The 57,671-nt window shown below is 65.4% G+C and carries 48 protein-coding genes (2 of these 48 running past the window's edge); 18 read left to right on the top strand and 30 right to left on the bottom strand.

Features of this window, described 5'->3' with window-relative positions:
- Positions 1-218 carry the 3' portion of a DUF4810 domain-containing protein gene (locus tag B2246_RS14530; RefSeq protein WP_008651832.1) on the top strand. The gene continues 256 nt to the left of window position 1, outside the view, so the window shows 218 of its 474 coding nt (coding positions 257-474); its start codon lies beyond the left edge, outside the window; it ends in the stop codon at positions 216-218.
- Complete coding sequence (locus B2246_RS14525) at positions 215-874, top strand: DUF799 domain-containing protein (RefSeq protein WP_035881028.1); 660 nt, start codon at positions 215-217, stop codon at positions 872-874. Before B2246_RS14530 ends, B2246_RS14525 begins: the two co-directional genes overlap by 4 nt.
- 128 nt (positions 875-1,002) lie before the next feature.
- Here B2246_RS14525 and B2246_RS14520 read toward each other — a convergent pair whose 3' ends face one another.
- Positions 1,003-1,488 carry an adenosine-specific kinase gene (locus B2246_RS14520; RefSeq protein ID WP_286882371.1) on the bottom strand — a complete coding sequence of 162 codons (486 nt, stop codon included), beginning with the start codon at positions 1,486-1,488 and terminating at the stop codon, positions 1,003-1,005.
- Positions 1,489-1,678: 190 nt separating this feature from the next.
- On the opposite strand from B2246_RS14520, the gene B2246_RS14515 reads away from it, so the two are divergent.
- Positions 1,679-2,728, top strand: a complete 1,050-nt coding sequence (locus B2246_RS14515) for an MBL fold metallo-hydrolase (protein ID WP_286882370.1) — start codon at positions 1,679-1,681, stop codon at positions 2,726-2,728.
- Between the two features lie 39 nt (positions 2,729-2,767).
- Here the strand turns inward: B2246_RS14515 and B2246_RS14510 are convergent, their stop codons facing one another.
- The 4 genes from B2246_RS14510 to B2246_RS14495 all read right to left on the bottom strand — a co-directional run bounded on the left by B2246_RS14510 (position 2,768) and on the right by B2246_RS14495 (position 6,179).
- Entirely contained in the window at positions 2,768-3,490 is a 723-nt protein-coding gene (locus B2246_RS14510) for an MgtC/SapB family protein (RefSeq protein WP_200876263.1), read from the bottom strand.
- A gap of 112 nt (positions 3,491-3,602) precedes the next feature.
- The gene (locus tag B2246_RS14505; protein WP_215242812.1) at positions 3,603-3,803 is read right to left on the bottom strand and encodes a hypothetical protein; all 201 of its coding nucleotides are present in this window, start codon (positions 3,801-3,803) and stop codon (positions 3,603-3,605) included.
- A 281-nt stretch (positions 3,804-4,084) separates the two neighbouring features.
- Positions 4,085-5,500: a sensor histidine kinase gene (locus B2246_RS14500; protein ID WP_286882368.1), complete on the bottom strand. Its 1,416-nt coding sequence runs from the start codon at positions 5,498-5,500 to the stop codon at positions 4,085-4,087.
- A 1-nt stretch (position 5,501) separates the two neighbouring features.
- Positions 5,502-6,179 carry a response regulator transcription factor gene (locus B2246_RS14495; protein WP_186426820.1) on the bottom strand — a complete coding sequence of 226 codons (678 nt, stop codon included), beginning with the start codon at positions 6,177-6,179 and terminating at the stop codon, positions 5,502-5,504.
- Between the two features lie 177 nt (positions 6,180-6,356).
- On the opposite strand from B2246_RS14495, the gene zneB reads away from it, so the two are divergent.
- Genes zneB through B2246_RS14480 form a run of 3 tightly spaced genes read left to right on the top strand, consistent with a single transcriptional unit; the run spans position 6,357 to position 12,161 of the window.
- Positions 6,357-7,514: a zinc efflux RND transporter periplasmic adaptor subunit ZneB gene (zneB, locus tag B2246_RS14490; protein WP_286882367.1), complete on the top strand. Its 1,158-nt coding sequence runs from the start codon at positions 6,357-6,359 to the stop codon at positions 7,512-7,514.
- Complete coding sequence (locus B2246_RS14485) at positions 7,507-10,626, top strand: efflux RND transporter permease subunit (protein WP_008651845.1); 3,120 nt, start codon at positions 7,507-7,509, stop codon at positions 10,624-10,626. Before zneB ends, B2246_RS14485 begins: the two co-directional genes overlap by 8 nt.
- Entirely contained in the window at positions 10,626-12,161 is a 1,536-nt protein-coding gene (locus B2246_RS14480; RefSeq protein WP_286882365.1) for an efflux transporter outer membrane subunit, read from the top strand. The genes B2246_RS14485 and B2246_RS14480 overlap by 1 nt, the downstream gene beginning before the upstream one ends.
- Here B2246_RS14480 and B2246_RS14475 read toward each other — a convergent pair.
- The 3 genes from B2246_RS14475 to B2246_RS14465 are packed head-to-tail and all read right to left on the bottom strand — an operon-like array spanning position 12,146 to position 15,042.
- Positions 12,146-13,588, bottom strand: a complete 1,443-nt coding sequence (locus B2246_RS14475; protein ID WP_286882364.1) for an ATP-binding protein — start codon at positions 13,586-13,588, stop codon at positions 12,146-12,148. The two genes, B2246_RS14480 and B2246_RS14475, sit on opposite strands and share 16 nt — an antisense overlap.
- On the bottom strand, positions 13,564-14,229 hold the full coding sequence (locus B2246_RS14470) for a response regulator transcription factor (RefSeq protein ID WP_008651850.1): 666 nt from the start codon (positions 14,227-14,229) through the stop codon (positions 13,564-13,566). The genes B2246_RS14475 and B2246_RS14470 overlap by 25 nt, the downstream gene beginning before the upstream one ends.
- Before the next feature lie 48 nt (positions 14,230-14,277).
- Positions 14,278-15,042 carry an MFS transporter gene (locus B2246_RS14465; RefSeq protein ID WP_008651851.1) on the bottom strand — a complete coding sequence of 255 codons (765 nt, stop codon included), beginning with the start codon at positions 15,040-15,042 and terminating at the stop codon, positions 14,278-14,280.
- Between the two features lie 304 nt (positions 15,043-15,346).
- Here B2246_RS14465 and B2246_RS14460 point away from each other — a divergent pair, with 304 nt between their 5' ends.
- On the top strand, positions 15,347-15,658 hold the full coding sequence (locus B2246_RS14460; RefSeq protein ID WP_008651852.1) for a hypothetical protein: 312 nt from the start codon (positions 15,347-15,349) through the stop codon (positions 15,656-15,658).
- 7 nt (positions 15,659-15,665) lie between these two features.
- Here B2246_RS14460 and B2246_RS14455 read toward each other — a convergent pair whose 3' ends face one another.
- Positions 15,666-16,286: a response regulator transcription factor gene (locus B2246_RS14455; protein ID WP_008651855.1), complete on the bottom strand. Its 621-nt coding sequence runs from the start codon at positions 16,284-16,286 to the stop codon at positions 15,666-15,668.
- Between the two features lie 73 nt (positions 16,287-16,359).
- Between B2246_RS14455 and B2246_RS14450 the strand changes: the two genes are divergently transcribed.
- On the top strand, positions 16,360-17,985 hold the full coding sequence (locus tag B2246_RS14450; RefSeq protein WP_286962656.1) for an ATP-binding protein: 1,626 nt from the start codon (positions 16,360-16,362) through the stop codon (positions 17,983-17,985).
- Here B2246_RS14450 and B2246_RS14445 read toward each other — a convergent pair.
- Complete coding sequence (locus tag B2246_RS14445; RefSeq protein WP_008651858.1) at positions 17,975-19,531, bottom strand: efflux transporter outer membrane subunit; 1,557 nt, start codon at positions 19,529-19,531, stop codon at positions 17,975-17,977. The two genes, B2246_RS14450 and B2246_RS14445, sit on opposite strands and share 11 nt — an antisense overlap.
- Before the next feature lie 169 nt (positions 19,532-19,700).
- On the opposite strand from B2246_RS14445, the gene B2246_RS14440 reads away from it, so the two are divergent.
- The 3 genes from B2246_RS14440 (at position 19,701) to B2246_RS14430 (ending at position 24,923) form a co-directional block, all read left to right on the top strand.
- Entirely contained in the window at positions 19,701-20,915 is a 1,215-nt protein-coding gene (locus B2246_RS14440; RefSeq protein ID WP_035881042.1) for an efflux RND transporter periplasmic adaptor subunit, read from the top strand.
- Between the two features lie 51 nt (positions 20,916-20,966).
- A complete protein-coding gene (locus B2246_RS14435; protein WP_035881044.1) occupies positions 20,967-24,104 on the top strand; it encodes an efflux RND transporter permease subunit in 3,138 nt (1,045 codons plus the stop codon).
- A gap of 162 nt (positions 24,105-24,266) precedes the next feature.
- Positions 24,267-24,923: a response regulator transcription factor gene (locus tag B2246_RS14430; RefSeq protein ID WP_286882360.1), complete on the top strand. Its 657-nt coding sequence runs from the start codon at positions 24,267-24,269 to the stop codon at positions 24,921-24,923.
- Between the two features lie 8 nt (positions 24,924-24,931).
- Here B2246_RS14430 and B2246_RS14425 read toward each other — a convergent pair whose 3' ends face one another.
- The 7 genes from B2246_RS14425 to B2246_RS14395 form a co-directional block, all read right to left on the bottom strand.
- Entirely contained in the window at positions 24,932-25,321 is a 390-nt protein-coding gene (locus tag B2246_RS14425; RefSeq protein WP_286882359.1) for a response regulator transcription factor, read from the bottom strand.
- A 33-nt stretch (positions 25,322-25,354) separates the two neighbouring features.
- On the bottom strand, positions 25,355-25,630 hold the full coding sequence (locus B2246_RS14420; protein WP_008651867.1) for a XapX domain-containing protein: 276 nt from the start codon (positions 25,628-25,630) through the stop codon (positions 25,355-25,357).
- Positions 25,631-25,708: 78 nt separating this feature from the next.
- A complete protein-coding gene (locus B2246_RS14415; RefSeq protein WP_286882358.1) occupies positions 25,709-27,328 on the bottom strand; it encodes an MFS transporter in 1,620 nt (539 codons plus the stop codon).
- An 18-nt stretch (positions 27,329-27,346) separates the two neighbouring features.
- Entirely contained in the window at positions 27,347-27,769 is a 423-nt protein-coding gene (locus B2246_RS14410; RefSeq protein WP_008651870.1) for a DoxX family protein, read from the bottom strand.
- 30 nt (positions 27,770-27,799) lie between these two features.
- Positions 27,800-29,665, bottom strand: coding sequence for an amidohydrolase (locus B2246_RS14405; RefSeq protein WP_008651871.1), 1,866 nt, complete (start codon positions 29,663-29,665; stop codon positions 27,800-27,802).
- An 86-nt stretch (positions 29,666-29,751) separates the two neighbouring features.
- A complete protein-coding gene (locus B2246_RS14400; protein WP_286882357.1) occupies positions 29,752-30,573 on the bottom strand; it encodes an alpha/beta fold hydrolase in 822 nt (273 codons plus the stop codon).
- A 65-nt stretch (positions 30,574-30,638) separates the two neighbouring features.
- Positions 30,639-31,325 carry a hydrolase gene (locus tag B2246_RS14395; protein WP_008651875.1) on the bottom strand — a complete coding sequence of 229 codons (687 nt, stop codon included), beginning with the start codon at positions 31,323-31,325 and terminating at the stop codon, positions 30,639-30,641.
- A gap of 316 nt (positions 31,326-31,641) precedes the next feature.
- Between B2246_RS14395 and B2246_RS14390 the strand changes: the two genes are divergently transcribed.
- From B2246_RS14390 to B2246_RS14380, 3 genes are all read left to right on the top strand, one after another.
- Positions 31,642-32,328 (top strand): response regulator transcription factor, encoded by a 687-nt coding sequence (locus tag B2246_RS14390; RefSeq protein WP_286882356.1) that lies wholly within the window; start codon positions 31,642-31,644, stop codon positions 32,326-32,328.
- Between the two features lie 84 nt (positions 32,329-32,412).
- Positions 32,413-37,602, top strand: coding sequence for a trifunctional serine/threonine-protein kinase/ATP-binding protein/sensor histidine kinase (locus B2246_RS14385; protein WP_286882354.1), 5,190 nt, complete (start codon positions 32,413-32,415; stop codon positions 37,600-37,602).
- 160 nt (positions 37,603-37,762) lie between these two features.
- Positions 37,763-38,062 carry a zf-TFIIB domain-containing protein gene (locus tag B2246_RS14380; protein WP_008651884.1) on the top strand — a complete coding sequence of 100 codons (300 nt, stop codon included), beginning with the start codon at positions 37,763-37,765 and terminating at the stop codon, positions 38,060-38,062.
- Positions 38,063-38,299: 237 nt separating this feature from the next.
- Here B2246_RS14380 and B2246_RS14375 read toward each other — a convergent pair whose 3' ends face one another.
- Positions 38,300-39,505 carry an NnrS family protein gene (locus B2246_RS14375; RefSeq protein WP_286882353.1) on the bottom strand — a complete coding sequence of 402 codons (1,206 nt, stop codon included), beginning with the start codon at positions 39,503-39,505 and terminating at the stop codon, positions 38,300-38,302.
- Between the two features lie 315 nt (positions 39,506-39,820).
- Here B2246_RS14375 and B2246_RS14370 point away from each other — a divergent pair, with 315 nt between their 5' ends.
- On the top strand, positions 39,821-41,449 hold the full coding sequence (locus B2246_RS14370; protein WP_224444498.1) for a methyl-accepting chemotaxis protein: 1,629 nt from the start codon (positions 39,821-39,823) through the stop codon (positions 41,447-41,449).
- Here B2246_RS14370 and B2246_RS14365 read toward each other — a convergent pair.
- The 3 genes from B2246_RS14365 to B2246_RS14355 form a co-directional block, all read right to left on the bottom strand.
- Entirely contained in the window at positions 41,419-42,720 is a 1,302-nt protein-coding gene (locus B2246_RS14365) for a cytochrome-c peroxidase (protein ID WP_286882352.1), read from the bottom strand. The two genes, B2246_RS14370 and B2246_RS14365, sit on opposite strands and share 31 nt — an antisense overlap.
- A gap of 21 nt (positions 42,721-42,741) precedes the next feature.
- Entirely contained in the window at positions 42,742-44,286 is a 1,545-nt protein-coding gene (locus B2246_RS14360; protein ID WP_286882351.1) for a metallophosphoesterase family protein, read from the bottom strand.
- A 66-nt stretch (positions 44,287-44,352) separates the two neighbouring features.
- The gene (locus B2246_RS14355) at positions 44,353-46,011 is read right to left on the bottom strand and encodes a hypothetical protein (RefSeq protein WP_035881058.1); all 1,659 of its coding nucleotides are present in this window, start codon (positions 46,009-46,011) and stop codon (positions 44,353-44,355) included.
- A gap of 135 nt (positions 46,012-46,146) precedes the next feature.
- Between B2246_RS14355 and blaOXA the strand changes: the two genes are divergently transcribed.
- A complete protein-coding gene (gene blaOXA, locus B2246_RS14350; RefSeq protein ID WP_008651895.1) occupies positions 46,147-46,971 on the top strand; it encodes an OXA-1206 family carbapenem-hydrolyzing class D beta-lactamase in 825 nt (274 codons plus the stop codon).
- Positions 46,972-46,998: 27 nt separating this feature from the next.
- Here the strand turns inward: blaOXA and fliR are convergent, their stop codons facing one another.
- The 7 genes from fliR to fliL all read right to left on the bottom strand — a co-directional run bounded on the left by fliR (position 46,999) and on the right by fliL (position 51,569).
- Positions 46,999-47,784: a flagellar biosynthetic protein FliR gene (fliR, locus tag B2246_RS14345; RefSeq protein WP_008651897.1), complete on the bottom strand. Its 786-nt coding sequence runs from the start codon at positions 47,782-47,784 to the stop codon at positions 46,999-47,001.
- 45 nt (positions 47,785-47,829) lie between these two features.
- On the bottom strand, positions 47,830-48,099 hold the full coding sequence (gene fliQ / locus B2246_RS14340) for a flagellar biosynthesis protein FliQ (RefSeq protein ID WP_008651899.1): 270 nt from the start codon (positions 48,097-48,099) through the stop codon (positions 47,830-47,832).
- A gap of 13 nt (positions 48,100-48,112) precedes the next feature.
- Positions 48,113-48,907 (bottom strand): flagellar type III secretion system pore protein FliP, encoded by a 795-nt coding sequence (gene fliP, locus B2246_RS14335; RefSeq protein WP_011519706.1) that lies wholly within the window; start codon positions 48,905-48,907, stop codon positions 48,113-48,115.
- The gene (gene fliO / locus B2246_RS14330) at positions 48,904-49,464 is read right to left on the bottom strand and encodes a flagellar biosynthetic protein FliO (RefSeq protein WP_008648906.1); all 561 of its coding nucleotides are present in this window, start codon (positions 49,462-49,464) and stop codon (positions 48,904-48,906) included. The genes fliP and fliO overlap by 4 nt, the downstream gene beginning before the upstream one ends.
- Positions 49,461-49,931, bottom strand: coding sequence for a flagellar motor switch protein FliN (gene fliN, locus B2246_RS14325; RefSeq protein WP_035881059.1), 471 nt, complete (start codon positions 49,929-49,931; stop codon positions 49,461-49,463). The genes fliO and fliN overlap by 4 nt, the downstream gene beginning before the upstream one ends.
- Positions 49,924-50,934 (bottom strand): flagellar motor switch protein FliM, encoded by a 1,011-nt coding sequence (gene fliM / locus B2246_RS14320; RefSeq protein WP_008644139.1) that lies wholly within the window; start codon positions 50,932-50,934, stop codon positions 49,924-49,926. The genes fliN and fliM overlap by 8 nt, the downstream gene beginning before the upstream one ends.
- 146 nt (positions 50,935-51,080) lie before the next feature.
- Positions 51,081-51,569 (bottom strand): flagellar basal body-associated protein FliL, encoded by a 489-nt coding sequence (gene fliL, locus B2246_RS14315; protein ID WP_008644140.1) that lies wholly within the window; start codon positions 51,567-51,569, stop codon positions 51,081-51,083.
- Positions 51,570-52,017: 448 nt separating this feature from the next.
- On the opposite strand from fliL, the gene B2246_RS14310 reads away from it, so the two are divergent.
- Positions 52,018-54,609, top strand: a complete 2,592-nt coding sequence (locus B2246_RS14310; RefSeq protein WP_286882347.1) for a bifunctional aconitate hydratase 2/2-methylisocitrate dehydratase — start codon at positions 52,018-52,020, stop codon at positions 54,607-54,609.
- Between the two features lie 257 nt (positions 54,610-54,866).
- Here B2246_RS14310 and B2246_RS14305 read toward each other — a convergent pair whose 3' ends face one another.
- Entirely contained in the window at positions 54,867-55,910 is a 1,044-nt protein-coding gene (locus B2246_RS14305; protein WP_286882346.1) for an AraC family transcriptional regulator, read from the bottom strand.
- Between the two features lie 286 nt (positions 55,911-56,196).
- Here B2246_RS14305 and B2246_RS14300 point away from each other — a divergent pair, with 286 nt between their 5' ends.
- Complete coding sequence (locus B2246_RS14300) at positions 56,197-57,189, top strand: Bug family tripartite tricarboxylate transporter substrate binding protein (RefSeq protein WP_035884111.1); 993 nt, start codon at positions 56,197-56,199, stop codon at positions 57,187-57,189.
- A gap of 54 nt (positions 57,190-57,243) precedes the next feature.
- On the opposite strand, the gene B2246_RS14295 is transcribed toward B2246_RS14300, so the two are convergent.
- On the bottom strand, positions 57,244-57,671 hold the 3' portion of the coding sequence (locus B2246_RS14295) for an RBBP9/YdeN family alpha/beta hydrolase (RefSeq protein ID WP_008644150.1). Its footprint extends 142 nt past the window's final position; only the last 428 of its 570 coding nucleotides appear in the window; its start codon lies beyond the right edge, outside the window — the gene reads right to left on this strand; the stop codon is at positions 57,244-57,246.

Below are 57,671 nucleotides of genomic sequence, written 5' to 3'. Positions count from 1 at the left end.
GCAAGGGCGACCAGATGGTGAAGGAGTTCCAGACCGAGAAGACGCTGTTCCCGGAGGCCACGCCCTATATGGATTTCCTGATGCGTAATGTGAAGACCGATGCGCGCAAGGATGTGAGCGCAGGGGCCGCAGCCGATGCCGCAACCAACGCCTCGGCCAAGGCCAAGGCTGACACGGCGGAAGCGAAGTCCGACGCCACCACCGGGAGCGCCAAATGATGCGTCGAATCCTGACCTATATCGCGGGCCTGGGCGCCGTGGTGCTGTTCGCGGGCTGTGCCGTGCCGACCAAGCAGATTGACTATTCGGCGTACAAGGCCAGCCGGCCGCGTTCGATCGTGGTGCTGCCGCCGTTGAACGAGTCGCCGGATATCAATGCGACCTACGCGATGCTGGCGCAGTCCACCGCGCCGCTGGCCGAGTCGGGCTACTACGTGCTGCCCGTGGCGCTGGTTGACGAGACGTTCCGCCAGAACGGGTTGACCGTGCCGGGTGACATCCACGCCGTTCCCGTGGCCAAGCTGCGCGAGATCTTCGGCGCCGACGCCGCGCTATATGTGACCGTGAGCGAGTACGGTTCGAAGTATCAGGTGCTCAGCAGCGTAACGCGCGTGGCCGCGAGCGCGAAGCTGGTGGATCTGAAGACCGGCGACGCGCTGTGGAGCGGTTCGGCCGCAGCGGCCACCGACGACTCCGGTAACGCCGGTGGCGGACTGGTGGGCGCGCTGATTGCCGCGGCCGTTGCCCAGGTGATCAACCACACGGTGGATCGCAGCTACGGCGTGGCTGGAGCCGCGAGCGACCGGTTGCTGTCGGCGGGTCAGCCCACCGGTATTCTGTACGGGCCGCGTTCGCCGAAGTATCAGTCGGACTAACGATAGTCGGCGTACATCGTCAGGCCACGACCTCGGTGATCCGGGGTTGTGGCGGTGCCTCATGGACGATACGGGCAATACAAGCGAAACGCGCGACACGCGCGATACTGGCCATCGCTCCCTCCCACTCAGAGCTTGTAGCCAATCTGCCGCAGCAGTTGCTTCCGGTCGGCGATATCGGCGGCGGTCTCGATGCCTAGCGGCGGTTCCCCATCGACGACGCCGAGCACGGCCCGGCCAAGATCCGTCTGCGCGACGATGACCTCCGTCGGGTTCGCGGTCGCACAGTAAATGCGGCATACCTCCGGCACGGCGCGCACGGTGCCGAGCACGTTGACGGGGAAAAACCCATCCCCAAGAAAGATCAGGAAGGTATGCCCAGCCGCGATCGCGGTGGCGTTCTGGCAGGCCAGGTCGATCATCGCCTCGTCGGTGCCAGACCAGCGCACGAGCCGTTTGCCCGATGCCTCGCAGAAGGCGACGCCGAAGCGGATGCCGGGTACCGTGCCGACGAGTGCCTCGTGCAGATCCTCGACGGTCTTGATGAAATGTGACTGTCCGAAGATGAAGTTGGTGTCTGCCGGCTTGGATACCGGCACCGCGCTGAGTTCCATGACTTGCTCTCCTGCATGGGTGCCTATCCAGTCAATGGTAGGCCGCGTGTCTTCGAATGCAAGCCGATGCATCCCGGGTGGATTAAGATAGCCGTTACGCCTGCCGGCGTCGTCGCAGATGCAGCACACCGGCATGTGTTCAGCGACATCGTCAGTTTCCATCGACATCCACATTCAGAAGGAATCTCTCATGAAGCTGCATTCAACTCCGCTTCGTGCCGGAATGGGGTCCGGCAAGCGCGTGTTCCAGACGCTGGTTTCCGCCACGCTGCTCGCGGCCGCGACACTGGTCCTGCCCGCGATGCCGACCGATGCGCGTGCGCAAGCGCCCGCGCACGCGCAAAAGAAGACGCAGGTGCCCGGCTACTACCGCATGATGGTCGGCCAGTTCGAAGTCACCGCGCTGTACGACGGCTATATCGATCTCGATCCGAAGCTGTTCAAGTACACCAGCGCGCGCGAGGTACAACGGCTGCTCGCGCGCATGTTCGTCGAATCGACGCCCGGCATGCAGACAGCGGTCAATGCCTATCTGGTCAATACCGGCAGCCATCTGATTCTGGTCGATACCGGCGCATCGGCATGTTTCGGCCCAACGCTGGGACGGATCCGAGAGAACCTGCACGCGGCCGGCTACGAGCTGGAACAGGTGGACACCATTCTTCTGACCCACCTGCACGCCGATCACGCCTGTGGTCTGCTTGCCAATGGCACGGCGGTGTTTCCCGCCGCCACTGTCTATGCCGACAAGGCCGACGCGGACTACTGGCTCGACGAGTCGAAGGCCGCGGCAGCACCCAAGGATGCGCAAGGTCTGTTTGCCATGGCACGCGACGCGGTGGCGCCGTACCGGGCAGCCGGCCGATTCCGCACGTTCAGTGCCAGTGCCGGCGCAGGTGACGAACTCGTGCCTGGCGTGCGCGCGGTGCCCGAGTTTGGCCACACGCCGGGGCATGTCGGCTATCTGTTCACGTCCGGCAAGGAAAAACTGCTGCTGTGGGGCGATGTCATCCATAGCCACGCGGTGCAGTTCCGCAGCCCGCAGGTGGCGCTCGAGTTCGATACCGACAGCCATCAGGCCGTGATTACGCGTAATCGCGTGCTGGCCGACGCCGCCCGCGACAAGCTCTGGGTAGGCGGCGCGCACCTGCCGTTCCCGGGCATCGGCCATGTGCGGCGCGAGCAGGTCGGCTATACATGGGTGCCCGTCGAGTACGGGCCGATCCGCAACGATCGCTGAACGGGGCGGGGTTCACTCTGGCGGCGCCTTCGGGCGCCGCTATTCCGTGGTGCTCGGACTCCAGAACGCCTGGGTTACCGCTTCACATGCCGAAAGCCTCGCCACCACGGCATCCAGCTCGTCGCCGTCGACCGAAGTGGCCATGAGCACGGCTTCGATCTCGATATCGTTCGCGCCGAATGCATGAACTACCAGATCGCGCGTGGGATGGTTGCTCGCTTCCAGCAGGTCCGACAGCAGGCGCAATGCCTCTTTCTGGCGATGGCGTGGCGCGATCACGTAGACCGTGTTGGTCACCTCGACCGCAGGCGTGTCGATCGGCTGCTGGTTGATGCGATTGACCACGGGACGCAGCAGCGTGTTGGCGGCCAGTACGAACATGCAGCCCATGCCGGCCTCGATGATCAGGTCAGCCCCCGCGCTGGCGCCGACCGCAGCGGAGCCCCACAGCGTGGCAGCGGTGTTCAGGCCGCGCACATTGCCTTCCTCGCGCATGATCACGCCCGCACCAAGAAAGCCGATGCCGGATACCACGTAGGCCACCACGCGCACCGCGCCGTCGTGGCCGGCGAGCCGGTTGGCCATGTCGACGAAAATGGCCGCGCCCACGGCAACCAGCACGTTGGTGCGCAGGCCGGCGGTGCGCTGGCGGTACTGGCGTTCATAGCCGATGACCCCGCCAAGTACGAAGGCGGTAACCAGGCTGATGCCGGTGTCGAGGAGCGACTCTAGGTTGATGTTCTGGATGGCTTCGATGGACATGCTCGACGGACGTGGAAATCATGACGCCACATGGCAGCCGTGGCTGGCATGTGGCAGGACACGGCACGTGCGTGCCGTGGCGTACAACTGGCGTATGGATCGCGGACGCGTCTTACCAGAGCGTGCGGCAGAACCGGATGGCCGCGTCGGCGTATTCCCGATCGGTTCTCGGGGCGTCCGTGCGGCCGGCCTGGCCGGGTGATTTCGAGTTTGTGGTCGAGGTGTTCGACTGCGTCTGGGCGCGCAGGAACGGGGAGACCAGACGCTCTGTGAGCGCGGAGGTCCGGGTGGTGGATGCGAGGAACTTGCGCATTTCCGACTCCTTCGCTGTCCTGCCGACCATGGCGGAACAGCATGGTGCCTGCCGGGGCAGGCGCGTGCGAGTGGCGCGCGGCGGGCTGGGGTGCCCGTGATTGCCGCTGCGTGACTTGCGATGGATCGATGCAAGCCAGCGACAAAATGGATGTGGGTGGCCTGCTTAACCTTGTGTTGGATATCGACTAGAACAACAGTCCATTTGAGGGTCCTCCCCAGGCGAGCTTTGATGGGACGGAGTGTATCGACGGGGTGCTGCTCCGTACACTGAATTCTTCTTCAGGAACCGGCTTCGCGCAGTGCCAGCGGAATCCTGACCGTGAACACCGCGCCACCGTCGGGCCCGTTGGCGGCCTCGATATGCCCGCCCTGAGCATGGATGATCGATTGCGACAGGGCCAGCCCAAGACCCACTCCCTCGTTCTCGGACGCGCGCGCGCCCGCGCCACGGAAGAAGCGGTCGAACAGGAAGGGCAACTCGTCCGGGGGGATGCCGGGGCCTTCGTCGGTGACGCGCAATGTGGCGTGGTGTGCGTCGGCGGCGCAGTCCACCACGATCTTGCTGCCCCGTGGCGAGAACTTGAGCGCGTTGTCCACCAGATTGGCCAGCACCAGCCCTACCGATCCGTGCGACACCTTGGCGCCGCCCGCCGCTTCGCTGCGTGCCACCAGTTCGACCTGCCGTTCGCGGGCGGCAGGGGTGGCGCGCAACAGCGTTTCCGCAATCAGCGCATCCAGTGCCTGTGGCTCGCCAGCCTGGCGATCCTGCCCCGCGTCGAAGCGGGCCAGCATCAGCAGTTCCTCGATCAGCCGGGTCAGGCGGCCCACTTCATCCAGGCAGGAGCGCAACGTGTCCACGTACTCCTGGCTCTCGCGCGGCCGCCGCAACGTCACTTCGATCTCGGTGCGCAAGCGGGAAAGCGGCGAACGCAGTTCGTGCGAGGCGTCGGCCGTGAAGCGCCGTTGCTGGTCGAAAGCCTGCTCGAGCCGGTCCAGCATCGCGTTCAGCGTATCGACGAGCTGGCCGATTTCGTCCGTTGTGCCGGGGTGCGGCAGGCGTTCGCCAAGGTTGGCGTCGCCGATGAGCCGGGCCTGCTTCACCACGTCGTTGATGCCACGGAAGGCGCGCCGCGTCAGCACGCTGCCGGCGGCGCCCACGGCGGCCAGCAGTGCGGCGGCCATGATGCCGAACAGGATCGTGGCCGACTCCAGCACGTTGTGCACGTCGTCCAGCGAGCCCGCCACCTGAATTACCACGGGCTTGCCGTTCGCCACGGCGGGCAGGGACACCATGCGCAGCGGCTCTTCGCCAAAGCTCGGCAGCGTCTGAAAGACCGCCTCCCCGCCGGACGCGAGTTCGTCGAGCAGCGTGGGCGGGGCGGGCAGCATGGCGTCACCCAGGTTTGAGCTGCGGGCCAGGATTTCGCCCTTGGCATTGACGATCTGCACCAGCCGGTCCAGGCGCACCAGCGATGGCGGGGCCGACCCGGGCGGGCGCTCGTGCACGCGGACCGGTTGCCCGTGGCTCTCCACCTGCATGCCGGCCTCGGTATCGGCCAGCGTCAGCAGCGCCGCATCGAGCTGCCCATGCACCAGGCGCGATAGCTGCCACCACCCGGCCAACGCCGAGCAGGCCACGATCACCACGATGACGGTCCAGTGGGTCAGGACCAGCCGCTGCCGGAAGTTCAGCACGTCAGAGGGCCCCCGATGGCGAGATGCGGAAGCCCTGGCCCCGCACGGTCTGGATCAGCGCCGTCATGCCCGGTGGGTCGAGTTTGCGGCGCAGGTTCTTCATATGCACGTCGATCAGGTTGTCGATGGCGATCAGGTCCGCGTGCCAGATGTGTTCCGCAAGCTGTGCCCGGCTGACGATCTCCCCAGCGTGCGTCACCAGCAGGATGAGAATCGCGTACTCCTTCGGCGTGAGATCGAGCCGCGCGCCGGCCCGCGTGACGCTACGGGTCTGCGGGTCGATGACGAGGTCATCCAGCGTGAGCGGGGCGGGTTGAGCCAGCTCCACACGCCGCAGCAGGGCCCGCACGTGCGCGAGCAGTTCCTCGAAGACGAAGGGTTTGGTCAGGTAGTCGTCGGCGCCGGTGTCCAGCCCGGTGATGCGGTCGTTGATCGCATCGCGCGCCGTCAGCATCAGGATCGGCGTGCGCACGCCCTGCTCACGCAATTCCCGGCAGAACTCGACGCCACTTTTGCCTGGAAGCATCCAGTCGAGGATCAGCAGACTGAACGCGTAACAATTGTGAGCCGCTGCCACGTCAACCGAATGGGCGGTCTCCACGTCATAACCTTCTTCTTGCAGACCACGGGCCAGCAGTCGCGCTGCCTTCTGGTCGTCATCTACCAATAGGATCCTCATGGGTTCGCCTTTCCGGGTCGGGTCTGATTCTATCAGCCGACTTTTCCGCATGTTATGCATACGGCCCTGCCTGAAGAAGAATTCAGAGTGCGCGAGGGCTTGCGTGCGTACCATTGGCGGCAAATTCCCGCATGTGGCGATTCCATATCTTTTGAAACATCAGCATCGGAGTGAATGATGAAAAACAAGCCAGCCTTTCCCGGGCGCGTTGTCTACTGGCTTGCCGCGGCGGTCATACTGGGTCTCGGCGGTGCTGGTGTCTGGACGATGCGCGCCAAGGCCGACCAGAAGCGCGCGGACCCGCCCGTCGCCCTGCGTCATGAAGGCGAGCGCCTGGTAGTCCCGGCCGAGTCGCCATTGCGCCGTACCTTGGCCGTCGCGCCTGCCACGCGCGAAACCGTGGCCGCGCCGTTCAATCTGCCGGCCATGGTGGAAGCCGATCCGGCCAAGCTCGTGAAAGTGCTGCCGCCGCTGGCTGGCCGCATCGTCAGCCTGAACAAGCAGCTTGGCGACGAGGTCAAGGCTGGCGACGTGCTGTTCACGATCGATTCGGCCGATCTCGCGCAGGCCACCAGCGACGCCGCCAAGGCCCGCGCGGCCATGACGATGGCACGCCGCAACCTGGATCGTCAGCGGGAACTGGACAAGTCAGAGATCGCCGCAAAGCGCGACTTCGAGCAGGCCCAGAGCGACTATGACCAGGCTGCCAGCGAATCCCAGCGCGCCGATGCGCGTCTGGCGCAGCTTGGCGCCAAGGGTGGCGGCACGTTGCAGGCGGGCGGCGGCCACATTCTGACCGTGCGATCACCGATCAACGGGCGCGTGGTCGATCTCAATGCCGCGACCGGCGCGTACTGGAACGACACCACGGCCTCCCTGATGACCGTTGCCGATCTCTCGCACGTGTTTGTCACGGCCAACGCGCAGGAAAAGGATCTGGGCCACGTGTACGTCGGCCAGTCGGCCACCGTCAAGTTCGACGCCTATGACGATCCGCAACCGGGCAAGGTGCGCTATGTCGGCCAGATCCTTGATGCGGACACCCGCACGACCAAGGTGCGCATGGTGTTCGACAACCCTGACGGACGGCTCCGTCCCGGCATGTTCGCGCAGGCTACCTTCCTGTCTCAGCCGCATGAAGGCATCGTCGTGCCGATGTCGGCCATCGTGCAGAGCGGCTTCTACACCCGCGCGTTCGTCGAAGTGGCGCCGTGGCAGTTCGAACCCCGTGTGATCAAGCTCGGCGCGCAGATTGGCGACCGTATGGAAGTGAAGTCAGGCCTGTCCGCGGGAGACCGCGTGGTGGTGAAGGAAGGGGTGCTGCTGAATGATTGAGCGCCTTGTAACCCTGTGCTTCAACCGGCGCGGCATCGTCGCGCTGGTGTTCGCGATGGTCGCGCTGTACGGCTGGTACGCGTGGAAGCAACTGCCCCTGGAAGCGTATCCGGACATTGCCGACACCACCTCGCAGGTGGTCACGCAGGTCAACGGACTGGCCGCCGAGGAAGTCGAGCAGCAGATCACGATCCCGCTCGAGCGCGAGATCATGGGCGTGCCCGGCATGCACGTGATGCGCTCCAAGAGCACGTTCGGCCTGTCCCTGATCACCGTGGTGTTCAAGGACGGCGCGGAGGACTACTGGTCGCGCCAGCGCCTGCAGGAGCGCATCAACGGCGTTTCGCTGCCGTACGGTGCGCAGCCGTCGCTTGACCCGCTGACGTCGCCGATCGGTGAAATCTACCGCTACACGCTGGTGTCGAAGACACGCGATCTGCGCGAGTTGTCGGAACTCCAGTTCTGGAAGGTGATTCCGCGCCTGAAGCAGGTGGCGGGCGTGGTGGACGTGGCCAACTTCGGCGGCCTGACCACGCAGTTCATGCTCGAGTTCGATCCGGTGATGCTGTCGAAGTACAACATCTCGCTGAACCAGATCACGCAGGCGATCTCCGAGAACAATGCCAATGCCGGCGGCAGCATCCTGAATCGTGGCGAGCAGGGGCTCGTGGTGCGCGGCGTGGGCCTGATCCGTAATCTGGACGATCTGGGCAACATCGTCGTCACCCAGAAGAATGGCGTGCCGGTGCTGGTGAAGGATCTTGGCCGCGTGGTGCTCGGCAACCCGCAGCGCCACGGCATCCTGGGCATGGACCACAACCCGGACACGATCCAGGGCATCACGCTGCTGCTCAAGAACGAGAATCCGTCGGTCGTGATGGAGGGCGTTCATGCCGCCGTGCGTGACCTGAACGACAACATCCTGCCCAAGGACGTCAAGGTGGTGCCGTATATCGACCGGAGCAATCTCGTCGATGCCACGGTGCATACCGTGGGCAAGACGCTGATGGAAGGCATGTTCCTGGTGTCGCTGGTGTTGCTGCTGTTCCTGGGCAGCCCGCGCGCGGCGATCATCGTGGCCGTCACGATCCCGCTGTCGCTGCTAATGGCGTTCATCCTGATGCATCATTTCAAGATCCCGGCGAACCTGCTTTCGCTCGGCGCGATCGACTTCGGCATCATCGTGGACGGCGCCATCGTGGTGATGGAGAACATCCTGCGCCGGCGCGAGGAGGACGCGGAGAAAGAACTGCATGGCCGGGACATCATGCAGTCGGTGCTGCAGGTGGCGCGCCCGATCTTCTTCGGCATGATCGTGATCATCACGGCCTACCTGCCGTTGTTCGCGTTCCAGCGCATCGAGTACAAGCTGTTCTCGCCAATGGCCTTCGCCGTGGGCTTCGCGCTGTTCGGGGCCTTGCTGGTGGCGCTGCTTCTGATTCCGGGGCTGGCGTACTGGGCCTATCGCAAGCCGCGCAAGGTGTTTCACAACCCGGCGCTGGTCTGGCTCGCGCCGCGCTATGAATCGGTGCTGAACCGGCTGGTGGGCAGCACGCGCACGGCCATCGGCATCGCGGTGGCTACGCTGGTCGGCGTGATGATCCTGGGCGCGACGATCGGGCGGGACTTCCTGCCGTATCTGGACGAAGGCTCGATATGGCTGCAGGTGACGCTCCCGCCGGGCATCTCGCTCGAAAAGGCTGGCCAGATGGCCGACAACCTGCGTGCCGCGACGATGGAGTTCCCGGAGGTGGAGCACGTGGTGACGCAGGTGGGCCGCAACGACGAAGGTACCGATCCGTTCTCGCCGTCACATATCGAGACCGCGGTGACGCTGCACCCCTATAGCACCTGGACCACCGGCCGCGACAAGCAGCAACTGATCGAGGCCATGGCCACGCGCTTCCGCGATCTGCCGGGTACTCAGGTGGGCTTCTCCCAGCCGATGATCGACGGTGTGCTCGACAAGCTGGCGGGCGCGCACAGCGACCTGGTGGTCAAGGTGTACGGCAACGACTTCGCCGAGACACGGCAGGTGGCCACGGCGATCACGCGGCTGCTGAAGACGGTGCCGGGCGCGCAGGACGTGATCATCGACCAGGAGCCGCCGTTGCCGCAGGTGCGTATCGACGTCGATCGTGCCGCTGCCGCGCGGCTGGGCATCAATGTGGCCGACGTGATGGCGCTGATCCAGACTGGCATCGGTGGCAGCCCCGTCACGCAGGTGTTCGTCGAGGACCGCAGCTACAACGTGGTGGCGCGCTTCATTGGCAGCTCGCGCAACGACCCCGAGGCAATCGGCAACCTGACGCTCACGGCCGCCAATGGCGCGCATGTGGCCCTGGCCCAGGTGGCGCATATTCGTCTGGCAGAAGGCGAGACCACGATCACGCGCGAGATGAACAAGCGGCACCTGACGGTGCGCCTGAATCTGCGCGGCCGCGATCTGTCGTCGTTCCTTGAAGAGGCGCGGACGCGCATCGACAAGGAAGTGCCGTACGACCGTACCCATATCCAGGTGGCATGGGGCGGTCAGTTCGAGAACCAGCAGCGCGCCCAGGCACGTCTGGCGGTGATCCTGCCGATGGTGCTGGCGCTGATGTTCGTGCTGCTGTTCGGCGAGTTCAAAAACCTGCGGCAGCCCGCGCTGATCCTGATGGCGGTGCCGCTGGCAACGCTGGGCGGATTGGTGGCGCTGCATCTGCGCGGGATGACGCTGAACGTGTCGTCGGCGGTTGGCTTCATCGCGCTGTTCGGCGTGGCGGTATTGAACGCGATCATCATGATCGCCAACCTGAACCGGTGGCGCGATACCGCTGGCGTGAGCCTGAAGGAAGCGGTGGTGCGTGGCGCGGGCGAGCGGATGCGGCCGGTGCTGATGACCGCGACCGTGGCAGCGCTGGGCCTGATTCCGGCGGCGCTTGCGCACGGGCTGGGCAGCGACGTGCAGCGTCCGCTGGCCACGGTGGTGGTGGGCGGGCTGATCACGGCAACCGCGCTGACGCTGGTGCTGTTGCCCGCGTTGTATTACCTGATCGAGACACGCGCGGCGAAGCAGGTGCGCGAGGAGCCTCCGGTCCAGTTCGGCCCCACCAGTGAAGGGGACTTGTAATGGCTAAAATCACTTCGATCAGCGTGGCGGCGCTGCTGGCGCTGGCCACCGCGGGTTGCGCGGTGGGCCCGGACTTCCAGCGCCCGGCCGCGCCCGAGACCGATCGCTACACGGCGACGACATTGCCCGCGGAGACCGCATCGGCATCCACGCCGGATGGGCAGGCGCAACGCTTCGCGCCGGGGCAGGATGTGCCGGCGCAGTGGTGGACGATGTTTGGCTCCAGCGAACTCAACGCGCTGGTGGATGCCGCATTGCGCGCCAACCCGGACCTGCAGGCGATGGAGGCCGCGCTGCGCGTGGCCCAGGAGAACGTGGCGGCGCAGCGTGGCGCGTTCTTCCCGAGCGTCGACGCGTCGTACACGCCGTCGCGCCAGAAGATCGCCCAGATCATCGCGAGCCCGCTGTCCGACAACAGCGATCTGTTCACGCTGCACACGGCGCAGTTGAGTGTCTCGTACGTGCCCGACGTCTTCGGCGGCACGCGCCGGCAGGTGGAGTCAGGCGTGGCGCAGGCCGACGTTGCCCGGTTCCAGTGGCAGGCCGCGTACCTGACGCTGACGTCGAACGTCGTCAATGCGGCGATCCAGGAAGCCTCGCTGCGCGCCCAGATCCGCGCGACGCAAGACGTCATCGCGCTATCCACGCGCCAGCTCGAGGCCGTGCGCAAGCAGCAGCGCCTGGGACAGGTCGGCGCCGCCGAAGTCGCAGCACAGGAAGCCACGCTGGCGCAGGCGGAAGCGGCATTGCCGCCGCTGGACCGGCAACTCGCCCAGCAGCGCAACCTGCTGGCGGCATTGACGGGCCGGTTGCCGAGCGATGCCGTGCCGCAGCAGTTCGAGTTCGAATCGCTGACGCTGCCCGGAACATTGCCACTGAGCCTGCCGTCGAGGCTGGTTGGCCAGCGTCCCGACATTCGCGCGGCGGAAGCGCAGATGCACGCGGCTAGCGCCCAGATAGGCGTGGCCACGGCGGCCCGCCTGCCCAATATCACGCTGACTGCCGCGCTCGGTAGCTCGTCGCAGGCGATTGGCGATCTCTTCACGGCCGGCACCGGCTTCTGGGGAATCTCCGCGGGCCTGATGCAGCCGATCTTCAAGGGCGGGATGCTGCTGCACCAGCAGCGCGCGGCCGAGGCGGCCTACAAGCAGGCATCCGCGCAGTACCGCAGCACGGTGCTGACCGCCTATCAGGGGGTGGCAGACGCGCTGCATGCAATCGAGGCCGATGCGCGGGGACTGCGCACGGCGTCGGATGCCGAGCGTGCCGCGTACCGGAGCTTCAACATCGCACAGGCGCAGTGGAAGGCCGGACAGATCGGCTACCCGGCCGTGATGCTGGCCGAGCAGACGTACCGGCAGTCGGCGATCACGCTGGTACAGGCGCGCGCGAGCCGGTACTCCGATACCGTGGGCCTGATGCAGGCGCTGGGCGGCAGCTGGGAGGATGAACCGGGCAAGACGCCGGAGAACCAGTCGGACAGCAAGCCGGCCGCAGCGCCGGAGGCCGCCGCCAAGGCTCAGGGTAACGGCTGATCCGTGGCGGCAGTCGCGTGCTGCCGACGGACGCCGCTCTCGTTGCCGCCATCGTTGCCGACATAGTTGTCACCACAGGGCACGCGCACCGTCACGCGCGTGCCGTGGTGCGCGGCCGCGTCGGCGTAGTCGATCTCGACCGTGGCGCCCACCCGCTCGGCAATGACCCGGACGATGGAGAGGCCAAGGCCGGAGCCGGGCGCGTCGTTGCCCGGAATCCGGTAAAACGGATCGAAGATCCTGCTTCGTTCCTCCGTGCTGATGCCGGGTCCGGAATCGGTCACGATCATTGCCACCGCATTGGGGGACGTCTCCACCGACAGGTCGACACGACCGTGTTCGGGCGTATAGCGGATGGCGTTGTCCACGAGGTTCTTGAGCAGCGTGATCAGCTCCACCTCCTGAATTGGCACCTGCGCATCGGTGTCGCCAACCGCGCCGATGTCGATGTGACGCGAATCGGCCAGGGGCATCAGGTCTTCCAGCACGCGCCGGAAGGCGTGCCGCACGGAGATGCTCTCCGCTGGCGCTGGCGCGGCGGTTGCCGATTGGGCACGTGCGAGACTCAGCAACTGTTCCAGCAGGGCGCGGCTGCGTTCGATGCCGCGCCGCAGGGTGGCCAGCCGGGTGCGCGCGGCCTCGGGCATCTCGGTGCGTTCGAGCCGTTCGGCCTGCAGCGATAGCGCGGTCATCGGCGAGCGCAGTTCGTGCGCTGCGTCGGCGACGAAGCGGCGCTGCATCTCCATGGCCTGCGCGATACGGGCCAGCAGCCGGTTGATTGCCACTACGAAAGGACGGACTTCGGCGGGAAGCTCGTCTTCCGGCAATGGATACAGTTCGTGCTCGCCGCGCCGGTCGATGTCCGTGGAAAGGGTGGAGATGGGGCGGAACATCTGGTGGACCAGATAGGCCACGATCAGCAGCAGCACCGGCACGAGCACCAGAAACGGCAACACCGTGACCTGCGCGCTGTTGCGCGCGATTTCGTCGCGCATGCCGGTTTCCTGGGCGACGGCAATGCGCTGGCCGGTCGGCAGCGTCCGGATCAGCACGCGGTAGGACTCGTGGTCGACCTCGAAGGTGCCGAGACCATCGGGTGCGCTGGCGGGCAACGCCAGCATCTGCCTGCTGCCGTCACCGCCCGGTGACAGGGTCTGCACGATCACTCGGGCTTCCTCGTCGCTGTGCGGCAGTCTGCCAGCGTCCGCCAGATGGGGCGCGGGCAGATGCTGCGCGTCGAACAGCATCGACACCTGCCGCAGCAGGTCATCCTGCATGATGTTGGCTTCGCGGAACGCCGAGGCGAACGAGAAGATGCCGCCGATGAGTGCCACCGCGAGGATCGCCAGCGATACCCAGAGGGATAGCCGTTGCTGGACCGAATGCTTTGGCCCGGCGTATTTCAGCCTTCCTTCGGCACCTGCCATCCCACCCCCCTGACGTTTCTGATGATGGTGCTGCCGAGCTTCCTGCGCAGGCCATGGATCAGGAACTCGACCGCATTGCTTTCCACTTCATCGCCCCAGCCATAGATGCGCTCTTCAAGCTCGGCACGCGACAGGATCGCGCCCGGGCGTGCCAGCAACGCCTGCAGCAGCGCGAACTCGCGATTCGTGAGTTGTTGGGGCGCGCCGCCCGCCAGGGTGGCCTGCCGGGTCGACAGGTCCAGCGAGACGCGGCCGTTGCCAAGTACCGATGACGCCAGGCCACTTCTCCGGCGCCACACAGCCCGCATTCGCGCGAGCAGCTCATCCATCTCGAATGGCTTGACCAGATAGTCGTCGGCGCCTGCATCGAGCCCGCCGATGCGGTCTTCGAGTGCGTCCCGCGCCGTGAGGATCAGCACCGGCACGGCGCTGCCACGCGCGCGCAGCGACGTCAGCACCGCATGGCCGCTCTTGCGCGGCAGGCCCAGATCCAGCAAGACCACATCATAGTGCTGGCGATCCAGTGCATCCAGCGCGGCCTGTCCATCCTCGACCCAGTCGGCGGCGCAGGAGGCGTCCTTCAGGGCGTCCTGCACCACCTGTCCGATCATGCGGTCATCCTCGACCAGCAGCACCCGCATCGCGTTCTCCATGCCAACGGTGTCCGACATCACGCATCATAGCGCCGCTCAATGGCTTGCGCGGGCCGCCGCCCGCTGGGGCAGCAGCAGGATGCAGATCACCATGAACGAGACCAGCGCGGCCGACGCCGAGAAGCGGCTCAGCGCCAGCCCACCCGATTGCAGCGGCTTGTCAAGAAAGTCGCCGACCACGGCACCGAGCGGACGGGTCAGGATAAAGGCGGCCCAGAACAGCAGGGTGCGCGAGATGCTGGTCCAGTAGTAGGCCGCGGCAATTGCTGCGAGCAGTGCGACGAAGACGAGCATTCCGCCCAGATAGCCCAGGCCGATGGTGTCGGCGGTCCAGTCGCCCAGCGCCGTGCCGAGTGTCTGCGAGAACATGATCGTCACCCAGTAGAACAGCTCGGCCTTCGGCGAGTTGACCGTGTCCACCGACACCGTTCCCATCGAGCGATACCACGTGGCCAGCGACAGCAGGAGCAGCGCCAGCAGCAGTGCGCTGCCTCCGGCATAGCCGATGCCGAGCGAGCGGTCCGCGAAGTCCGCGAGCGTGGTGCCGACAGTGGTCGTGGCGACGATGGTCACCCAGTACAGCGCGGGCCGGAAAGCGCGCGCGCGGATCTGCGCGGACACGGCGGCAAGGAAGACCACCGCGAATATCGCGGTGCTGACGAGGTAGCCGAGATTCAGCGACATCGACAAGGCATCGCCGCCGGTTTCCCCAAGCGTGGTGGCGGCGATCTTGATGAGCCAGAAGCCCAGCGTGATCTCGGGCACCTTGCTGAGTGCGTGATGTGTGGTGGAAGTGTTCATCGCATGTTCGTTGTCTTAAGGCTGGATTAAGCCGCGGCGCGTGCGCGGAGGTTGTACAGCGGCTGCATTAAGTCTTCATTAAGGAGCGACGCCGCGAAAGCGAGAGGCCATTCTTTCGTACAAGACTTAGCGTAGCCATAGTGCGCGGCGCGGCAACAATCCCTTACAAAGCTTCCGGCCAAGAATGTGTCTGATTCGTCAACGTTCGATGGATATCTCCGTTACACGTCATAACCGCGCTAACAGTTCGCAAAGACAAGACGAACCCGGGCGCTCATAGACTTGCACGCAGGAGGTACTGCATATGAAACGAATCATGATTGCCGGCATCGTGGCCGGCGTGGCGGCACTGGCATCGGGCAGCGCGCTGGCTCGCGTGGACGTAGGAATTGGCATCGGCATCCCCGGTGTCGTCGTGGCACCGGCGGCGCCGGTCTATTACCAACCGGCTCCGGTGTATGTCGCGCCGCCGCCTCCGGTCTACGTGGCACCGCGGCCGGTCGTGGTGGCGCCGGGCTACTACGATGGCTGGCGCGGCCGGGAGTGGCGCGAGCACGAATGGCGCGAGCACGAGTACCGCCGTCGTGAATGGCACCGCTGGCACGACGACGACTGATCGGTGCCTACGGTTTGATGAACCCCTCGGTGGCCGCGCGCACCACGGCTTCGACCCGCGTGGCCACGCCCAGTTTTTCCCTCGCGCGGTCGATATGGAAATCGACCGTCCGCTTCGACAGCCCCAGGATCGTCGCGATCTCGCCCGACGTCTTGCCGCGCGCGGACCATGAAAGCGCCTCGATCTCGCGCTCGCTCAGCGTGACGTTCTGCGGGGTGCGTTGTTGCGGTTTGACAGCGCGCGACAGCCGCGCTTCGATAATGCTCTCAAGGATGTCAAAATCCACGGGTTTGGTGACGTAGTCGTCCGCGCCCAGGCGGCGTCCCTTGAGTTCGGCATCGCGCTGGGCCAGCGCAGTAAGGAAAACGAACGGTACTCCGGCAAAGCGCGGGGCCAGCGCGCGCAGTTTGGCGAGCACCTCGAAGCCGTCCATGACAGGCATGCCCACATCGCACACGACAAGATCGGGTGGCATGCGCAGAATGGCGGCAAAGCCCTCCTGGCCGTCATGGGCGACGGTCACGGCAAAGCCTCGCTCGGTCAGTTCTTCCGCGATGAGCGTTGCCGTCTCTGCATCGTCTTCGATGCATAGAATCTGGCGGGGAGTATTGTCTGCAGATGTGACCATGTAGGGGCACTACTGTAGGGGAGCGGGCCGCAACCCGTCAATCGAACGGCATCTTGCAACTTCAGGGTAATGTATGCGCCACTTGTCTAGCGCAGAGGGAAAGGTAGCGGTGGGCAGGCTTTCCGCGGCTCCGCTGGCACAGCTTCATCGATTGCGTGTGCGTCTGCCGCTGGTATTCGTCTTGTTCCTGCTGCTTGTGATCGGGCTGGGCGCGTTCAGCATCAACAGGCTCAGCGCCTTTCACAACGTCGCGGCCGAGATCAGTGGCCGCTGGCTGCTGAGCAACCGCATCGCGGGCGATCTCAATAACAGCATTTCGGACTTTCGCGCCACCGAGGGCGAACTGCTTACCGCGCGCCGCGGCAAGGATCGGGGGCGCGCGGAAGGTTCGCTCGCGGTACTCGACGAAGAGATTGCGGATGCCAAGCGGCGCTATGAAACGATCGAGCATGACCCCATCGAACTGGACCTCTACCAGCAGTTCAGCGAGCAGTGGCGGGCCTATCGCGAATTGGCCAACCGGGTGCTGGTGCTCTCCCAGCGCGATGACAAGACCGATGCCATCGCGCTTTACTATCAGGAGTCCCGACGCGCCTTCAGTGTGGCCAATGCCACGCTGGCCACGCTGACCGAGCGCAACGTCACCGGCGCGAACGAGGCGACCCAGGCGGAGGCCGTAGCCTACCGGCATGCCAGGGACCTGATCGTGAACGCGATCATCGTGGCGGCGTTGCTGATGATTGCCGGCGTGCTTTACTTCGTCACGGCTGTGACCAATCCAATCGCGGTACTGGTCGACCGGATGCACCGGATCTCCGACAACGAAACCGCGATTGACATCCCATCGACCGAGCGTCCCGACGAAGTGGGAGAGATCGCTCGCGCCGTGGTCCGGTTCCGCGACAACACGGTGGCGCTGGCGCAAAGCCGCGCCACGCTGGCCGAGCAGGCCCGCACGCTGGAAATCACGCTGGCCAACGAGCGGCGCATGGCGGAATTGCAGCGCAACTTCGTGTCGATGGTGTCGCACGAATTCCGCACCCCGCTGACCGTGATCGACGGTTACGCGCAGCGCCTGAGCCATATGAAGCCGCCGCTGTCGCTCGAGCCGGTGCTGGATCGCTCGAGCAAGATCCGTGCGGCGGTGCGGCGGATGACCGCGTTGATCGAGGATATGCTCGGGGCTTCGCAGGTGCTCGACCTGGCAACGCCGGGGGCGTTTCAACGCACGGAGTTCTCGCTACGCCTGCTGGTGCACGAGGTCTGCGAGATGCATCGCGAAAGTTCGCCGGATGCGCAGATCGTGGAGCAGTGGCACAACGACGTACCCGAGATTTTCCATGGCGATGCGCGCTTGCTGTTCCAGGCCGTGAGCAATCTGATCGGGAACGCCGTCAAGTATTCGCCGCCGAAGACGCCGGTCAGCGTGGATGTATCAATGGAATCGGGCGCGATCCTGATTTGCGTCGCGGACCAGGGCATCGGCATTCCGGAGAAGGATCTCGGCCACGTGTTCGAGCGATACGTGCGCGGCGCCAACGTGACCGGCACCGCCGGCGCGGGCGTGGGACTCTATATCGTTCGGCTGGCCGCCAAACTGCACGGCGGCACGGTGTCGGTGCGGAGCGCGGAAGGTACGGGCTCGCGCTTCTTGCTCAGGCTGCCAGAAGCGCCAGCGCCAGCGCCGCTCAGCGCGTAGCGACTTCGGCGCGGGCCGGCTTGCCCGCGTCACCCACCTGCGTGCCTTCGGCCTGGCGATTCCACCAGCCGCCACCCAGTGACTGGTAGAGCGCCACGGTATCCGTGAAACGCGCGGCCTGCGCCTGTGCCGTAGCCTGCGTGGCCGTGCGCATCGTCTGTTCGGCGTTGAGGACTGCCAGCACATTGACGTAGCCGCTCGACAGTTGCTTCTCCGTGATCTCCAGCGTCGTGCGCGCGGCCTGCTCAGAGGTGATGGCCGCACGCAGCGTTTCCGCATCGGCGTCGATCGCGTGCAGCGTATCGGCTACGTTCTGGAACGCGTTGATGACGGTGCTGCGGTACTGGGCCTCGGCCTGCACGAGCGCGGCATCGGCGCCGTGCTTGAGCGCCAGCATCGTGCCGCCCGCGAAGAACGTTTGCGCGACGTTGCCCGCCAGGCTCCAGAAGACGTTGCCGGCGCTGAACATCTGGTTGAACACGGTGGCCGTGCCGCCGTACGAGCCAGTGATGGTGAGCTGCGGCAGCATGTTGGCGATAGCCACGCCGACTTCGGCCGTGGCCGAATGCAGTTGGGCTTCGGCCGCGCGCACATCCGGGCGCTGTCGCACCAGTTCAGACGGCAACGACACCGGCAGTTCCGCCGGCAACTTGAAATCGTCGAACGTGAACTCGGCGTCGAGCGGATCGGCCGGCAGCTTGCCGGCCAGGGCAGCCAGCAGGTCGCGCTGCAGGGCCAGTTGCTTGCGCAGTCCTGGCAATGCCTGCTCGGCCTGCGCAAGCTGGGCCCGGGCTGCGGCCACTTCGAGACCGCTGACGAACCCGAGCGTGAATTGCTTCTGCAGCAGGTTGTACAGCTTGGTCTCGATGGCGACGATACGTTGCTGCGCGTCGATCTGAGCGCGCAACGAGGCTTCCTCGATAGCGGCCAGGCTGATGTTCGATGCCAGTGTCAGGTAGGTAGCCTCCACCTCGAAGCGCTGCGCATCCTCGAGCGCCTGCAGCGACTCCACCCGCCGGCGGTTCAGGCCGAAGACATCGGGCGCATAGCTGATCGACAGTTCCGCCGTGTGCAGGTTGTAGAGCGGATCGCCAGACGTCAGCGTCGGCGAGATCGTTCCTACCGCATTGCGCTGCCGCGATGGCGAATAGGAACCCGAGACGGTCGGGAAGAAGAAGCCCTGCTGCGCGCGCACTTGCGCCTGAGCCTGCCGCAACGCGGCTTGCGCGGCCGTCACTGTCGGATTGGCCTTCATCGCTGCCGCGATAAAGCGGTCGAGCTTCTCCGAGTGCAACATGCTCCACCACTGTTCGGGGATCTGCATGCCTTCGACAAAGCGCTGGGCTTCGCCGCCTTGCACCGGTGCGGATGCTGTCTCGGTGGGCAGCGGCTTGGGCGTGTACGCGGTGGCGTCGGGCGCCTTCGGCGTCTGGAAATTGGGGCCGACGGCGCAGGCCGTCAGAACGCCGCAAACGGCCAGGGCGCAAGCCGTGCCGGCGAATGGGATTCTGGAGCGAATGGAAGGGCTGCGGTGATCTGGCAGCATGGGCCGTGACCTCAAAGCGATGGCTGGTGCTGTTGGTAGAGCTATTAGTAGCGCTGGGCGGATTCTATGAGCGATGCGCCGGGGAGGCCACTGTCATTAATCACAGTAGACCGTGACGCGGCGAACTCTCATCATTTGCCCAAGTTTTCAGAATCCAGAGGGTTAGTCCATGCGTTTCGATGCCAAGTCCGCCATCCTGGGCGGGGGCGCCACCGCTGTGGTCCTGGTGGGGTTGATGTTCGCATTCAACGCGTGGACGCAGCCCAGCCCGCTCTACGGCCCGGAAAAAGGCTTCGGTCAGGGAGGTCCGTCGGAGCCTAAGGTGGCGCCGCGCGGCTCGTCCGTCACGTTGACCCAGACCCAGATGGGTACGGTCAAGGTCGTGTCGGTGCAAGACTATGAGTTCGCCAACCAGCGCGAAGCCGTCGGCAATATCGACTTCAATCAGGACCGCTCGGTCCAGGTGTTCACGGCCTACCAGGGCAAGGTTCGCAACGTGTTCGTGAAGGTTGGCGAAGACGTGGCCAAGGGAGCGCCGTTGTTCGATATCGAGAGCCCGGATCTGGTCCAGGCCGAATCGACGCTGATCTCCGCGGCCGGCGCGCGCAAGCTCAATGCCAAGGCGCTGGAGCGCGCGCATCAGCTCTTTGAGATTCAGGGTATCGCGCAGAAGGATCTCGACCAGGCCATCTCCGATCAGCAGGCCGCGGAAGCCGCCTACAAGGCAGCGCGCGACGCCGTGGCCATCTTCGGCAAGAGCGCGTCCGAAATGGATCGCATCATCGAACAACGTCGCACCGACCCGGTCCTGACCGTGGTCAGCCCGATCGCGGGCCGCGTGACGGCGCGCAATGCGCAACCGGGCCTGCTGGTCCAGCCCGGCAACAGCCCGGCACCGATCACGGTTTCCGATATCTCCACGGTCTGGATGCAGGCATTCGTGACCGAAGCAGACAGCCCGCTGCTGAAGGTGGGGCAGGCGGTCAAGGTCCATGCGATGGCCTTTCCGGGACGGGAGTTCGCCGGAACCATCACGACAACGGGCGCGTCCATCGACGCCGCCACGCACCGCCTGATGGTCCGTTCCGAGGTCAAGGACCCGAAGCACGAACTGCGGCCGGGGATGATCACGTCCTTCTCGATCCGCACCGGTGAGCCAGATCGTTCCGCGGCGGTCGCCGCCGATGGTCTGGTGCGCGAAGGCGACGGCACGATGACCGTATGGACGACCAAGGATCAGCGCCGCTTTGAGCGCCGCGTGGTCACGGTCGGACAGACCCAGGACGGTCTGGTGCAGATTCTCAGCGGCCTCGCGCCGGGCGAGCTTGTGGCGAGCGAAGGGGCATTGTTCCTGAGCAACGCCGCGGCACTGGCCGCCCAGTAAGCGTATCCACCGCTTCCCAGTCATTCCGAAGAATTCGAAGACGAGGCCTCCGTGCTCAGGAACGTACTCCGGTTGTCGCTGACGCGACGGCCGCTCATTCTGCTTTTCCTCCTGGTATTTGCCGGGGCCGGCTTGTTCGCCTACTCGAAGCTGAACATCGAAGCCTATCCGAACCCCGCGCCGGTGATTCTCGAGATCACCGCGCAGGCCCCGGGCCTGTCCGCCGAGGAGATGGAGCGCTACTACACGGTGCCCATGGAAGTGGGGCTGGCCGCCACGCCGGGCGTGGAGAGCATCCGCTCGACCTCGTTCTACGGCCTGTCGTTCGTGCGGGTGACGTTCAAGTACGGCGTCGACTACTACTTCGCCTATACGCAAGCCGCGCTCAACCTGCAGCAGAACGTCAACCTGCCGAACAACGTGCAGCCGCAGATCCAGGCGTCGAGCCTGGTCGGTGAAATCTATCGCTACCAGCTCAGGGGGCCGGCGCACTTCGGGCTGACGAACCTGCGCACGCTGCAGGACTGGGTGCTTGAACGTCGCCTCAAGACGGTGCCCGGTGTGGCCCAGGTGGTGAGCTGGGGTGGCACGACCAAGGAGTACGACGTCGAGGCCGACCTGCACAAGCTCGACGCGTACAACATCACGCTGCAGCAGATGATCTCCGCGCTGGGTAATGCCAACATCAACGTTGGCGGCCGGACTATCAACCTTGGACAGCAGTCGGTCAACATACGTGGTGTAGGCCTGATCGAGGACACCAAGGACATCGAACAGGTGGTGCTGACACAGCACAATGGCGTGCCCGTGCAGGTCAAGGACGTCGCCAAGGTCAAGATCGGCTTCACGCCACGCCTGGGACGCTCCGGGCGCGACAACCAGGACGACGTGGTCACCGCCATCGTCGTGATGAACCGGACGCTGCAGACCAACGAGGTGGTGGCGCGCGTCAAGGCCGAGATCGACAAGATCAACAGCGACGGCACGCTGCCTGCCGGCGTGAAGATGGAGCCCTACTACGACCGCTCGACGCTGGTCTCGGTCACCACGCACACGGTGCTGCACAGCCTGCTGTTCGGCTGTCTGCTGGTGTTCTTCATCCAGTGGGTATTCCTGGGCGATCTGCGCAGCGCGGTGATCGTCAGCGTCAACATACCGTTCGCGCTCTTCTTCAGCATCATGATCCTGGTGATGCTGGGAGAATCCGCCAACCTCTTGTCGGTGGGGGCGGTCGACTTCGGGATCATCGTGGACTCCTCGGTGATTCTGGTGGAGAACATATTCCGGAACTTCCAGATGCCGCTGGCGGATCAGCAGCGGCTGCTGATGAGTCGGGACGCGCGGGCGATCGGCAGGGGTGCAGGTATCACGGACCGCATCCGCATGATCTTCGTGAGCGCGCTGCAGGTGGACAAGGCGGTGTTCTTCTCGGCGGCCATCACGGTGGCGGCGTTCGTCCCGCTGTTCACGATGCAGGGTGTGGAAGGGCAGATCTTCGGGCCGATGGCGCGTACCTATGGCTATGCACTGCTGGGCGCGCTGATCGCCACGTTCACGGTGACGCCGGTGCTGTGCACCTATCTGCTGCCCAAGCACATCGAGGAGAAGGAAACCATCCTGGTGCGCTGGCTGCATCGTATCTATGAGCCTGCGCTCAAATGGTCGCTCGGCAACAAGAAGCTGTCGGTGGCGATTGGCGCCGGCGTGCTGGCGGTGACGGGGGCGTTGATGCCGCTGCTGGGCACCGAGTTCCTGCCGGCGCTGGAAGAGGGCAACCTCTGGATCCGCGCCACCATGCCACCAACCGTTTCGCTGGAGGCCGGCGTGCCGTCAGTGGCGCGAATGCGCAAGATCCTGCTGTCGCATCCTGAAGTGGCGACGGTGGTGTCCCAGCATGGCCGTCCGGACGATGGCAGCGATGCGGCGGGCTTCTTCAACGCGGAGTTCTTCGTGCCGCTCAAGCCGATGGATCAATGGCCGGCGGGCATGACCAAGGACAAGCTGGTCGCGGAGGTGCAGAAGGAATTTGCCAACGAGTTCACAGGGATCTCGCTGAATTTCTCGCAGTACATCCAGGACAACGTCCAGGAAGGCCTTTCCGGCGTGAAGGGCGCGAACTCGGTGAAGATCGTCGGCCGCGACCTGCCCACGCTGGAGAAGCTGGCCGATCAGGTGCTGCACGAGATGAAGGAGATCCGGGGCGTGTCGGACCTTGGCGTGTTCCGCGTGCTGGGTCAGCCCAACCTGAACATCAAGATCAACCGCGAGGCGGCGGCGCGTTACGGGCTCAACACCGGCGATGTCAACTCGGTGGTGGAGGCCGCGCTCGGTGGCACGCAGGCGACGACCGTGCTCGAAGGCGACCGGCAGTTCTCGCTGACGGTGCGTATGGCGCCCGAGTATCGCGGCAGTATCGACGCGATCCGCAACATCAAGGTGGCGTACCAGACAGCGGATGGCGCGAATGCCTATATTCCGTTGAGCGCGCTGGCGGACATATCGCTGGATACCGGGGCGTCGTACATCTATCACGAGCGCAACCAGCGATACATCCCGATCAAGTTCAGCGTGCGTGACCGCGACCTGGGTAGCACGGTGGCGGAAGCGCAGGCGCGTATCGCCAGCAAGATCAAGCTGCCCGAGGGCTACCGCATCCAGTGGGCGGGCGAGTTCGAGCAACTGGAACTGGCAAAGAAGCGACTGGCGCTGATCGTGCCGATCAGCATCGTGATGATCATGGTGCTGCTGTACGGTCTGTTCAATTCGCTGCGGGACAGCGTCATGACGCTCGCGGGCATTCCGTTCGCCATCGCCGGGGGTGTGATCGCGCTGTTCGTGACCGGTCTGGATTTCAGTATCTCGGCGGCCATCGGCTTTGTCTCGCTGTTCGGGGTATCGGTCATGGACGGCATCCTGATGATCACCTACTACAACCAGTTGCGTGAACAGGGGCTGAAGTCCGAGGCGGCGATGTCGCAGGCGGCCCAGCAGCGGATGCGTCCGATGCTGATGACGGCGCTTTCGGCCTGTATCGGCTTGCTGCCGGCGGCCATCTCCACCGGAATCGGCAGCCAGGTGCAGCGTCCGCTGGCCACCGTGGTGGTGGGCGGCATGTTGATCGGACCGATCATGCTGCTGGTGATCGTGCCGGCGCTACGCATGGTGTTCATCGGCAAGAAGGAGACCTGACCGTAGACGTCAGACCGGCTTCGTGTCGGTAGCTGGTGACACGCAACGGCCACGTCGATGCGTCCCGGGGCAGAACGCCCGGGGCGGATCGCGTGGCCGCTTGCATTTCAGGGCAAAGCGCCGATAATCCCACTTCCCGGAACGAATGCCCCCAGGATCGCCATGACGCGTGACAGGATCGAAGAGGGTGATGAAAGTGAAGAGAGCGCGGTGCTGGTCGTCGATGACGATCAGGATGTGCGCGTGGCGCTATCCAGCCTGTTCCGCTCGGCGGGACTCGTGGCGGAGTCGTTCGCCTCGGCGGAGGAATTGCTCGCACACGGCATTCCGGATCGGCCCACCTGCATCGTGCTCGACGTGCATCTGCATGGCGCGAGCGGCCTCGACCTGCAGGCCACGCTCAACCGGGCGGGTCGCCATGCGTCGATCGTATTCATCTCCGGCCGTGGTGACGTCCCGATGACGGTGGCGGCCATGAAGGCCGGTGCCGTCAACTTCATCGCCAAGCCATTCCGCGACCAGGACCTGCTCGACGCCGTCGACGAGGCCTTGCAGCGCGACCGGGCGCAGCGCGACGCCGAGGCGCAGAGCCGGCAGCTTCGCGATCTTTTCGACCGCCTGACCGGCCGGGAGCAGGAAGTCATGCAACTGGCGGCGCGTGGCCTGATGAACAAGCAGATCGCCGACGACCTCGGCATCAGCGAAGCCACGGTCAAGATCTATCGCGGTCACGCCATGCGCAAGATGCAGGCCCGCACGTTCGCCGAACTGGTCATCATGGCCCAGTCTCTCGGGCTGGTGCAGGACGATGCCGGATAGCCCGCGCGTCAGATCTCCGACCCACTCTGGCCGCTGGCCAGCGCACGCGCCAGGCACCGGAGCAATTCTCTCTCCTGAAACGGCTTGCCGAGGAACCCGGTGGCGCCCACGTCAAGGGCGCGCTGTTCGTCACCGTCCTGGGCATAGGCGGTCATGAGGATGACCGGCACATCGAGCCCGAGCGCGCGCAGCGCCGTGCAGAGCGCGAAGCCGTCGATGCCCGGCATTCGCACGTCGCTGACCACGCACCGGATATGCCCGATCGACGCGGACTGCAGCAGTGCCTGCCCGCTGGCGTAGAGTTCCACGGCCAGGTCGAACGAACGCACCAGTTGCCCCATGGCGTCCCTGACGGAGGCGTCATCGTCAACGATCGCGATTACGGGAAGGGCAGTCACACGGTGCTCCGGACATCGGCCCCAATGGCGGCCTCATTGCTCCGGCTTGCTCTCCTTGGTGTCGGCCGCGGCCAGTGTCGGGCCAGGCGTGCCCGTGATCTTCGGCATGCATTCCTGGTGGAACCACGCCACGGTGACGGGCTCTCCCGCGATCATGCGCTTGATTGGCGGTACGACCTGCTCGCCGATAAGCATGCCGAGCAGGCCGATCAGGGCCACCGCTGGCGGGGCGGGAGAGCGGACCTGCATCAGTGCGTAAATGATGCCGACCAGGATGCCGGCGCCCAATGAGATCAGATAGAGCTTCATGCGAGCCTCGCGATATGTCGCAATACGAAACGGGTCAAAAGAAACAGGTCATAGGAAACAGGGGGGACGGCAGGCGCGTCATCGCTTGTTAGGTGGCAGTCCCACGCCCAGCAGATGCCGCACACGCGGTGGCGTCGTGCCACCATGGAACGCGGTCACTTCTCGCTGCAGGTCGGCATCGGCGTTCGGCACGCGGCGGTGTTGCCGCAGGTGCTCGGCCCATGACTCGACCAGAAACCACTCGGTCATCAATTCGGGATTGGTGGGGTCTTCCATCACACCCCAACTGAATGCGCCATCGCGCAGCCGCTCTTCGGAGAGCCGGTGCACGGCGTGCAGGAAGTCGTCCCGGTTGGCCGGGGCAATCAGGTACTCGATCAGGATCATCACCGGGCCGCGATCGTGCGCGATCTCGTCGGCCATTTCGGGCTCGGGCCAGTGGCCGGCCGGGCCAAGGTCGTCTTCGCCGTGCGGCAGACGCAGCCGGTGCAGCGCCAGCGCGGCGACTATCAGGCCCGAGCCGGCGATCAGCAGCGCGGGGGGCGTGCCGAGCGCCTGCGCCACGAAGCCCCAGAGCAAGCTGCCACCGGCCAGCGCGCCGTTGAATACCATCTGGTAGACCGCCAGCGCGCGGCCACGCACCCAGTTGGGCAGGATGGCCTGCGCCACGCCGCCGAACGTGGTCAGCGCCATGATCCATGCCGCGCCCAGCAGCAGCAACAGCACCAGCGCCAGCCAGACGGGTGGCGCGACGGAGAGCGCGGCCATCACGACGGCCGTGACGATGGCGGACAGCAGCACCATCCCGTCGGCGTCGAGCCGCTTCTGCAGGCGCGGCATGAGCAGCGCGCCAAGAATTGCGCCCACCCCGACCGCCCCGAGCATCACGCCATAGAGCCCCGCGCTGCCATGGAGCAGCTTGCGCGCCACCAGCGGCAACAGTGCCCACACACTGCTGCCGAACGCGAAATGCACGGCGGTACGGGCCAGCACGACATGGAGCTTGCTGTGCGCCCGCGTGAAACGCAGCCCGGCGCGGGCCGCGCTGAAGAAGTGCTCGCGTAGCGGATCGACCGGTCGCTGGGGTCGATGCCACCAGATCAACGCGGCGATCACGAACACGTAGCTGAGCAGGTCCGCGCCGTAAGTCGCGGCCGCGCCGAACGCAGCCAGCAGCAGGCCGCCGGTGGCCGGCCCGATGGCGCGCGCGATGTTCACGCCAAGCGAGTTGAGCGCCACGGCCTGCCGCAGCGTGTTGGCTGGAACCAGTTCCGGCACGATCGACTGCCAGGTCGGCCCCATCATCGCCGATCCGATGCCGCCGGCGAACGCCAGCGCGATCAGGAGTTCGATCGTCAGCGATTGCCGCCATGCCAGCAGCATCAGCGCGCCACTGACCAGGGCCAGGCAGAGCTGGATCACGATCAGGAAGCGGCGGCGGTCAAGGATGTCGGACAGCACGCCGGCGGGAATCGCAAGCAGGAACACTGGTAGCGTCGATGCGGCCTGGATGGTGGCCACCGCAGCCGGCGAGGTCGACAGGTCGGTGGCCAGCCATGCGCTGGCCACGTCGCGCATGAAGCTGCCGACATTGCCGAGGATCGTCGCCACCCACAGGACCGCGAAGGTCGCTTGCGCAAGCGGTGCGAAGGTGCCTGTGGATGCGGGAGCGCTTGCCGTCGAGGCGGATTGCGTCATGTGAACTATCTATCGTCTCTACGCTCGCAGGTCATGCCAGGCCACCAACACGAAGCCGCCGACCAGACCCAGGTGCTCGAAGAACGCATTGGCCATGCCAAAACGGGCATCGGGCGGGGCGTTCCAGAAGCTATTGGCCAGGAATGTCGCCGCCAGCGTGAAGGCGGCCAGCGCCAGCGCGCCGAGCCAACGGCCGCGTCCGCTCAGGATCATGGCCGATGCGCCCAGTTCCAGCGCGATGGTTCCAGCCGCCAGCGGGCCGGCCGGCGACAGGCCGAAGTGCTGCATCTCGGCCATCGCGCTGGGAAAGTCGAACAGCTTGACCAGTCCGCCCTGCAGGTAGGCCGCGCACAGCAGCAACAACGCGACCCAGTGCAGCCAGCGCGGCAGCCGGTGAGGGCTATCGCCGGCGGATGACAGCGAAGGCATCGAGGAAGGCATGACCGGTCTCCGTTCAGATTGGCACGTGGCTCAGAATGCCCAGCACGAACAGCCGAGCGCGCCCCAGAATCCGCTCTCGTCGGACGTCGGCATGTTCGATGTCCACGCCTTTGCGTGCGCATGGCCGTGCACGCCGCACGACGACGCGCAGCCGCACGCGGTGTTCATCGCCAGCGTCTTCGCCTTGGCGGTTGGTCGCGGCTGGTACTGGCTGCCGTAGCGGGCTGGCGACCAGTCGGGCATCGCGGGCGGAATCTCCGGCGAATGCTTGCCGAACTCGCTGTCGCCGTAGACCACCTTGCCGCCGAGCACGGTCATCACGGACGTGATGTCCTGGATATCGTCGCCGGGCACGGAGAAATAGTCGGCAGAGAGCACCGCGAGGTCGGCGAGCTGGCCGGCCTTGATCTGCCCTTTCTTGCCTTCCTCGGACGAGAACCAGGTATTGGCCTCGGTCCACAGGCGCAATGCGGTTTCGCGATCGAGCAGATTGGCTTGGGGATACATCGACATGCCGCCCACGGTCTTGCCCGTGGTCAGCCAGTACAGCGACACCCACGGGTTGTAGGACGCCACGCGCGTCGCATCGGTGCCTGCGCCCACCTTGACACCCTTGTCGAGCATCTTGCGGATCGGCGGCGTGGCCTCGGCGGCTTTCGCGCCATAACGTTCGACGAAGTACTCGCCCTGGTAGGCCATGCGGTGCTGCACGGCGATGCCGCCTCCGAGCGCGGCGATGCGGTCGATATTGCGATCGGAGATCGTCTCGGCGTGATCGAAGAACCAGTTCAGGCCGGTGAACGGAATGTCGCGCGCCACCTTCTCGTAGACATCGAGCGCGCGCGTGATCGTCTCGTCGTAGGTGGCGTGCAGGCGCCACGGCCAGCGCTTCTCGGCCAGCAGACGGATCACCGGTTCCAGATCGGCCTCCATCGACGGTGGCATGTCGGGCCGCTCGACACGAAAGTCCTCGAAGTCGGCGGCGGTGTAGACGAGCATCTCGCCAGCGCCGTTGTGCCGATACAGGTCATCGCCCTGGCCCGGCTTGACGGTGGACGTCCACGTGGTGAAGTCGTTCAGCTCGGCCTTCGGCTTCTGCGTGAACAGGTTGTAGGCCAGGCGCACCGTCAGGTTGCCTTCCTTGTGCAGATCCTCGATGACGCTGTAGTCCTCGGGGTAATTCTGGAAGCCGCCGCCGGCATCGATCACGCCAGTCACACCCAGCCGGTTCACCTCGCGCATGAAATGGCGCGTCGAGTTTTTCTGGTACTCGAGCGGCAGCTTTGGCCCCTTGGCCAGCGTGGCGTAGAGGATGGTGGCGTTGGGTTTGGCCAGCAGCAGGCCCGTGGGGTTGCCGCTGGCATCGCGCACGATCTCGCCGCCCGGCGGATTGGGGGTGTCCTTCGTATAGCCGACCGTGCGCAGCGCCGCGCCGTTCAGGATCGCGCGGTCGTACAGGTGCAGGATAAATACAGGGGTGTCCGGCGCCACGGCGTTCAGTTCGTCGATGGTCGGCAGCCGTTTCTCGGCGAACTGGTGCTCGGTGAAGCCGCCTACCACGCGCACCCATTGCGGCGCGGGGGTGCGGTCCACCTGGTCCTTGAGCATCCGCATCGCATCGGCCAGGGAGCGCACGCCATCCCAGCGCAGTTCCATGTTGTAGTTCAGGCCGCCACGAATGATGTGCATGTGGCTGTCGATCAGCCCGGGGATGGCTCGCCGGCCGTTCAGGTCGATCACCGTCGTCTGCGCGCCCGCGAGTTTCATGATGTCGTCGCGCGTCCCCACGCTGGTGAAGCGCCCGTCCTGGATGGCTACCGCGTCAGCTTGCGGGTTGGACTTGTCGAGCGTGGTGAACTTGCCGTTGACGAGGATGAGGTCGGGGGTCGATGACATGGTGAATAGCTCCAAAGAGGCCGCCGCACGATGGCGGCGGTCGGGGCGATGAGTTGCCCGCGGGTAGCGGGTTGGGTGGCGTTGGCCTAAGTATTCAGGAAGGCCAGCAGATCCGCATTGACCGCGTCGGCATTGACCACGCACATGCCGTGCGACGCGCCAGGGTACACCTTGAGCGTGGCGTTCTTCACCAGCTTGGCGGAGAGGCGGCCCGCGTTGTCGATCGGCACGATCTGGTCGTCGTCACCGTGCAGGACCAGCGTGGGCACGTCGATCTTCTTCAGGTCCTCGGTGTAGTCCACTTCCGAGAACTCGCGGATGCAGGCGTACTGGCCGACGATGCCGCCTGCCATGCCCTGCGCCCAGAACGTGTCGATGGTGCCTTGCGAGACCTTGGCGCCGGGACGGTTGAAGCCGAAGAACGGCACGGCCAGGTCCTTGTAGAACTGCGAACGATTCTCGGCCACGCCCTTGCGGATACCGTCGAACACGTCGATCGGCAACCCGTTGGGGTTGGACGCGGTCTTGGCCATGATCGGCGGCACCGCGCCGATCAGCACGGCCTTGGCCACGCGCTGCGTGCCGTGCCGGCCAATGTAGTGCGCCACTTCGCCGCCGCCAGTGGAGTGGCCGACCAGCGTGGCGCCCTTGATGTCCAGCGCCACGAGCAGCGCAGCCAGATCGTCGGCATACGTGTCCATGTCGTTGCCCTGCGCGGGCTGGTCCGAGCGGCCGTGACCACGGCGGTCATGCGCGATCACACGAAAGCCCTGCTGCACCAGGAACAGCATCTGGGCATCCCATGCGTCGGCATTGAGCGGCCAGCCGTGCGAGAACACGACCGGCTGGCCGGAGCCCCAGTCCTTGTAGAAGATCTGTGTGCCGTCTTCAGCGGTGATGTAGCTCATGGTCTGTTCCTGGAGAGAAGGGTAGGTGAATGCCTGAAAGCCTGGATGTCCCTCTGCGGCGCGGATCAGCGGGCCGGGACCGGCGCCAGGGACTCGTGCGTCGTGGCGGTGCGCTGCGCCGCCTTGTGGACCATCGTGTAGGCGTAGTCAACGCCCATCCCGTACGCGCCCGAGTGTTCCTTGACCAGCTTCATCACGGCGTCATACGTGTCGCGGTGGGCCCAGTCGCGCTGCCATTCGAGCAACACCTGCTGCCAGGTCACGGGCACCGCGCCGGCCTGCACCATGCGTTGCATCGCGTAGTCATGCGCTTCCTTGCTGGTGCCGCCCGACGCATCGCCCACCATGTAGATCTCGTAGTTGCCTTCGAGCATCGCGCACAACGCAAACGTGGTGTTGCACACCTCGGTCCAGAGGCCGGCCACCACGACCTTGTTGCGGCCGTTGGCCTTTAGCGCGTCACGTACCTTCTGGTCGTCCCACGAGTTCATCGAGGTGCGCTCGAGCGTCTTCGCGTTGGGGAAAACGTCCAGCACTTCCGGATAGGTGAAGCCCGAGAACGACTCGCTCTCTACCGTGGTGATGGTGGTCGGGATGTTGAAGATCTTTGCCGCCTTGGCCAGACCCACCACGTTGTTCTTCATCGCCTGGCGATCCATCGACTGCACGCCGAAGGCCATCTGCGGTTGATGGTCGATGATGATGAGCTGGCTGTTCTGCGGGGTCAGGACTTCGAGCTTGGGGTTGGACATGAGGTCGCTCCTTGGGTAGCGGGGTTGGCGAAGGGGCGCGGGCGGAGGATGTGCTGGCCGCGTGCCGTCGCATCGGCCGTTCCGCCCATCAGCTCCACCCGCCCCATCCGCAAGAGGCAGTGCGCAGCGTAGGTGCCGCGGGGAGCCTACGCCATACACCTTTCGTATAGGTGGGCGGCATCGGTTGGCGAGGCAGCGGCGGGCTGGCAACTACGACATTGGTATGGGTGGCACGGATCCGGGCGCTATGCTGAAATGCACCGCATTGGCGCGCCGGCGCATGGACCGTGAATCATGAACTTTCTGTGACCTTGCCGTGACTGCTACCTGCCTGGAACCCGCCGCAAGTGCCGAGCAAGAGCCTGGCACGGTACTCGTGCTGGACGACGACATCATGGTGCTCGACGCGCTCGGCGGCCTCTTTCGCTCGCTGGACATGGATGTGGCGCTGTTCGCATCGGAAGGCGAGCTGATGGCCTATCCGCTTCCCGATACGCCTTGCTGCCTGCTGCTCGACGTCAGGCTGGGCGGCGCCAGCGGGCTCGACCTGCAGTCGCGGCTCGGCCAGTCCGGCATGGGGATGCCGATCATCTTCATGACGGGGTATGGCGATGTGGCGATGACGGCGGCAGCGATGAAGGCGGGTGCGGTGGATTTCCTGACCAAGCCGATTCTGGAGACGTCGCTGATTGCAGCCGTGTCCGCCGCCCTCGATAGGGACCGGTCGCGCCGGCGTGGGATGCGCAGGACCGACGCGATTCGTCGCGGCTTCGCCACGCTGACACCGCGCGAGGCGGAAGTCATGGGCATGGCGGTGTCCGGCCTGCTGAACAAGCAGATCGCGGGCGAGATCGGCATCAGCGAAGTGACGGTCAAGATTCATCGGGGCCAGGCCATGCGCAAGATGAACGCACGCTCCTTTGCGGATCTGGTGCTGATGGGTCAGGAACTCGGCCTTTACAGGGATGCCGCGCGGCGGGCACGCCAGTTCGCCGCCGCATAGCACGCGCAATACACGTATTGCAGGGCACGGCTAGAATGCGTGACGACGCACTCGCGCCCCACGAGCCAGCCCATCGCCACCAGCATGACCTCCCTCCCCCGCATCGAACATGCTCCCGTGCCGGCCTTCGACGCCGTCTGGCTTGCGCGGGTCGAATCGACCGTGCTGCTGACGGGAGATCACGTCCAGTCCTGCCGACTGTTTGACCCGATCTCGCGGACCCACTGGTTTGCCCAAAGCGCGCCGCTGACGGCCACGGCCGTATGCGAGCGCCTGCGGAACGCGGCGCGGCTTGCCACGCGCATGGAGCCATCGTGGGCGGCGATTCCAGCGGCCACGATCTGGACGCCTGACCGGCTTGTGCTGATCAGCGATGCCGAGGCCTCCACCCAATTCGGCATGGTGAACGCCAGCGCGCGTGAAGACGTCCCGATCGCGGCCCGCCTGGAACTGGCAATCGGCGCGGTCAGGGCCGTGGCGGCCATGCATGGGCGCGGCCTGCTGCAAGGTGTGATTCGGCCGGAGAGCTTCCTGCTCGACGACGCTGGGCGCATGCGGCTCACGGGGTTCGGATATGCCGTGGCTGTTGAGGAACCCTGCGCCGCGCTGCGGCATCCGGCCGATTCCGTCTTGCCATATCTGGCACCGGAACTGATGCGGCAGGATGGGGCGCGTCCGAGTGTCGGCGCCGATCTCTACGCGCTCGGCGTCACGCTATACAAGCTACTGACCGGCGAACTGCCGTTCGTTGCGGACTCGCCGTCCGGATGGCAGCACGCGCATATGGCCATCGAGCCGCCCCCGCCGCAATCGCGTCGGCCCGATTTGCCGGCCGTGCTGGGCCAGATCGTCATCAAGCTGATGGCCAAGGATGCCGGCAGTCGCTATACCTCGGCGGCGGCGCTGCTGGCGGACCTGCTGCGCGTCCGTGCCGAGTGGCTGCAGCGCGGGCGTATCGAACCGTTCTGCCTCGATATGCCGGGCACGCTGCCGTTGCCGGGGTCGGGCTTTCAGGGGCGGCTGTCCGGCCGCGCCAGGGAGATGGAGGTGCTGCATGGCGCGTTGGCACGCGTCCGTGCGACCGGGGTATCGGAGCTGGTATTGCTCGCGGGAGCGGCCGGTGTGGGAAAGTCGGCATTGGCCGAATGGCTGTGCGGGCACGCGGACCAGACCGGGGCCCGCTTCGCAGCGGGCAAGAGCGATCAGTTGCAGCGCGATATTCCCTATGCGCCGGTGGTGCAGGCCATCACATCGCTGACCATGACGTTGCTCGGCCAGGACGATGCGTCGCTGCAGCAGGTGCGCCTGCGCTGGCTCGATCGGCTGACCGGGCAGGGGCGCGCGGTCGCCGAACTGGCGCCCGTCGTCGAATACGTGCTGGGCGCTACCGTGCCGCTTTCGGAAGTGCCGGCCCGGCAGGCTCAGGCGCGGATCGAAAGCGCGGTACTGCGCACGTTTGCTGCGTTCGCCGCGCCCAGCGAGCCGCTGGTGCTGTTCCTCGATGACCTGCAATGGGCCGACGCCTCAACGCTTGGCCTGCTCGAGGCATTCGCGGCGCATCGCCCTCCCAATATCCTGCTGATCGCAGCCTATCGCGAGCCCGGCCACGAGATGGCGCAGCGCCTGGCGTGGTTGCAGCAGGGCAGTCGTAGCGGTGGATTGCCAGTGTCGAGCATCGCGGTCCAGTCGCTGCCCGGACGGGCCGTGGCCGATCTGGTGGCCACCGCGCTCGATGCGCCGGTGGCTCAGGTGGCGCCACTGGCCCGCGCGATCCACGCCAGAACCGGTGGCAATCCACTCTTCTGCGTGCAACTGCTGCGGGCGCTGATCGACGACGGCGTGCTTGCGCGTGGCGAAGCCGGCTGGGCCTGGGACGATGCCGCGCTGGCGCACCGGCGCTACTCGGACAATGTGATCGAACTGATGCTCCGGCGCTTCGCGCGGCTGCCGAAGTCGGGCACGGCGCTGCTACAGCATCTGGCATGCGTGGGCATTCGCGGTGAGGCGGCGTTGCAGGCCCGCGTGGCAGGTGTCGAGCCTGATGAACTGGCGCACGGGCTGCGTCCGTTCATCGATGCCGGGATGATCGTCGAGGTGCCGGAGGGCTTTGCGTTCCAGCATGACCGGGTGCTGGAAGCCGCCTATTCGTTGGTGGAACCGGAAGCGCGCCCGGCCGCGCACGCACGCGTGGCACGCGTCATGATCGAGCACTGGGGCGAGCAGGCGGCGGACCACGCGTTCGAGATCGGGAGCCAGATCGAGCGGACTGCGGGGCAGGCGCTATCCAAGCCGGAGCGGGTGATGTTCGTGCGGGCGCTCAATGACTCGGCGAGACGGGCCAAGCGTGCGGCCGTGCTGACACGCGCGGCCAGCCATGTGGATCTGGCGTTCACGTTGATGGATGCAACCTGGTGGGACACCCACTACCCGCTGGCGCGCGACGCGCATCTGTTGCGCTGCGAGTGCCTGCTGGCGCAGGCCGATCTCGACCGCGCCGCGCGGGAGATCAACATCTTGCTGCAACGCGAGATGCCGGCGGTCGACAAGGCCGCCGTGTATCGCCTGCTGGCCACGCTACAGACCGTGCGGTCGGACTACGAAGGGGCGATCAATGCCGCGCTTTCCGGGCTGGCGCTGGTGGACGTGCATCTCGAACGACACCCGTCGCCTGCGCGAATGCGGGAGGCCTACGAATCGGTCATGGCGTTGCTTGGCGAAAGGTCCATCGATAGTCTTGGCGAACTGCCAGTCACGGCCGACGCGCGGATGCACACGGTCATGGGGTTGCTCTCGACGCTGATTTCTTCGCAGTTCGTGCGCGACGGGATCAGTTTCCTGCATGTGGCGACGATGGTGGAGCTGTCGCTCGCGCATGGCGCGACGCCCGAGACGCCATATGGCCTTTCATGGTTCGGCGTCTTCATCGCCAGCCTTTATGACGCGTACGAAGACGGCCTCGCCTTTGGGCTGGCGGCGATGGCGCTGGTGGAGCGGCATGGGTTTCAGGCCGAGCAGATCGCCACGCTGGTGGCGGTGGACCAGGTCAGCGTCTGGAGCCGCCCGCTGGCGTTCGCGCTCGGACTCGCCCAGGAGGCCGTGGCATTGGGGCGGGAGTCGGGCGATATCGGCATGGCCTGCTATGCCTGCAATCACATCGTCTCGGACCTGCTGGCGATGGGCGAGCCGCTTGCACTCGTTGATGAAGAGGTCGAACGTGGCGTGGGGCTGACACGGCTGGTTCGCTATGCCGATATCGAGCGGATTCTGGCTGCGCAGCGGCTCTTTCTGCGCGGCCTGCGCTTCGGTGGCGATGGCCCGGCATCGACGGTCGCGCAGCGGGCCGATGACGCGACCTCCTTTTCGACGCGCTTCTGGGTCTGGCTTCACGACGGCATGGCGTGGGCATACCGTGGCCAATGGGCACGCGCGCTCGGCAGCCTGCGGCAGGCGGAAGCGCTGGCGTGGTCGGCGCCGGCGCATATCAGCGTGGCCGATTGCCGCTTGTACCTGGCATTGGCGCTGGCACATGCCGCGCCGGCTGATGTCGATGGTGTCGATAGTGTCGATAGTGTCGAGGGTCTCGATCGTGCCGGAGTCCTCGCCGCGCTGGCCGGTCACCGGGACCGATTTGCGCGCTGGACCGCGCTGAATCCGCTGACGTTCCGGAACAAGCTGCTGTTGATCGACGCGGAAATGCTGCGTCTGCAAGGCGATGCCATGCGGGCGCTGGCGAGTTACGAGCAATCGGCGCGGGTAGCGGCGGCATCGGGGTTCGTGCACGAGCAGGCGCTCGCTTGCGAACTGGCGGGTGCGCTGTGTCTGGCCAACGGGCTGCCGGACTCGGGGCTGCACCATCTGCATTCGGCACGCGACGCGTATCGCCGCTGGGGTGCCCACCACAAGGCGGACCAGCTCTGCCGCCAGTATCCCGAGCTTGGTGATGCCGGCGCGGGTGGCCCTGAGCAGGTGCCAGCCGAGCCGGCGCGGGTGGCAGCAGGCTGGGAGCTCGGCATGCGGGCCGCCCAGGCCATGAGCAGCGAGCGCGTCATGGATCGGCTGATCGAGTCGCTGATGGCCGATGTGGTGGTCCATGCCGGTGCGCAGTACGGGTTGCTGCTGCTGATGCGTGGCGATCGCCCGATGATCGAGGCGTCCGCGCGCGTGGTCGACGGCGCCGTTTCCACCACGCTCGGTACCGTGGAGCCGAACGACGACCTGTTGCCGCTTACCGTCCTCAACAGCGTCCTGCGCACGCGTCAGACCTTCGCGCTGGCCGACGCCTCTGCGGATGCGCCGTCGATCCGGATGCGCGGCGCGTCCGGGCGGCGGTTGCGCTCGCTGGTGTGCCTGCCGCTGGTGCGCGGCGGCACGTTGATCGGCGCGTACTACCTCGAAAATAACCTGGCGCCGGGCGTGTTCGGTGCCGGGCGGATTGCCGAACTGGAGGTGCTGGCGCCGCAGGTGGCGATTGCGTTGGAGACCGCGCGGCTCTACGAGCAATTGATCGACGAGAACGATCGCCGCCTGGCAGCCGAGATGGGCCTGCGTTCGGCCCGTGCCGAGCTTGCGCGGACCTCCCATCTGACGGTGATGGGCACGTTGGCGGCCTCCATCGCCCATGAGGTGAACCAGCCGCTGACGGCGATTGTGGCGTCGGTCGATGCCAGCCTGCGCTGGCTTAACCGCGCCACGCCAAATCTCGGCGAGGTACAGGACGGGCTCGCGCATATCCGCAAGAATGGCCTGCGCGCGGCCGAGATCATTCGTGCCTTGCGCGCGCTGGCCAGGCAGACCCCATCGGTGATGACGCCGCTGCGGCCCGACGAGGTGCTGAGCGAAGTGCTCGATATGGTGCGCATGGAAATCGCCGGACACGGCGTGCGGGTCTCGACGAGCCTGTCCACGGACGGCGCGCTGGTGGCGGCGGACCGGGTGCAGTTGCAGCAGGTGATGCTGAACCTGATCACCAATGCCATCGACGCGATGGCGACGACGCCGCCGGATGCGCGCGATCTGGTGATTGCTTCGGCGCTCGAGAATGCCGAGGTCGTGATCCGGGTCGAGGACGCCGGCCACGGCATTCCCGATGCCATGCGCCAGCGGCTGTTCGACCCGTTCATCACCAGCAAGCAGAGCGGCATGGGCATGGGGCTTGCCATCTGCAAGTCGATCATCGACGCCCACGGCGGTGAGCTCGATGCGGCACCGCGCGATGGCGGTGGCACGGTGTTCACGTTCCGGCTGCCAGTTCTGGGGAGCGCGACGCGCCCTTGATCCGCGCGGCGGGAGGAGGCCGGTGCGGTGCGAGGCACCCGTGCATAAACGGCGGATGACACCGAGATGACATTGCTGTCATGCAGCGCTTGGTGGCAGGGGCGCGCCATAGAATGGGCCGCAACGCGCCATTCGCGCACCCCACTGCAAGGAGCTCCAAATGAAATGCCCAACCTGCCCCGACTCGGTACTGATCATGGCGGATCGACAAGGTGTGGAGATCGACTACTGTCCGCGATGCCGGGGCGTCTGGCTGGACCGTGGCGAGCTGGACAAGATCCTGGAGCGCTCTGCAATGGCCACGCCAGTGTCACAGGCCTCGGCGCCGCGCGAACGGCCGGCATCACCTGCCTACCACGGTGATGACCACGGGCGCGGCGGTCATGACGGTTATGGCAGTCGAAATGGCCATCACGGCAATAAACGCAGGAAGTCCTGGCTGAACGAGCTTTTTGACTAGGATGACCAAGGCGGTCGAAGTGGTTGATACGACGGCAGGAAGCTGAAGGAAGAAAGGGGGCGATCGAGCACTGTCGATCGCCCCCTTTGACTGTGGAAGCCGTTTCCAAAAAGATTCTGGCGTCGTTGCGGGGCCTTGCCGTACTACTTGTACTGTCTGCGGCCCCGTGTCTAGCCCGAACCGCTTCGCTTCATTTTGAAACGGCTTTTTAGTGGCGGATAACGCCCAGCCCTCCGCTCAACCCTCCTTGCCGTCGATGCGTGCGCGCGTCAGGTAAGGCGTGTATTTGACAAGGTAGAGCACGAGGGACAGCGCCCACAGGATGCCCGACGCGGCGACGGCCTCGGGCTTGAGCGCCGGCAGGGCGATCGGACCGGCCACCCGCACAATGGCGGCCAGCGCCATGCACAGGTAGGCCAGGTGTTCCATGCGGCCCGTTTCCAGGCGGCGGCCGGAATGGCCCAGCGCCGTGCGTGTCACCATCGCGATGATGGCGCCCCCGATCACGCCGACGGTCAGCGCATGGAGCGCGGTAGAGCGGTCCACCCAGCCCAGCGAAGCTGCGGCGATCAAGAGGAAACCTACCGGCAGGAATGCATAGGCGGCGTGCAGGATGCTGACGATCGGCTTGCGTATCGTGCGTAGCGAATCCCATCCGGCCAGGCGGACGCCCTGCGCGATGGCGGCGGCGAGCGCCAGCGGTGCCAGGATGATCGCAGGTGCCACCACGGCGCTAGCCAGCGCGGCCAGCAGCGTCAGCGGGATCACGCAGCGTTCGACCCACGCCCAGCGGCGAATGCGGATACCGGGAATCGCATTGGCGGTGAACATTGGAATCACGCGGCCACCGATCACCGTGACGAAGATGGCGACGAGCCCGATCGCAGCTTCTGACGCGTGCAGTGCCCAGTCGATCCGGCCGCTCAGCACGGCGGCGTGGAAGCCGATGTTGAAGGCCCCCATCACGCCGAGCGCGATCGCCAGGCCATAGTTGCGCTGGCTCTTGGCGCGCCGGAGGATGCGGTAGAAGCTCAGGCTGCACAGCGGCAGGAACAGCACATCGACCGTGATGGCCGCCCATGCCGGGCCGCTCCACATCAGCACACGGGCCAGCAGCCACACGCCGACCAATGCGCCGAGCCAGGCTCCCTGCGGCGTTTGCAGTCCGGTCCAGTTCTTGCCGGCCGTGAACAGGAAGCCGACCACTACCGCGGCCGAGAAACCAAACACCATCTCATGCGCGTGCCAGACCATGGTGCCGGCCCACGGCTGGCTGGCCGGCGTCCACCAGCCAAGGTACATGGCGACCCAGGCCACCACGGCCAGGGCGCCGAATGCGGCAGCCAGTAGATAAAACGGGCGAAAACCCAGCGCGAGCACGGGCAATCCGCGATAGCCGGCCTGGGAGCGGGAGGGTGGGGAGATTTGCAGCAGGACTGACATGATCGGAGGGGAAGGTGCGCGTGACGCAATCGATTCTATGAAACATGCATCTGAAATGCAATTTAAAACTTCGGATGCGATGCATCGGGTTGCATGAGTGCAAATCCCTAGGCGCTTTCACCGCTACCCCCTACCGGAGTAGGGCGAAATCGAGGGGCCGACAGCCGTTAGCCAGCAAACAATACATACAGGGCGTTGGCGTGATGGCGCGGACGACACCTGTAACGCGTGATACGGGGATTTTCAGTGCTTAATGCATCACACCGTGATGCAACAACATCCATATCGCCGAGGAATCGGCAACTGGGGGTAGCTGTGAAAATCCGCGATCTGTCGATCAAGACCAGGCTCCTTGCGGGGTTTGGCGCGCTGGCACTCATCGTGCTGGTGGTTTCGGGGCTGTCCTTGCGTGCGCTGAGTCAGGCGACCGATGGGTTCAGTGCCTACATCAACGGGCTCAACGCCCGTGGCGCGATGGCGTCCGAGGTGCGCACGTCAGTCGATCGTCGCGCCATCGCCGCGCGCAATCTCGTGCTGGTCACCACGCCGGCAGACATCAGTCTGGAAAAGGAAGCGGTGCTCAAGGCGCACGACGACGTAAAGGCGCGGCTGGGCAAGCTTAACGAGATGATCAAGGCCGAGGGCGTAAGCGAGACCGCCCGCAATCTGGTGGCCGAGGTCGACCGCATCGAGGCGCGTTACGGTCCCGTGGCCACGGCCATCGTCGCCCTGGCGCTCGAGGGCAAGCGTGACGCCGCCATCGAGAAAATGAACAACGAATGCCGCCCACTGCTGGCCGAGCTGATCAAGGCGACCAACACCTATGCCAGCTTCACCAAGGAGCGCCAGGACGAAATGATCCGGAAGCTGCAGGACGACTATGTCGCGCAGCGCAATCTGCTGATCATCGTGTCGCTAGCCGCGGTGGCCTTTGCCATGACCGGCGGCATGTTGCTGACCCGCGCGATCACCGGGCCGATAGAGCGCGCCGTGGGCGTGGCCAGCACCGTCGCGCGCGGCGAACTTGGCATGCGCATCGAGGTGAATTCCACGGACGAGACCGGCCGGCTGCTCGGCGCATTGCGTGACATGAACGAGCGCCTGAGCGAAACGGTGGCGCGCGTGCGCGAGGGCAGCTCGAGCATCGCGGTGGCCACTGGCCAGATCGCCGAGGGCAACATGGACCTGTCGAGCCGTACCGAGCAGCAGGCGGCGTCACTGGAGGAAACCGCGGCGAGCATCGAGGAACTGGCGGCGACGGTCCGCCACAACACCGAGAACGCCCGACAAGCCAGCGAACTGGCCCGCAACGCCACCGAAGTGGCCCAACAGGGCAGCAGCACCGTGGGCCGCGTGGTCGATACGATGGAAGGCATCAGCGCAAGCTCGACCAAGATCGCGGAGATCACCGGCATCATCGAAGGCATTGCATTCCAGACCAATATCCTGGCGCTCAACGCCGCAGTGGAAGCTGCGCGTGCCGGCGAGCAGGGGCGCGGGTTTGCCGTGGTGGCCAGCGAGGTGCGTGGGCTCGCACAGCGGTCGTCGAGTGCGGCCAAGGAAATCAAGGAGTTGATCGACGCATCGGTTGCCCAGGTGCAGGCTGGCTCGTCGTTGGCCAGCGAAGCGGGCAAGACCATGACCGACGTCACGCAGGCCGTGGCTCGCGTCACCAATATCGTCGACGAGATTGCCACCGCGTCCGCCGAGCAGAACCGTGGCATCGAGCAGGTGAATCAGGCGATCGTGCAGATCGATCAGGTCACGCAGCAGAATGCCTCGCTGGTGCACGAGGCCGCGGAAGCGTCGAAGGCGCTTGAGGAGCAGAGCCGGTCGCTGGACGATGCTGTGGCGTTCTTCAAGCTGCCATCGGGCGGCGGGCGCCTTCATGACGCGCACCGCGCCGTCGTTGGTCAGCGGACGGCAGGCATCGCGTTCACGTAAGCCGCGTCCGTAAGCGTGCGCAGGAAGGCGACGATGTCGTCGATCTCGCCTTCCGTCAGCGCGGCCGGCATGTCTGGCCGCCGGTTCATCGGCGGCGAGTTGACGTTGATGTTGTCGCGATAGGCAACGGGCACATCGTCGAACGTCTTGCCGCCGGCATACCACTTGCCCGGATCGATCGATCGTGTGTTGTAGAACGCTACGGCATCGCGCAACGTCGTGAACACCCCGTTATGCATGAAGCGCTGGCGAACGGCCACATTGCGCAGGCCGGGGGTGCGCACGTACCCGCACCACTGGTCGGGATCGGGCCAGCGCAACGTGCGCGCGGTGGCGCAGAGGCCGTTGTCGAAGTGCCTGGGATCGCGGTTGGCGGGCAGGGCGCGGTTGCGCGGCACGGCGATCGCGTCGTAGCCGAAGTCCGTGAACAGCGACCGCTCCGGCCGGCTCGCGGTATCAGACAGCGTATGGCAACTCATGCAGTTGCCCTTGTCAGGGTTCTTGAATAGTGCCAGTCCGCGCATTTCCTGCGGCGCCAGCGGTGTGCGGCGGCGCAGGTAGTCGTCGAAGCGTGACGTGAACGGCGCCATCTCGTCGCTTTGCATGTACGCCTGCAGCGCTGCGCCCAGGGCGCGGAGCATCGCCTGTGGGTCCTTGCGTACCGCCGGGCCGAATTGCGCGGCCATTGCCGGCGCCAGATCGGTGTCGTTGACGTTGCGCAGCAGCCGGGCCGGGCTGCCGTTGTTCATCTCGTTCGGATCGAGCAGCGGGCCGCGTATCTGCTCGGCAAGCGTGTCGGCGCGGCCGTCGGCGAACAGGCCACCGAATGGGGATGCCGCAGGGGCATCGTCGTCCTGATAGAAATGCCGGCGCGGCACGTAGCGCACGTATAGCAACGAAGGTGGATTACGCAGGCTGAAGTGTCCCGGGCGACTGCCTTGCGGCACGCCGGGCCCGCGCTTTCCACCGTCTGGCAGCGTGGGCGAGAACGCGCGCGCCGGGTCATGGCAGCTTGCGCACGACTGCCCGCGCGGCATCGACAGGCGCGGGTCGAAGAACGCGCGCTTGCCGAGCGCCACCAGCGACGGATCTGGCCGGAAGACGCCGGTAGTGGCATCGACCTTCGCGGTCACCTTGGGCGTGCCATTGCCGATGGTCGCCACCACTTGCGCGGGCGGTGCGCCGGGCAGCAGCACGGTGCCCGCCGCACCGGTGTGGCCCGTCACCGCCCAGAGCGCAAGGGCGGCGACGGCAGGTCTTGCTGATGTCATCAAGATGCGATCAAGGTGCGTTCAAGGTGCGATAAAGCCGGTCTTGTCGCACGTCACCGTGTTGCCAGTCTGGTTGCAGGTGGCCATCAACTTGCCGTCCTTCGCGTAGGCCTTGAAGGTCCACCCGGTGGCCGGCGAGGCCTTGCGGTCCATCACCAGGAAGCCGAAGCTGGCATGGTGCGTGATCCGGTCGATCGTCGTGCCCGGGGCCGGCACGCTGCCGGCAGGCAACGGATCGGGCAGCGCGACGTCGAGGTTGTCGCCGCCGTTGCCGGTCACGATCGTCGCCGGATGCGCCGACGCGAAGTTGATTGCCTGGAAGTCATGCACGTGGCCGTGCAGCGCCACGTGAACGCCAGTCGGGTAGTACGCCTGCGCATTCAGGTTCGACATCACCGACTGCAGCGCCAGGTTGCCCGGCGCCGGGTTCGCGCCTGCTATCGGCGCGAAGCCGAGGATCGGATGGTGGTTCGTGAAGATCGTGGTCGTCATGCCTGGCTTGGCAGCCAGCGTGGCCACGGTCTGGAACTGCTTCTGGTAGGCGATGAACTGCGGATCGTTGGTCGGCAACGCTGCCTTGCCAGCCTTGGCAGAGTCGAACACGATCACCTGTGAACCCCCGCCCAGCGACACCGCGTAAGGGTCGGAGTAGTTGCCGCTGCTGTCGTTGACGGGATCGTCGCACGAGCGCGTGGTGTCGAACGGGCGCGGATCGAGGAAGCGTGACCAGCCCTGGCCGGCACGCGCGCATTCCTCGTGGTTGCCGCGCACCACCACCCACGGCGCCTTGGCCAGCAGCGGCGCGGCGGGCTTGAACAGGTCAGCCTGCCACGTATCCCAGCCATAGCCCCACGGGCTGCCCTGGCAACCGGCGATGTCCGGCGGGCAGGCGTTCTCGCGATAGTGGTAGTCGCCGATGTGCAGCACGAGGTCGGGATTGAAGCCCGCTGCCGTGGTGGCCACCGTGGAGAGCGGCCAGGCGTCGGTGTCGCTGCATGCCTGCCATGCGTTGTCGGCCTTCTTCAGGCGGCAGCCCGTGTCGGCCAGCACCACGATGCGCTGCGGCAATGCCTTGGGCAGCGGCAGTGTCTGCGTGCCGATGGCCGCGCTGGTGGCGGTGGAAGCCACGGTGGCTTCGCACACCGATACCGGGAACTCGGACGGCTTCGAATCGGCCGGCGCGCTCGCGGTGGTCCGCAGCGGCACGGTGGCGGGGCCCACGCGCAGCGTCATGCGCGTTGCCTTGCCATCGACGGTCAGCATCGGGCAGACACCATTGGTACCGGCGTCGGCTGGCGCGACATAGCTGGTGACGGCGCGTGCGATGGCCTGGTTGCCGTCGCCGATCTCGACCCACGCGGCCTGGATGTTGGCGCTCGCGGTGGCCGCGTCGGCCGGCGTGACCGTAGGTGGCGTGGTGGGCGGTGTCGTCGCAGGTGGCGTGGTGCCGCCGGTGCTGCTATCGGTGGTGGTGTTGGTGTCGTCGCTCCCGCAACCGTGCAATCCCGCCACGGCGACGAGCGCTACCATCCCGGCTGTCCAGCCGAGGGCTTTTTTTGTGCGCATGGTTTTCTCCCCTGTTAGGGGCGCAACCGTACAGGCCGAGTGTGTAATAAATATGACGGCCTGTGCTCACGCAGGCGCGATGCCCGCCCGCTGGCGCCGGGGCCCGGCGTGGCTGGCGGCGGTTCGCAATTCGGGCGGGAACGCGCGGATTTCGGCGTGAAAGAAGCCGCGCTCGCCGGGCCTCAGCACGGCGATCTGGGCAACCAGCCGTTCCATTGTCGAGTACGCCTGCATCGAGTCGCCCTGTTCATGGGCCAGGTACCAGACGGACTCCAGCAGCAGATTGGCGAGCTGCAGCGCGTTGTAGCGGACGTGTCCGGCATCGTGTTCCTCGAGCGCGAACGCCGCCACCGACGACCAGCGCACGAACCCCTTGGCGGGCGCGAACGGGGCGTGAAAGGGCCGCAGCGCGTCGATCGCCTCGGCCACGCTGAGGGGGCGGCGGGCACGGAAGGCGCGCAATGAAATGGGCGGCTCGTCGGCGATGTCGCCACGCGCGATACGCAAAAGGAACACCGTGTTCCAGGCCGATCCACCGCCCACGCCGAAGCGATCACAGATCCATTCGGATAGTCCAAGCCAGCGCATGGCCTGCCGCTGCACGTCGCTAGCCGACAGCGTGCGAGCCTCATCGACGAGACCCTGGCGCCAGAACAGCCAGAGCGACCAGCCGATGTTTGCCGCCGCGTGCTGTACGGCATCGACGGAGTCAGCTTCATACGCGGCCTGCAACGCGCTGGAAAAGGACTCGAGCGCACGACAGGCGGCGGCCCGTCGAGTTGGCGTATCGGTTGTGTGGGTCGCATCGGGCCGCAGGGCGAGACTCTTGTGTACCAGCGCGTCAAGATTCAGCGTCTCGAAGCGGACTCGCGGGTTGTAGCGCACCACGGGTCGCAGTTCCGCATCCGCGGTGAGCCGTGTGAGTTCCGCCAGTGCCGACGACAGGTCGGCGCGCGCGTAGTGTTCCCAGGCGCGCACCACGTGCACCATCGCCGCGAAGGTCGGCAGCGCGGCGTTGACGCCGCCGCGCGCAACCAGACGCTGGAACCGTTGCAATGCCGCGCGACTGCGGTCCAGCCGATCGCTGCGGCGCCATGCGAGGCTTTCCTTGAGCAGCGACAGCGCGTGCTGGAAGTCGTCGGCCGCACTACGCTGCGCCGCGCGAAACGATTCTGCGACGCCAGCCTCCAGCGTGCCCGCGAAACCATCCTGCGCGCCTCGCATCGCCTGGGTCAGGTGGCGCCAGAAGTCCATGTCGCGCATCACGTAGCGCAATCCGTCGTCGTCGCCCGCCGTTGTTGTCGATGCCGCGGCATCGCCGGAAACGGACTTGCCGAGCCAGCGCGCGACGCCCGCAACGCCGAGTGCCTTGCCGTTGACGATGAAACGCAGCCGCTGCGCGGTTGACGTTGGCATCCAGAACGGACCCTTGCTGCGGCCTCCCGTGCGCAGGCCGGAGACATCGACATCTTTGTCCGCACCCCAGCCCACGGGCACCTGCCAGCGCGCGAAATCCGCGAACGCACGTGACACGATCATGCGTACGTCAGTGGCGTCGGCGAAGCGCGCCCGTACCTCGGCCGAGCGCAGGTCATCCTGGTCTCGTGTGGCGGCCAGCCAGATGCGCGCCAGTAGCCAGACCGACTGGTGGCGGGCGGATTGTCCCGCGACGCGATAGGGCGGAGACAGGTCGATGCGGATGACGGGGGCGGGCATGGCCGCCATGTTACGCGTGTTACAGCGGGCGCGGTTGGCGCCTGATGCATCGCGAACTATGCTCCGCAACACGATCCGGGCCTGGATTGCCAACCGTCGACATGACGAAACACCAATCCTCATCACTTCACATAACGAGTCGATATGCGAGACAAACTTGCGCGCCTGACCCTGGCGCTCTGCCTGCTGTTGCCGCTGGCCGCCCATGCCATCACCGGATCGACAATCAACGCCCGATCATTGTTTGATGCCGCGGGCGTCGACGGCACGATGGTCATTCACGACGTGCGGCAGCAACGCACGCTGACGTACAACCCCGAACGCGCGGCAACAGCCTATTCGCCCGCGTCGACGTTCAAGGTTTTCAATTCGCTGATCGCGCTCGAGACGGGCGCTGCCGCCGATGTCGACAACGACATGCTGCCCTGGGACGGCAAGATCATCATGCACAACGGCAAGCCGTTTCTACCACCGGTCTGCAACGGCGAGGTTTCGATGCGTGTGGCACTCAAGAATTCGTGCATTCCCGCCTATCAGACACTGGCGCGGCGCATCGGCACTGAGCAGTACCGCAAGTACCTGCGAGCCGCGCGTTTCGGGAATGCTAACGTCGACGGTCCGGTGGACTGGTTCTGGCTTAACAACCAGTTGACGATCACGGCCTACCAGCAGGTGGATTTCCTGCGTGAAGTGGCGGCGCGCAGGGTGCCGATGATCTCGGCGCGGAGCTACGACATGCTCGATGACATCCTGGCGATCGAGAAGACGCCGGCGTACACGATCTACGCCAAGACCGGCTGGGTGACGGTGCCCGGAAAGGTTGATGTTGGCTGGTGGGTGGGCTGGGTGGCGCGCGGCAACGATACGTACGTGTTCGCGATCAACCTGGATATGCCGAACCCGGGCGTCGCGCCGAAGCGCCAGGAGATTGCGCGCGCGGTGCTGAAGCAGGTGGGCGCGCTGTCCTGAGCGACGGCCGAGGTCTTTGCCTGATCGCTAGGGCGCTAGCTGGTCGAGCACGGTAGCGGCGGTCTGCAGGCCGCTTTCGATCAGATGCTGCACGTAGGCGCCCATGTGCGGCATCACCAGCGCCAGGACCAGCATGCCGCCCAGCAGCGTGACGGGGAAGCCCACGGCGAAGATCGAAAGCTGCGGCGAGGCACGGTTCAGGATGCCCATGGCCAGGTTCATCGTCAGCAGCGCCGCGATCATCGGCAGCGAGAGCAGGGTACCGGCGGAGAAGATCATCGAACCCGCGCGAGCCAGCACACCCCAGCCGTGCCCGGAGAGCGGCACGCCGGAGATGGGCAGGCCCTGGAAGCTGTCGATCAGCGCGGCCAGCATCATCAGATGCCCGTCGAGCGCCAGGAACAGCAGCATGGCCACCATGTTCAGGAAGCGTGACAGCACCATGGTCTGGCCGCCAGCGGAGCGATCGTAGAACGACGCGAACGACAGACCCATCTGCAAGCCGATGACTTCACCCGCCATCTGCACCGCGGCGAATACCAGCCGCATTGCGAAACCCATCGACAGGCCGATGCCGACTTCGTTGAGGACAATCAGCAGGCCATCGAGCGAGTAGACCGGTACAGCGGGGATATTGCCGATCGTGGGGGAGATGACTACCGACAGGGCGGCCGCCAGCAGGATCTTGAGACGCCGGGGAATCGTCGATTCGCTGAGCAGCGGCGCGGATGAGATCAGCCCCAGCATCCGGAACATCGGCCACAGGAAGGCGGCGATCCAGCCGTACATCTGGGCGGTGGTGACCTCGATCACGGCAGGCTATTGGGAAGGAAAAGGGAAAAAGGTACGGCGGCCAGATCAGTGGGCCATGGCGGGGATGCTCTGGAACACCTGGCGCATGTAGTCCACGAAGGTGTTGATCATCCACGGGCCGACGAGCACCATCGTCGCGAACAGGGCGATGAGCTTCGGGATGAAGGTCAGCGTCATTTCGTTGATCTGCGTCGCGGCCTGGAACAGGCTCACCACCAGACCCGCCGCCAGCGCCACCAGCAGCAGCGGTGCGGCCAGCAACAGCGTCATCTTCATCGCCTGCGTGGCGATGGTCATCACCATTTCCGGTGTCATGGCGGGCCTCCGGTCAGTTCATGAAGCTCTGCGCCAGGGAGCCCAGCAGCAGTTGCCAGCCATCGACCAGCACGAACAGCATCAGCTTGAACGGCAGCGAAATGGTGGCGGGTGGCACCATCATCATGCCCATCGCCATCAGCACGCTGGCCACGACGAGGTCGATGATGAGGAACGGGATGAAGATCGTGAAGCCGATCTGAAACGCGGTCTTCAGTTCGCTGGTGACGAACGCCGGCACCAGCACCGTGAACGGCACGTCCTCGGGGCCCTGCAGCTCGGGCGTCTTGGCCATCTGCGCGAACATCGCCAGGTCCTTCTCGCGGGTCTGGCGCAGCATGAACGCGCGCAGCGGCACGGCGGCGCGCTGGGCGGCGGTCTCGAGGCTGATCTTGTTTTCGGAGAGCGGCTGGTAGGCGTCGGTGTAGACCTTGTCGAACACCGGCGACATGACGAAGAACGTCAGGAACAGCGACAGACCCACGAGTACCTGGTTGGGCGGCGACGATGCCGTGCCCAGCGCGTTGCGCAGCAGGCCCAGCACGATGATGATGCGGGTGAAGCCCGTCATCATCAGCATGGCCGCCGGCAGGAACGACAGCGATGTCAGCAGGACCAGCGTCTGGATCGACAGCGACCAGGTCTGGCCGCCGCCGGGTCCCGGCCGGCTGGTCACGCCGGGCAGCGACTGGGCCAGCGCCGATTCGGGCGCGAGCCACAGCACGAGCGGCAGCAAGGCCAGCAGGGTGGCGGCCACGCGCGGCAGGCGCGCGGGATGCCGTGCGACGTCGGCACGCAGCGAGTTCATTTCTTGAGGTTTTCCTGCATGGCGCGCATCAGTCGCTCGCCAAATCCGCCCTGCATGTTCCGGGGCATTGCTGAGTCCGCCTGAGAGCCCGGCCGCGAATCGTCCGGAGAACCGGTGTGCGGTTGTGCTTCCAGCGTGTGAAGCGGACGGATTTCATTGGGCGACACACCAAGCACCAGCCAGGTACCGCCCACTTCCACCGTGACCACCCTCTGGCGCGGACCAAGCATCAGGCTGCCGACCACCTTCATCGACGCATTGCCCGAGCCCTGGCGCACCAGGCCGACGCGCCGCGCCACCCATGCCATCGCCAGGATCAGCGCGATGACGGCGAACAGGCCCAGACCGGCTTGCGCCAGGCTGGCCCCACTGCTGATGACGGGAGCGTTGGCGCCGGTGTTGCCAGTAGTGGCGCTGGTAGTGGTGTTGGTCGCGGCGCCGCCGGTGGGCGTGCCCGCCTGGGCCGTGCTGAGCACGACGTCGGCAGCCTGCGCGCCGGAAGCGGCAACGCCCACAAGGGCAATGCCCGCGGCAAGCCGGCGCGCGGCAACCATCATTTGTTGAGCTTCCGGATACGTTCCGACGGCGTGATGATGTCCGTCAGGCGGATGCCGAACTTGTCATTGACCACCACCACTTCGCCCTGGGCGATCAGGTAGCCGTTGACAAGCACGTCCATCGGTTCGCCGGCCAGGCCGTCGAGTTCCACGACCGAACCTTGCGCCAGTTGCAGCAGGTTCTTGATGGGTACCTTGGTGCGGCCGAGTTCCACCGTGAGCTGCACGGGAATATCGAGAATCATCCCGATATCGTTGTGGAACCCCGGCGGCGCTTCCTGCGCCAGCGGCGGGAACACCGTGGAAGCCGCCGGCGTGGCGGCGGGCATGGCTTGCGCCGTCGGTGCGGCAGCGCTGGGCGCCGGCGCGGCAGCGGACGTTGCCTGCTCGGCGCTGGTCTGCTCCGCGAGGGCGCTGGCCCAGTCGTCCATTGGATCGACCGGCTTGTCCTGGGTGCCGTCAGTCATGATCGGTTTCCTTGTTGGAATCGCTGTCTTGGTAATTGAGCATCCGTTCCACGCGCAGCGCGTACTGGCCGTTCATGGTGCCGAAGCCGCACTGCATGACGGGCACGCCGTTCACCTTGCCGAAGATGTGTTCCGGCAGTTCGATCGGCAGCACGTCGCCTTCGCGCATGGCCAGAACCTCGGCCACGGTGCTGCGCAGGTGCGTGAATTCGGCCACCAGTTCCACTTCGGCGGCACGTAGCTGGTTGGAGAGCTGGCCGAGCCAGCGCTTATCCACCTCGACCTCGTCCTGCAGCGGGTTCATCAGCAGATCGCGCAGTGGCTCGATCATCGAGAACGGGATGCAGATATGAAGCTGCCCGCCCACGGCGCCCAGTTCGATGTGGAACGCGGTGGTAACCACGGCATCGTTCGGGCCGGCGACGTTGGCGAACTTCGTGTGCATCTCCGAGCGGACATAGTCGAACTCGATTGGATGCACGGTGCGCCAGGCCTGGCCGTAGCTGGAAAGCGTGAGGTCGAGCATGCGGCGGATGATGCGCTGCTCGGTCTGGGTAAAGTCGCGGCCTTCCACACGGGTGTGGAAGCGGCCATCGCCGCCGAACAGGTTGTCGACGACGAGAAACACCAGGTTCGGGTCGTACACGAATAGCGCGGTGCCCCGCAGCGGCTTCATGTGGACCAGGTTCAGGTTGGTCGGGACCGGCAGGTTGCGCACGAAATCGCCGTACTTCTCGATCCGCACGGTGCCAACCGAGATGTCGGCGCCGCGGCGGATGAAGTTGAACAGCGCGGTGCGCAGGGCGCGGGCAAAACGCTCGTTGATGATCTCGAGCGTATGCAGGCGGCCCCGGACGATGCGCTCCTGGGTGGCCAGGTTGTACGGACGCACGCCGCCATCGTCGGCGACGGGCACGCTTGCCACCGGCGCATCGGATTCGCCCGATACGCCTTTCAGTAGTTCGTCTACCTCGTCCTGCGAGAGGAACTTGTCGTAGGCCATCTAGTGTCCTGCCCCGTGAACGGCTTTAAGGATGAAACGGTCCATGGCCGGCTTCAGGCGGCGCGCGCGATGCGGCGGCAGAGGTGAAGTTCGGCGGGCAGTTTCATATCGGATTTGGTTCAGGGTTCGCGAGGCAGGCACACGGCTTACTGCACCACGAACGATGTAAACAAGACGTCCAGGATCTTCTGCGGCGGCAGGCCTGCGGCAAACGGCTGGCTGATGGTCGCCTGGATGTCGCGTGCGAGCTTCTGCTTGCCCTCGACGGTGGCGAGATCGGCTGGCTGGCGTGCCGACAGCAGCAGCAGGATGCGGCTGCGCGCTTCGGGCAGGTACTGCGACAGGCGTGCCTGGGTGTCGCTGTCCGCCACCTTCAGAGACAGGCCGGTGTGCAGGAAACGGTCACCATCCTCGCTCTTGAGGTTCACGGTGAACGCATCCAGCGGCACGAAGATCGGCGGCGGCACCACCGGGGCAGCAGGAGCCGCCGGTTGGCGGCTGCCACCGATGATGTTGCCCAGCACGAAGCCGCCAACGCCCAGCGCCACCACCAGCACACCGCCGCCGATCAGCAGGAGCCGGCCGCGCTTGCTCGAGGTGCCACCGGTCTGGGAGGGGGAAAGCGTGTTCGCCATGAGATGCCTGTGTCGGAATGCCTGCATTCTTCCCGAATTGCAGGCAAGCAAAGGGCCGATAAAAAGGGGGAATCCCGCTCAGCTTGGCCGTTTGAGCTGGGCGGACGTCGGGCGCACGGGTGCATAGGAGCGCCATTTGCGCCTCCTTGCTGGTTAACGAATGTGATGAGCGGAACTTAAGACCAGCACGGCGGCCGAGTCACCGGGTCCGTGCTTGCGGTACCGTGCGACCGGATGGGGTTCCCGTAAAGTGCTTGCGGAGGCAGATGATTCGCACTTTGATAAGTAATTGATCTGTAAAGGTTTGCCCGCCTCAACTCTTATATAAGATATAAGACATTTGATCTGGCGGGGACTTCGGTCTACAATCACGCGCAACTGGCCGCCTCGCGCGCCAGTCCCCACAGAGACGGCAGTACCGTTACAACCCTATTACCAGCAGGTTCCTATGCTTGATACCTATCGCGCCCATGTCGCCGAACGCGCCGCGCTTGGCATTCCCCCTCTGCCTCTGACCGCCAAGCAGACCGCCGACCTGATCGAACTGATCAAGAACCCCCCGGCGGGCGAGGAGCAGGCGCTGCTGGACCTGATCACCTATCGCGTGCCGGCAGGCGTGGATGACGCCGCCAAGGTCAAGGCCTCGTACCTGGCCGCCGTGGCCCTGGGTTCGGAAAAGACCCCGCTGATCTCGCGCGCCCGCGCTACCGAACTGCTCGGCACGATGCTGGGCGGCTACAACATCTCGCCGCTGATCGAGCTGCTGGACGATGCCGAAGTGGGCACCGTGGCCGCCGAGGCGCTGAAGAAGACGCTGCTGATGTTCGACGCCTTCCACGACGTGAAGGAAAAGGCGGACAAGGGCAACGCCAATGCCAAGGCCGTGCTGCAAAGCTGGGCCGACGCCGAATGGTTCACGAGCCGTCCGGAACTGCCGCAATCGCTGACGATCACCGTGTTCAAGGTGCCGGGCGAAACCAACACCGACGACCTGTCGCCGGCCCCTGACGCCACCACGCGCCCGGACATCCCGATGCACGCGCTGGCCATGCTGAAGAACAAGCGCGAAGGCGCTGCGTTCCAGCCGGAAGAAGACGGCAAGCGTGGCCCGGTCAAGTTCATCGAGTCGCTGAAGGACAAGGGCCACCTGGTGGCCTACGTCGGCGACGTGGTCGGTACCGGCTCCAGCCGCAAGTCGGCCACCAACTCGGTGCTGTGGTTCACCGGCGAAGACATCCCGTTCGTGCCGAACAAGCGTTTCGGTGGCGTGTGCCTGGGCAGCAAGATTGCTCCGATCTTCTACAACACGATGGAAGACGCCGGCGCGCTGCCGATCGAACTCGACGTGTCGAAGATGGAAATGGGCGACGTGGTGGAACTGCGTCCCTACGAAGGCAAGGCCCTGAAGAACGGCGAAGTCATCGCTGAATTCAAGGTGAAGTCGGACGTGCTGTTCGACGAAGTGCGCGCTGGTGGCCGTATTCCGCTGATCATCGGCCGTGGCCTGACCGCCAAGGCCCGCGAGTCGCTGGGCCTGGCCCCGTCGACGCTGTTCCGCCTGCCGCAGAACCCGGTCGACACCGGCAAGGGTTTCACGCTGGCCCAGAAGATGGTCGGCCGCGCCTGCGGCCTGGCCGAAGGCAAGGGCATCCGCCCGGGCACGTACTGCGAACCGAAGATGACCTCGGTGGGCTCGCAGGACACCACCGGCCCGATGACCCGCGACGAGCTGAAGGATCTGGCTTGCCTGGGCTTCTCGGCCGACCTCGTGATGCAGTCGTTCTGCCACACCGCCGCTTATCCGAAGCCGGTGGACGTGAAGACGCACCACACGCTGCCGCAGTTCATCAGCACCCGTGGCGGTATCTCGCTGCGTCCGGGCGACGGCGTGATTCACTCGTGGCTGAACCGCATGCTGCTGCCCGACACCGTGGGCACCGGCGGCGACTCGCACACCCGCTTCCCGATCGGTATCAGCTTCCCGGCCGGTTCGGGCCTGGTCGCCTTTGCCGCTGCCACCGGCGTGATGCCGCTGGACATGCCGGAATCGGTGCTGGTCCGCTTCAAGGGCAAGATGCAGCCCGGCGTGACGCTGCGTGACCTGGTCAACGCCATTCCGCTGTACGCGATCAAGCAGGGTCTGCTGACCGTGGCCAAGCAAGGCAAGCAGAACATCTTCTCGGGCCGTATCCTCGAAATCGAAGGTCTGCCCGACCTGAAGGTGGAACAGGCCTTCGAACTGTCCGACGCCTCCGCCGAGCGTTCGGCCGCCGGTTGCTCGGTGCACCTGAACAAGGAACCGATCATCGAATACATCAACAGCAACATCACGCTGCTGAAGTGGATGATCGCCGAAGGCTACCAGGACCCGCGCAGCCTGCAGCGCCGTATCAAGGCCATGGAAGCATGGCTGGCCGATCCGAAGCTGCTGGAGCCGGACACCGACGCCGAGTACGCCGCCGTGATCGAAATCGATCTGGCCGACGTGCACGAGCCGATCGTGGCCTGCCCGAACGACCCGGACGACGTGAAGACGCTGTCCGACGTGGCTGGCGCCAAGATCGACGAAGTGTTCATCGGTTCGTGCATGACCAACATCGGCCACTTCCGTGCCGCTTCGAAGCTGCTGGAAGGCAAGCGCGACATCCCCGTGAAGCTGTGGGTTGCCCCGCCGACCAAGATGGACCAGAAGCAGCTGACCGAGGAAGGCCACTATGGCGTGTTCGGCACGGCTGGCGCGCGTACCGAAATGCCGGGTTGCTCGCTGTGCATGGGTAACCAGGCACAGGTGCGCGAAGGCGCGACGGTGATGTCGACCTCGACGCGTAACTTCCCGAACCGTCTGGGCAAGAACACGAACGTGTATCTCGGTTCCGCTGAACTGGCTGCCATCTGCTCGCGCCTGGGTCGTATCCCGAACAAGGAAGAGTACATGGCCGACATGGGCGTGCTGAACGCCAACGGCGACAAGATCTACAAGTACATGAACTTCGACCAGATCGAAGACTTCAAGGAAGTTGCGGACACGGTGTCGATCTAAGTGTCGATGTTCCTCGGCGGCGACGCCGAGGAACGAACTGAAGTCCGATGAACCCCGCGTGCGCGTGAAGCGCCCGCGGGGTTTTTTCATGGGTGATTGCGCAAGCCCGGTCAGGATTGCCTGATGGCTGCTGCGTGTGACTGTCGTTGAGTGGATGGACCGGCAGGAAGGAGATCGGCGTGAGGGAGATCGGCCGGATCGTGCTGGCTAGTGGTTGACGCTCCGATCGCCACTTACGCGATCAGCGGCAGCCAGCATCACGCATTGCTCGCTGGCGCGGATGCGGTCTGCCGGCGTGCGGTGCCATTCGCGGCCCGGCTCTCCTTGGGACTGCAACCGAACTGCACGTGATACCAGCGCGAGAATCCGCTCGGCGCGGAAAAGCCGAGGAGGGTCGCCACCTCGGTCAATGGACGATCGCTCTCTACGACGTGACGCGTCGCGAGTTCCGTACGGATTTCATTGACCATCGACGAGAAGCTCTGCCCCCGCTCGGCCAGCCGGCGCTGGACCGTGCGGCACACGACGCCGAGGTGATCGGCGACCTGCTCGGCGCTGCAGCGGCCACTGGGCAACAGCAGGAGGATGGTGCGTCGCACGTCCTCGAGCATCGTCGCCTGTTGCATGACGGCCGACTCGTCTATCAGTTGCTGTGCGTAGCGCGCCATGGCCGGATCGGCCCACGGGTTGCGTGCATCGAGATCGGCCTTCGCGCAGATGATGCCGTTGAAGTCACAATCAAATTCGACGTGAGGACCGAAGAACCGGTGGTGCGTGCTCAGGTCGCGCGGCGCGGGATGTTCCAGGCACACGCGTTGTGGCTGCCAGTCTGCCTTGATGAGCTGACGTATCAACCGCACCATGACCCCAAGCGCCAATTCAACCCGTTGGCGAGTTGGCTGATGGGCGTTGCCGGCGATCAGCACCTCGCGAATGATGACCCGTCCGCCGCAATCCTCGACCGCCAGCGACTGCGCGCCGTTGAGCAACGGTTGATAGCGCATCAGCAAGGTGAGGGAGTCACGCAGCGTCGCCTGGTCGCGGATCAGCATGCCGACCGCACCGAGATTGGACAGCAGGCGCGACTCGGCCATGGCCAACCCGAAACTCTCGTTGCCCGACATGGTTGCAGAGGTCTGCAGCAGGCGTCCGTAACGCTCGACGGGAATCATGAGATCCGGTTCGCGCAGCACGCTCGGACTGATTCCCGCGTCCATCATCATCCGCACCGGATCGAGTCCGGCGGCACGAGCGACCTCGCTGTAGTTGGTGAGGGCTGCGGCCCGGACAAGTAACGACATCGGGAACTGACCATAGAAAGACAGCCCATGATAGACAGCGGCAATGGGTTGTCAAGCGGGAGGAATCCCCGAGCTTCAGGCGCGGCAGCAAGGTTGTTTGCGCTGCATTCGCCTCATCGGCGATTCCCTGTTTCCGCGCTGCCATGGCTGTCGCCAAAGGCCAAATCACGACGCGATAGGCAAAGCGGGAAGGGGGGGAGGGCGGGATGATTCGCTTCGGGAAGTCCTTGAGCAATCGTCACAGCGATGGCGATGACGCCCCCCGTCCGATAGAAAGGAGCCCCCGATGATACGGATCACCCGCGGTGCCCGCCAGGCCATGGCGCTTGCACTCGTCCTTGGTTCTGCGCTGCCGGCCATGGAAGCGGCCCGGGCCGCCGACTGGCCCACCAAGCCTGTGCGGATACTCGTGGGCGCTCCCCCGGGTGGTACGGCGGATATCGTGGCACGCCTCGTTGCCCGCGAGTTGCAGGCCTCGCTTGGCCAACCGGTCATCGTCGACTACAAGGCGGGCGCGGGGGGCACCATCGCCGTCCAGACCATGCTGGCTTCGCCGCGAGACGGCTACACGTTCCTCTTGATCCAGAAGGGGATCGCATCCGAGGTGCCTCTTGCCATCAAGGTGTCATACGACCCGTTCAAGGACATCGTCCCGATTGCTCAGCTTACGCAATATGGTCTCGTTCTCGTCGGGAATCCCAACCTGCCCGCGAAAAATCTCGGTGAGTTGGTCAGGTACGTGAAGTCGAAGCCGGGCAAATTCGACTATGCGAACTTTGGCGTTGGCACGCGTGGTCAGACGATGGGTGTGCAGTTCAATCGCGTTGCCGGGCTCGATGCCGGCACCGTGAGCTACAAGGGCTCACCGGCCGCACTGCAGGATGTGATGGGTGGACAGGTGCCGCTCATGTTCGACGGTCCGGCGACTTCGCTGCCATTCATCAAGGCGGGGAAGCTCAGGGCCTATGCGGTGGCGTCGCCCAGGCGAATGGCCGCACTGCCTGACGTTCCGACCTTTACCGAGTCGGGATATCCAGACCTGCAGGACGTGAGCTGGATGGGGATCTGGTCCGCTCAAGGCGTGCCGCCAGCCGTGATTGCGAAAATGCGCGACGCGACGCTCAAAGTGACGCAATCTCCGACGCTCCGGCCAAGGCTCGAGGACATGGGTATGGAGCCCGGTTCGCCGGCTACCACCGATGAGCTTCTCAAGGATGTGCGTGAGTCCTACGAGCGCCAGGGCGCGTTGCTGCGCTCCATCCACTTCAAGCCGGACTGATGGTGAATCGACGGTGAGTCGCGGCGCTGGTTGCCAGCGCCGCGATGCGTTGACTCAGAGTTGCTGAACCAGTTCTTCCGCCAGCGGCCATGTGCCAAAGCCATCCACAGGTCCGAGATGCCCGACTTCCCCGGCGTCGATGCAACGACTGCCCCACGCCTGCGCCAGTTCCTGGATTCGCTCGAATTTTCCGAGCGGATCATTGCGGCTTGCGACCACGATGCTCGGGAATTTCAACTGTCGGCGTGGGATCGGGGTCCAGCCTTCCTTTTCCAACGTCAGCGGATCGGTGTATCCGGGCGGCAAGGGGTTGTCAAAGTCGGCCGGCGCAGCAAGCAGCGCGCCCTGCACGGCGCACTTCGTCTCCTGTGCCCAGTGAACGGTAATCAGGCAGCCCACGCTATGCGCGACGAGGATGACCGGCCCTGGGATGTCGCTGACGACACGCTCGAGGTTCTCCACTCTCGCGCGGCGCAACCTCT

It is taken from the genome of Cupriavidus sp. UBA2010 (assembly GCF_002335265.1).
Taxonomy (GTDB): Bacteria; Pseudomonadota; Gammaproteobacteria; order Burkholderiales; family Burkholderiaceae; genus Cupriavidus; species Cupriavidus metallidurans.
This window is presented reverse-complemented; position numbering and strand designations above follow the sequence as displayed.

Coding starts and splice junctions, on each gene's coding strand:
- B2246_RS14525 (WP_035881028.1), top strand. CDS start 215: ATGATGCGTCGAATCCTGACCTATATCGCGGGCCTGGGCGCCGTGGTG.
- B2246_RS14520 (WP_286882371.1), bottom strand. CDS start 1,488: ATGGAACTCAGCGCGGTGCCGGTATCCAAGCCGGCAGACACCAACTTC.
- B2246_RS14515 (WP_286882370.1), top strand. CDS start 1,679: ATGAAGCTGCATTCAACTCCGCTTCGTGCCGGAATGGGGTCCGGCAAG.
- B2246_RS14510 (WP_200876263.1), bottom strand. CDS start 3,490: ATGTCCATCGAAGCCATCCAGAACATCAACCTAGAGTCGCTCCTCGAC.
- B2246_RS14505 (WP_215242812.1), bottom strand. CDS start 3,803: ATGCGCAAGTTCCTCGCATCCACCACCCGGACCTCCGCGCTCACAGAG.
- B2246_RS14495 (WP_186426820.1), bottom strand. CDS start 6,179: ATGAGGATCCTATTGGTAGATGACGACCAGAAGGCAGCGCGACTGCTG.
- zneB (WP_286882367.1), top strand. CDS start 6,357: ATGAAAAACAAGCCAGCCTTTCCCGGGCGCGTTGTCTACTGGCTTGCC.
- B2246_RS14485 (WP_008651845.1), top strand. CDS start 7,507: ATGATTGAGCGCCTTGTAACCCTGTGCTTCAACCGGCGCGGCATCGTC.
- B2246_RS14480 (WP_286882365.1), top strand. CDS start 10,626: ATGGCTAAAATCACTTCGATCAGCGTGGCGGCGCTGCTGGCGCTGGCC.
- B2246_RS14475 (WP_286882364.1), bottom strand. CDS start 13,588: ATGGCAGGTGCCGAAGGAAGGCTGAAATACGCCGGGCCAAAGCATTCG.
- B2246_RS14470 (WP_008651850.1), bottom strand. CDS start 14,229: ATGCGGGTGCTGCTGGTCGAGGATGACCGCATGATCGGACAGGTGGTG.
- B2246_RS14465 (WP_008651851.1), bottom strand. CDS start 15,042: ATGAACACTTCCACCACACATCACGCACTCAGCAAGGTGCCCGAGATC.
- B2246_RS14460 (WP_008651852.1), top strand. CDS start 15,347: ATGAAACGAATCATGATTGCCGGCATCGTGGCCGGCGTGGCGGCACTG.
- B2246_RS14455 (WP_008651855.1), bottom strand. CDS start 16,286: ATGGTCACATCTGCAGACAATACTCCCCGCCAGATTCTATGCATCGAA.
- B2246_RS14450 (WP_286962656.1), top strand. CDS start 16,360: ATGCGCCACTTGTCTAGCGCAGAGGGAAAGGTAGCGGTGGGCAGGCTT.
- B2246_RS14445 (WP_008651858.1), bottom strand. CDS start 19,531: ATGCTGCCAGATCACCGCAGCCCTTCCATTCGCTCCAGAATCCCATTC.
- B2246_RS14440 (WP_035881042.1), top strand. CDS start 19,701: ATGCGTTTCGATGCCAAGTCCGCCATCCTGGGCGGGGGCGCCACCGCT.
- B2246_RS14430 (WP_286882360.1), top strand. CDS start 24,267: ATGACGCGTGACAGGATCGAAGAGGGTGATGAAAGTGAAGAGAGCGCG.
- B2246_RS14420 (WP_008651867.1), bottom strand. CDS start 25,630: ATGAAGCTCTATCTGATCTCATTGGGCGCCGGCATCCTGGTCGGCATC.
- B2246_RS14415 (WP_286882358.1), bottom strand. CDS start 27,328: ATGACGCAATCCGCCTCGACGGCAAGCGCTCCCGCATCCACAGGCACC.
- B2246_RS14410 (WP_008651870.1), bottom strand. CDS start 27,769: ATGCCTTCCTCGATGCCTTCGCTGTCATCCGCCGGCGATAGCCCTCAC.
- B2246_RS14405 (WP_008651871.1), bottom strand. CDS start 29,665: ATGTCATCGACCCCCGACCTCATCCTCGTCAACGGCAAGTTCACCACG.
- B2246_RS14400 (WP_286882357.1), bottom strand. CDS start 30,573: ATGAGCTACATCACCGCTGAAGACGGCACACAGATCTTCTACAAGGAC.
- B2246_RS14395 (WP_008651875.1), bottom strand. CDS start 31,325: ATGTCCAACCCCAAGCTCGAAGTCCTGACCCCGCAGAACAGCCAGCTC.
- B2246_RS14385 (WP_286882354.1), top strand. CDS start 32,413: ATGACCTCCCTCCCCCGCATCGAACATGCTCCCGTGCCGGCCTTCGAC.
- B2246_RS14380 (WP_008651884.1), top strand. CDS start 37,763: ATGAAATGCCCAACCTGCCCCGACTCGGTACTGATCATGGCGGATCGA.
- B2246_RS14375 (WP_286882353.1), bottom strand. CDS start 39,505: ATGTCAGTCCTGCTGCAAATCTCCCCACCCTCCCGCTCCCAGGCCGGC.
- B2246_RS14365 (WP_286882352.1), bottom strand. CDS start 42,720: ATGACATCAGCAAGACCTGCCGTCGCCGCCCTTGCGCTCTGGGCGGTG.
- B2246_RS14360 (WP_286882351.1), bottom strand. CDS start 44,286: ATGCGCACAAAAAAAGCCCTCGGCTGGACAGCCGGGATGGTAGCGCTC.
- B2246_RS14355 (WP_035881058.1), bottom strand. CDS start 46,011: ATGGCGGCCATGCCCGCCCCCGTCATCCGCATCGACCTGTCTCCGCCC.
- blaOXA (WP_008651895.1), top strand. CDS start 46,147: ATGCGAGACAAACTTGCGCGCCTGACCCTGGCGCTCTGCCTGCTGTTG.
- fliQ (WP_008651899.1), bottom strand. CDS start 48,099: ATGACACCGGAAATGGTGATGACCATCGCCACGCAGGCGATGAAGATG.
- fliP (WP_011519706.1), bottom strand. CDS start 48,907: ATGAACTCGCTGCGTGCCGACGTCGCACGGCATCCCGCGCGCCTGCCG.
- fliO (WP_008648906.1), bottom strand. CDS start 49,464: ATGATGGTTGCCGCGCGCCGGCTTGCCGCGGGCATTGCCCTTGTGGGC.
- fliN (WP_035881059.1), bottom strand. CDS start 49,931: ATGACTGACGGCACCCAGGACAAGCCGGTCGATCCAATGGACGACTGG.
- fliM (WP_008644139.1), bottom strand. CDS start 50,934: ATGGCCTACGACAAGTTCCTCTCGCAGGACGAGGTAGACGAACTACTG.
- fliL (WP_008644140.1), bottom strand. CDS start 51,569: ATGGCGAACACGCTTTCCCCCTCCCAGACCGGTGGCACCTCGAGCAAG.
- B2246_RS14310 (WP_286882347.1), top strand. CDS start 52,018: ATGCTTGATACCTATCGCGCCCATGTCGCCGAACGCGCCGCGCTTGGC.
- B2246_RS14305 (WP_286882346.1), bottom strand. CDS start 55,910: ATGTCGTTACTTGTCCGGGCCGCAGCCCTCACCAACTACAGCGAGGTC.
- B2246_RS14300 (WP_035884111.1), top strand. CDS start 56,197: ATGATACGGATCACCCGCGGTGCCCGCCAGGCCATGGCGCTTGCACTC.